Here is a 57,671-nt window from a genome sequence, read left to right as displayed (position 1 = left end):
CCACAGGGAAAGGCAAATCCTTTTAATATTAATACTGCTGTAGAAAATGGCACAGCATCTAAAGTTGGATCAATTAGTGTGGGTTCTTTTATCAACGCAGTGGATCCTGACTACACGATGAATGAGTTTAATGTAAAAGAGCAACTTAAAGAGTTGGAAGAGTTGGATGCTTTTAGACTGATTGGAATTGCTGATGCTGATGGAAATATTTTGGAGGGTGAGTCGGGAACTGCAGTAATTAATGGTCTCGAATCATGGCAATCCAGGGGGACAGGGCTTGAGGCGGATGATGTTGATACACTTGGGCTGATGTTTAACTATTATCTGAACGAAAATGTGTCTTTGCAGTTGATTGGAGGTATTCCGCCGAAAGTCGATATTAAAGGAAAAGGTGAAATATTTGCACCTTTATCCGGGAAAGCTACACCTACTGGTACGGCAGGTCTTTTATTTCCTGACGGTTTAGATCTTAAGCAGGATATTCCAATTACAAACCTGGGCAGTAGATCAAAAGCGGCAACTGCAAGGGCGTGGACACCTGCACTGGAAGCCCAGTATCAGTTTGGGAAACCTGGCATTGATAAATTAAGACCTTATGTTGGGGTGGGGTTAATGTACGCTTATTTTAATGATATTGAGCTGAATAAAGGTATTGAGTCAGACTTGGTTGCTGCAGGTCATATGATCCAGAATGTACTCGATGGAAAAGCAGGTGCAGCACTCGATGGTGAGCTTTCATCTGGGGATATGAAAGTCAAAGTAAAGGCGAGTGATGCAATTGCTCCGATTGTTACAGCGGGTTTTACCTATGATCTTACACCTGAATGGTTTACAACAGCTTCAGTTTCGTATGCAAAGCTGAATAATAAGGCTACGATTAATGTAATCAATAAAACTACAGGTCAGCAGTTAATTCACTCTACGACAAAAATTGATATAGACCCATTGATTACTTATGTCGGGGTGGGATACAGGTTCTAACTGAAATTGGTAATGATTGTTTTTGATATATAAAGCAATATTTTCAATCTTCATATTAAAACAGCCCTCATAGGTATAAACCAGTGACGGCTGTTTTTGTTTAATGCTTATTGGTAGAGATTATTTCTCTACAATCGCTGTTACACCCTGACCACCTGCGGCACAGATGGAAATCAGAATACGACCTGAACCTTTTTCATTTAACAGTTTTGCAGCAGTCGCAATAATACGGCCGCCAGTTGCAGCAAATGGGTGACCAGCTGCTAAAGATGAACCTTTAACATTCAGTTTTGAACGGTCAATTGAACCTAAAGGAGCTTCCAGTCCCAGACGTTCTTTACAGAATTTTGGATCTTCCCATGCTTTAAGTGTAGAAAGAACCTGAGATGCAAATGCTTCATGAATTTCATAATAATCGAAGTCCTGAAGTGTAATGCCAGCACGGTCAAGCATGCGTGGAACTGCATATGCAGGAGCCATCAACAGACCTTCTTTTTTGCCAACAAAGTCTACAGCTGCAGTTTCAGAGAACGTTAAGTATGCCAGTACTTCGTGACCATTGGCTTTCGCCCATTCTTCAGACGCCAGCAGTACACATGAAGCACCATCAGTTAACGGCGTAGAGTTACCCGCAGTCATGGTACGTGCATCGCCTTTACCAAATGCAGGTTTAAGTTTTGCCAGTTTTTCCACGCTTGAGTCAGCACGTAAGTTGTTGTCACGCTCAAGACCCAGGAAAGGTGTGATCAGGTCATCAAAGAAACCTTCTTCATACGCTTTTGCCATTTTCTGATGAGAAGCAGCTGCCAGTTCATCCTGTGCTTCACGAGGAATTCCCCATTCAAGCGTAGTGATTGCCTGGTGATCACCCATGGAAAGACCTGTACGTGGCTCACCATTTTTTGGAGCATCCATCAGATCTTTAACATTGATTTTAGCCAGTGCTTTTAAGCGGTCTTTACCTGTTTTTGCAATATTCAGCTCAAGCAGCGCTTTACGCAGACCATCACCAAATGCAATCGGAGCATCAGAAGTTGTATCTACACCACCTGCCACACCGACTTCAATCTGACCCAGTGCAATTTTGTTTGCAACAAGGAAAGCTGCCTGTAAGCCGGTACCACACGCCTGTTGAATATCGTAAGCAGGTGTTTCAGGAGCAAGTTCAGTATTTAACACACACTCACGGGTCATGTTAAAGTCACGGCTGTGCTTTAAAACTGCACCAGCGACAACTTCGCCCAGACGCTGACCTTGTAAATTAAAACGTTCAACCAGACCGTTCAGTGCCGCTGTGAACATGTCAATGTTGGATGCAGTAAAATAAGCACCGTTTGAACGGGCAAATGGAATTCGGTTACCGCCAATAATGGCAACGCGGCGAACTGTGTTCTGACTCATGGTTTTATCCTGTTGAACTTTAGTTTTAATGGTAGATCTGGGTTTTGTAGTAGTTGTTGCAGCTGCAGTTTTGCTTCTGCCAGCGGTGGCACGTGTGGTACTGCGGGCCGGTTTTGTTGCAGCTGTTGTTGACTTCACTGCTGTGCCCGTACTTTTTCTTGAGCGGGTAGTGCTCTTTGATGTATTTGACACAGTTTCAACAGTAGAATTCTCGACTGCCGGATTTTCTTGAGTTGTTTTGCTCATAAGGCTTTTCCAAGCATGTATAAGGTATTACAGAAGCTTACATTAACATATCTGCAAAAAGCCTGGATTGACTGTAATGACAATGCAGAATGCTTTCAGGTCAAGACATCTGGAGTTTAACTCAAGTATTATTCCTATGAAACAGGTGAATGTACTGAAAAACAGGGCTCTGACATCATATTGAAGTTAAAGGGATATATTCAGGTTCACCATAAATTTATTTTAATGAGAGATAATAATCATGACTGACCAGTATCAGGCATTTGCAAAATCCCCGATTGGTAAATTTGTCATCAAAAACCTGGGATTGCCAGCGCCAACTTTTCTTGAGCGTTTTGAGTCAGCAACACCTGTTGTAAAAGGTGCGGTTATTCTGGGTGCAGCACCATCCAGCACATTGTCTGGTGCGATTGCACAGGTACTGGCAAATATTCATGCCAACAGCTATGCTGGACAGAATACTGAACTTCAGCAGGCAGCTGCTAAAGCTGGACTGAACCTGGGTGCATTTAATGAAGGCGATAAAGAGTCTGCATTTAAAGTTGCCATTTTTGATGCTTCAGGCATTCAGAGCTCAGAACAGCTGATCGAACTGTATAAATTTTTTAACCCGATTGCACGTCAGATCCAGGCTTCTGGTCGCGTTATTGTGGTGGGTATTACTCCTGAAACAGCAAAAACTTTAAAACAGGCTGTTGCTCAGCGCGCGCTTGAAGGTTTTGTAAAATCTGTAGGCAAAGAGTTCAAAAAAGGAATTGCAGCGCAACTGGTCTATGTGGATGATGGTGCTGCAGATAATATTGAATCGACTTTACGTTTCCTTGCTTCGCCACGTTCAGCGTATGTTTCAGGTCAGGTGATCCGTGTATCCAAAGCTGAAGTGCTGGATGTGGACTGGGCAAAACCTTTAGCGGGTAAAACAGCAGTGGTTACCGGTGCAAGCCGTGGTATCGGTGAAGCGATTGCACATGTACTGGCACGTGATGGTGCACATGTGATCTGTCTGGATGTTCCACAGCAGCAGGCTGATCTTGACCGTGTTGCCGCTGAAATCGGTGGTTCTACACTGGCTATTGATATTACAGCAGCAGATGCAGGACAGAAAATTAAAGAAGCTGCAGCAGCTCAGGGCGGTCTGGATGTCATTGTTCACAATGCTGGTATCACCCGTGACAAAATGCTTGCCAATATGAAGCCTGAACTGTGGGATCTGGTGATTAACATTAACCTGTCTGCAATTGAGCGCGTAAATGAATATCTGATGAATAATCAGGGCATCAATGCAAATGGTCGTATTGTCTGCGTATCTTCTATTTCAGGTATTGCAGGTAATCTTGGACAGACCAACTATGCGGCATCTAAAGCCGGTGTGATTGGTGTGGTGAAAATGACTGCTCCATTCCTGCAGCAGGGTGTAACAATCAATGCAGTAGCACCGGGTTTCATTGAAACTCAGATGACAGCAGCGATTCCATTTACCATCCGTGAAGCAGGTCGTCGTATGAACTCCATGAGTCAGGGCGGTTTACCTGTTGATGTTGCAGAAACAATCGCACTGTTTGCTGCGACAGGTTCTTCAGGTCTGAACGGTAACGTTGTACGTGTATGTGGTCAGAGTCTGCTGGGCGCATAAGTTTTAAACCCTGTTTATACTTAACTATGTAAAACAGGGCAGGATGAATGGTTTTAGCCTAAAGTTAAAACCATTCACCGATTGATCTTCGATGGAAGATTACATTTTATAAAATAAAATATTTTAAAGGTTCAGTATGAATACTCGCCATTTCAGTCAACTTCCAAAACCTTATCTTGCTTATCCTAAAGTTATTCAGGGTCTGATTTTTAAAAAGCCTAAAGGAGAGAAAGTTCTGCCGCAGGTTGAATATGTGGTGGATTCATTCAAAATTGATCCTGATCATTTAAAAGCATATAATGAAGTTTGTGGATTTAAAAACAACGGTTATATTCCAGCGATTTATCTTGCTGTTCTGTCTCAGAGCCTGCAGATGCACATGATGTCAGCAGAGGCATTTCCTTTTGCTGTACTGGGTCTGGTGCATATCCGTAATCAGGTTAAGCAGAACCGTAAAACAGGCGTCAATGAGCAACTGACGCTGTCCTGTAAATTTGGTGATCTTCAGCCTCACGATAAAGGCGTACAGTTTGATTTCATCACGACTGCAAAAGTGGGTGATGAAGTGGTTATGGAAGGTGTCACGACTTATCTTGCACGTCAGAAAACAGATGGGCAGGCTGCTGCTAAAGCAAAAGAAGACAAAACACCTGCTTATACATTAAAAGCGCAATGGACAGTGGCTGAAAATATCGGTCGTCGTTATGCAAAGACTTCAGGCGATTTCAACCTGATTCATATTCATGCAGTTACAGCAAAAGCATTCGGTTTTAAACAGGCAATTGCTCATGGTATGTGGAGCAAGGCACGTGCTTTAGCCAGCCTGAATCTGCCTGATGCTTATGAAGCAGATGTACATTTTAAACTGCCAATGTTCCTGCCCGGCGTGGTTGATTTTATGGTAGCTGAACAGGCAAAAGATACAGAGTTTCTGATCAGGAACTCTAAAAATCAGAAACCACATGTTGCAGGAAGCGTGAAGGCACTGTAAACATAAAGCCTGAATCATAAAATGATTCAGGCTTTTTTTTGCCCCAATATTTTATGGCTGATAAGAAAATGAATGGATTCAAACAATACCTGCTTGCAGAAAAAGACAGCTATCAGGGCTATGTAGATGAACGGTTTCAGGGACTGGCTGAGCAGTTCAGCCGTATGCAGGATGCCCGCAGTGATCAGGGTGGAGCTGCAGTAGCAGTTTATTTTCAGGGGCAGAAAGTTGTTGATATCTGTACCGGTAAAAAATCACAGACGGAAGACTGGCAGACAGATACTTTATCGGTCTGTTTTTCTACAGGTAAAGGTGTGCTCGCGACTCTGGCGCATATTATGGTCAGTGAGGGCATTCTGGACTATGACACACCCGTTGCAGCATACTGGCCTGAGTTTGCTCAGAATGGTAAATCTGGGATGACTTTGCGTCATCTGCTCAGTCACCAGAGCGGACTGTATGATATCCGTAATAATATTGGCAGTGCCGTGGAAATGTATGACTGGCAGCATATGCTGCAGGTTATGGAAAAGGCAACACCACGTTTCCAGGCAGGTGAAGATATCGCTTATCAGGCACTGACATTTGGCTGGCTGATTGGTGGCGTACTCGAAAAAGCGGCAAAGCAACCACTGACCTGGTTGATGCAGCGTTATCTGGTGGAACCCCTTCAGCTCGATGGTGCATATTTTGGTGTTCCATCAAATCAGCTGGAACGGGTGGCTCGCCCATTAAAGAAACCTAAGCCTGTTCAGCCGGAGAAAAAAACAGGAACGCAGCCTTATGCCAAAAAGAAGTACAAAGCATCATTTTCAGACAGACTGATTGAGCTGAGTGGACAGAATCCACAGGATTTTCTGGATGCCATGGTTCCTAAAAATATGCGTGAATTCAGCTTTTATGGTGATCAGGGGCTTCAGTCGGTGATTCCTGCTGCAAATGGTGCATTTACGGCCAGCAGTCTTGCCCGCATTTATGCCATGCTGGCAAATCGTGGGCAATGGAACGATCAGCAACTGATTAAACCTGAAACCTTCGAGGCATTGAGTAAAATCCAGAATATACGCCGTGATCGTGTGATGCCTGTGCCTATGAAATGGCGTATGGGTTATCACCGTGTACTGACTATGGGAAAACGCGTCAAACATGGTTTTGGTCATATTGGCTATAATGGTTCAGGTGCATGGTGTGATCCAGACCGCCAGCTCAGCTTTGCCTATACACATAATTTTTTGATTGGTTCCATTACAGGGGATTACCGTCTGTGGGGACTGACTCAGGAAACCTTACGTTGTGCAGATGCAGTTCTGAAAGGTCATAAAGGATGGTTCTGATTTATTCTGAATGATCAGACTGCGGAAGAGTGATTTTAAAGATTATGCACCTTTGAGCCACAAAATGGTACGACAGCTCTGACCTGTACAGTATTGGAGTCTATTTCATCGGCTGAAGCGGGTTTTTGTATTTTTAATTCACTCTATGCATAAAAAACAGTATCCTAAGACCTGACATCAGGAGCACTCATGTATCAGGTACTTGCACGGAAATATCGTCCTCGTAATTTTAATGAACTGGTTGGACAGAATCATGTCTCACGTGCTCTGACAAGTGCGCTGGATCGTGGTCGCCTGCATCATGCCTATTTGTTTACAGGGACTCGTGGCGTAGGTAAAACAACCATTGCACGTATTCTGGCAAAATGCCTGAACTGTGAAACAGGTATTACCTCCATACCATGTGAAGTCTGTGCAACCTGTAAATCAGTCAATGAAGGACGTTTTATTGATCTGATTGAGATTGATGCTGCGTCACGAACCAAAGTTGAAGATACCCGTGAGCTTCTGGACAATGTTCCTTATGCACCGACTCAGGGGCGGTTTAAGGTCTATCTGATTGATGAAGTGCACATGCTGTCCACGCACTCATTTAATGCGTTACTGAAAACGCTGGAAGAACCGCCTGAACACGTTAAATTTCTGTTTGCTACGACCGATCCACAAAAATTACCCATCACCGTTATTTCCCGCTGTCTTCAGTTTACTTTACGTCCTTTAGCAGTGGATGAAATTACAGAACATCTTTCCAGTATATTAAGCAAGGAAGAAATTGGGGTTGATCAGGATGCCGTCTGGCAGATTGCTGAATCTGCACAGGGGTCTTTACGTGATGCACTGTCCCTGACAGATCAGGCAATTGCTTATGGTCAGGGTGAAATACGTCATCAGGATGTTAAAGACATGCTGGGGCTGATTGACCGTACCATTATTTATGATCTGATTCTGTCCATTCATCAGAATCAGAGACAAAGGGTCAGTGAACTGTTGATGCAGTTCAGACAGCAGGCACTTGATGTTTCCATGGTGCTTGATCAGTTGATCTCGACACTGCATGAGCTGGCTTTGTTGCAGTATCTGCCTGAGTTAAGCCTGAAGTACAGTGCTGAAATCAACCGCAAAATTACACATTTATCACAGATGATTTCTGCTCAGGATCTGCAACTGTATTATCAGGTCGCTTGTAAGGGACGCGCTGATTTACAGCTGGCGGTCACTCAGGAGCAGGGCTTTGAGATGTGTGTCCTGCGGTTGCTTGCGTTCCGCCCACTGTCAGTTAATGAGCTTCCTGTGTCCCGGACAGTTTCAGCTGTCAGTGATAACGTGCCCGTTCAATCAGATTCTGCTCCACAGTCTGTGATCTCTCAGACTGTGGAAACACCACCTGCTGAATTGTCAGTAAAGGTTCAGGTTGCTCCAGATGAGCCAGTTCATGAAGCATCTTCTGAAAATGATCACAATGATGTTCAGCCTGAACAGCAACAGGTCGCAGATCAGGGTCAGCACATACAGCAGAGCAGTGCTGAACAGGAAAATGATCAGATTGTTTTTGATCCGAATCATGGAGAGGTTCTGTTTGGCGATGACCTGATCGCTGAATCAGTTGAAACTGCGACTGTAGCAGCTGCAGATATTTCAGATACCGATGCACTGAACCTGTTTGATCCTGTTGAATCTTCAACAGAGTCAGTGATGCCACAGGTTATGTACGAACCTGCACCACAACAGGCAGTTCAGCAGCAGGAACATCCGTCAGTAACAGCTGAGTCTGCAATACAGGCAACAGAAATTCCGATGGCTGTTCAGGAAGCAGTTATAGCTGAAACTGCTGATAAACTGATGCCACAGCAGATTCTGGAGATTCCTTCACAGGATATGTCTGGTGAATGGGATGCAAAAAAATGGGAGTACTGGTTCCGTAACAGTTCACTTTCACCTGCTGTTCAGGAACTGGCACAACATGGCGTAATGACAGGTCAGATTGATGGCAGTTGTGTATTTCATATTCCTCAGCAGTATGAAAAATTACTGCATCAGTTGCAGTATGCTTTAGAAGAAGCACTTAAACAGCAATGGTCGGCAACTGTATTCAGTGTTCAGTATGGAGAGGTGAATGAAATTACGCCTTTTACTATGCAGAATGAACGAAAGCAGAAAGCATTTAACCGTGCTGAAGAAATGCTGCATCAGGAGCCTGTAATCAAAGAGCTGATTCAGGCATTTGATGCCAGACTGGAAAATATCGAGCTGAAGTAACAGCAGCATCCGTGGCTGGAACTGTAATTCTAAAATAGACCTTCGGGTCTATTTTTCTTTTCATGGAGCTGAAATATGGCAGTCACCTCGCTGTAATAGTGGATGTTTACTGTATCTGGAACTACTTTTTAGGGTTTCAGCCATGTTTCAGCAGGGAAGAAAAATTTTATATATCTTTTCGGTTTTATTTTTCACTTTGCATTTAACCGCATGTAATGACTCGGATGAGAAAGAGGCAACAACGCCTGAAACATCTGAAAAACCTGTCAAACGCTGTGCACCATAAGTTAAATGATCTCTGGGGAATAAAATAATGGACCGTCGCGAATTTTTAAAAAACACATTAAAAACTGGTTTTGGTGCAGCTGCACTGGCTTCATTTCCTGCCAGTATTCAGAAAGCACTGGCAATTCCTGCAAACAATAAAACAGGCACAATACAGGATGTGGAGCACGTCATTATCCTGATGCAGGAAAACCGTTCATTTGATCATTACTTTGGTACATTAAAAGGTGTACGTGGTTTTGGTGACAGAATAACCATTCCAATGGAAAATGGATTGAAAGTCTGGCAACAGAAGCGCAGCAATGGTGCTGTTCTGACACCTTATCATCTGGATGGCGAAAATAATAATGCACAGCGTGCAAGTGGTACACCACATGCATGGAGAGACAGCCAGGATGCATGGGATCATGGGCGAATGGCAGACTGGCCAAAGCATAAAACCACAACATCCATGGGATATTTCAAGGAACAGGAAATTCCTTATCAGTTTGCCTTAGCCAATGCATTTACCATCTGCGATGCCTATCACTGCTCCATGCATACAGGGACGGATGCAAACCGTTCTTTTCATCTGACGGGAACCAATGGTGCAGTCCCAACCAGTACAGCCTTTGTGAACAATGAATGGGACTGGATTGATGGTAATCCATTGACAGTGAATGTCGGTTATACGTGGAAAACCTATGCTGAACGGCTTGAAGAAGCAGGTGTGAGCTGGATCTGCTATCAGAATATGCCTGATGAGTGGGGAGATAATATGCTGGGCGCATTCCGTACTTTTCGAAAGGCAAATATAGATTCAGGTTATCCGGTGTCCAGCGGTGGTGCGCCTGGCAGTCCATACAATGTCGCAGCACAACCTTTGCCTTATAAAGCCTATGATCATGCAACCGATAATGCTGAAAATCCGCTGTATAAAGGGGTTGCAAATACATTACCAGGTTTAAAACCAGAAGAATACCTGGATGCATTCCGTAGAGATGTAAAAGAAGGGAGACTGCCACAGGTTTCATGGGTCAGTGCTCCGTCCATTTACTGTGAGCATCCAGGACCATCCAGTCCGGTACAGGGTGCCTGGTTCATTCAGGAAATGCTTGATGCACTGACCGCAGTTCCTGAAGTCTGGAGTAAAACCGTATTTCTGATCAACTATGATGAAAATGATGGTTATTTTGATCATATACCATCGCCGTCTGCGCCATCCATTCAGGATGATGGCAGTTATGCAGGTAAATCAACACTCAGTGAAGCGGATATGCGCGCAGAATACTTTGTGCATGGTGCGCCTGACGGCAGTACAAGTCAGCCACGGCAGGACAAAGGTGTATATGGACCTGGTCCAAGAGTACCGTTATTTGCAATATCGCCGTGGAGTCGGGGTGGATGGGTGAACTCACAGGTCTTTGACCATACTTCAGTACTGATGTTCCTTGAAAAAAGATTTGGGGTGAAAGAAAGCAATATCAGCCCTTATCGACGGGCAGTCTGTGGTGATCTGACATCAGTATTCAATTTTAAAAATCCTAACGACGATATATTACCGTTTCTGAACGGAAAGCAGACCCGTACTCAGGCAGATGAACTGCGCAAGGCACAGGAAAAACTGTCAGCAGTTCCTTTACCTCAGAATCCGTTATTGCCGGTACAGGATAAAGGAATTAAGCAGTCCCGAGCATTACCGTATGAGCTGCATACCAGTGCCCGTTGTCAGAATGACGGTACGGTGAAACTTCTGTTTTCAAATACGGGCACGCAGGGTGCGGTATTTCATGTATATGACCGGTTGAATCTGAACAGGATTCCCCGTCGCTATGTGGTTGAGGCTGGGAAGATGCTGGAAGATATCTGGCAGCTCATGACGGACAATAAAGGCTTATATGATTTATGGGTGCTTGGACCTAACGGTTTCCATCGTCATTTTAAAGGTGACCTGAATAAGCTCAAAGCACTGGATGTCAATCCTGAAATCCGCGTGTGTTATGAAATTACACAGGGTGATGTTTATGTGGACCTGATGAATACAGGCTCCAAAGATATTGAATTTTTGATCAGTCCATTGGCTTACAGAGCAGACCTGACGTTAAATCTGATCGTAAAACCGGGTGCAACCCTGACGCATCACTGGTCGCTTGAAAGTTCCAGACACTGGTATGACTTTGAAGTAAGGATTAAACAGGATGCATCATATTTAAGACGTTTTTCAGGGCGGGTGGAAACAGGTCAGGATTCTGTGACAGACCCTGCCATGGTTTAATGGCTTGAATTGCTGTTTGAAATATGCAGAAGCCTGGTGATTTTGCCAGGCTTCTGATTTTATTCCTGAACAAGATAAGGTATCAAAGCATCCCGCATGGGTTGGGAAATGGTTGTGCTTTTTCGGGTCTGACGGTCAACAAATACATGCACAAAATGCCCTTGTGCCGCAGCGGTTTCTTCATTCTGTTTAAAGATGGCGAGATCATAGGTTAATGAGGAATTGCCCATACGTGATATGGCAACACCAACTTCAATAATTTCGGGATAGCTTAATTCTTTGAGAAAATCACAGGCTGAACTGACCACAAGTCCAATCTGTGGCGAATCACTGGCGCTGAAACCAGCCTGCTGGATCAGCAGCGCATTTGCAGCTGTATCAAAATAGCTGTAATAAGTGACATTGTTGACATGACCATACATATCATTATCTGCCCAACGGGTCTGTATGGGAAAGATAAACTTATATTCTGATCTCAGTTTTGCAGTTTGTTTCATATTATTTTCAATACAGATTTTTTACTTTTTTACCTGGAATCTGAAGTTTAAGCAAGACTGAAGGTTCATCAGTTTCTACAGGCGCAAAGGCATTATTCACGATTTCTTTTGGAAAACAGCTCATTTCATGAGGTTGCAATCAGTTAGTGAAAATGGTGGCATTCACGCTGTCAGGCATAAATTGCCTGATAAATTCTGTGGGCATCTTCCTGGGTCATGACTCTTGGATTGTTCTGTAACAGGCGGGTCTGGAGCATGGCATCTTCTGCCAGCTGATTCAGCATATTTTCAGGAACATTCAGTTCTTTGAGTTTCAGAGTTAAACCACTTTTATTTAAATGATTCTGCATATGTCCAATAAACAGATCGCAGAGTCCATCTGTACTTCCTTTACTGAAAGGGTCAAGCCAGCTCATGAGTTCGGCGTACAGTGTTTTAGCTTCAGGAGCATTGAATTTCAGTACTTCGGTCAGTACCAGGGCATTGGTATGTCCATGCGAAAGGTGAAAATGTCCACCCAATGGGTAGGCGAGTGCATGAACTGCACCAACGGGTGCATTGGCAAATGCCTGACCTGCCAGCATGGAGCCAGTCAGCATATTCTGACGGGCTTCAACATTCTGACCATCTTCCAGTACCAGGGCTAAGTTTTTATTCAGTAATTTAAGTGCCTGTTTTGCCAGCATATCGGCATAAAAATTTTTCCTGATTTTAGATGTATAGGCTTCAATCGCATGAACCATGGCATCAATACCGGTCGCTGCTGTAATCTGTGCAGGCAAGCCCAGGGTAAATTCGGCATCCAGGATCGTGGCATCTGCATACAGGACAGGGGAAACGATACCTGTTTTGGTTGTCTCACCTGTGGTAACGATGGAAATGGGTGTGACTTCAGAACCGGTTCCTGCTGTTGTCGGTACCAGTATTAATGCTAAACGAGGTTTTTTTGCATTATTGACACCATAAAGTTCAGTCAGGCTTTGTGATTGTTCAGGGTGGGCAAGGATCGCAATAATTTTAGCCACATCCATTGAGCTGCCACCGCCAAAACCCAGAACCATATCGACTTTTTCGTCTTTGGCAAACTGTACAGCATTTAGCACTATGTGCTCAGCAGGATCTGCCTGTACATCTGAGTAAATCGCATATTCCAGTTTTAAATGCTCCAGCTGTTCAAGTATCGGTAAATGTAAGCCATGCTGGATCATACCTGGGTCAGTGACCAGTAACAGTTTTCTGCAGTTGAACACTCGGAGTAAGTTTTTCAGTTCCTGAATGGAACCTGGTCCTGAAATAATGTTCGAAACTGTCTGAAACTGAAAATGGCTCATACACTTATCCTTAATTTTTATACCAATGAAACATTATTGTTGTGATGCGATATAGGATTCATCCTGTAAATAACTTAACATAAGACACCTGAAAATAAACCAGCTTTGAGGTTGTTTATGCCATCCGATGCGCCGTACAGGGTTTTGTGTGTATGTCTCGGAAATATTTGCCGTTCACCAACGGCTGAGGTTGTACTCAGACACTTTTGCAATGAAAGTGGGCTGAATATTGAAATAGATTCAGCGGGAACGAGTAATTATCACCCTGGTAAAGCACCAGATTTACGCAGTCAGGAACATGCTTTAAAGCGTGGCTATCATCTGGCTGATCTGCGTGCAAGACAGTTGACAGTGGATGACTTCATTGATTTTGATCTGATTCTCGCTATGGATTATAACAATCTGGAAAATATTCAGACTTTAAAAAACCAGGCGCAGCATCATTTTTCACACCAGGTTCTGGCGGAAATTGCCTTAATGAGTGAGCATGACCGTGATTATCCTGAACAGGAACTGCCTGATCCGTATTATGGCGGTGCAGAGGGTTTTGAACGGGTGCTGGATCAGTGTGAATCAAGTAGTCGTGCCTGGGTCGGTATATTTAAAAGCAGAAATGATTAACAGGATTGCACTGACATGAATATAGAAACAGATGTTCAGTTAAAAGCGTTTAATACACTGAGCCTGAATGCGGTTGCAGCCCATTACGTAGAAGTAAGCCATACTGAAGATTTACTTCAGGCACTGGCGTTTGCTCATCAGAAAAATCTGAATGTACTGATTCTGTCAGGTGGCAGTAATATGCTGTTGCCTGAAAGAATTGAAGCGCTGGTGGTGCATATGAGTATTGCCGGTATAGAACAGTTATCAGAAAGTCCTGAGACGGTCACGCTGAAAATAGGTGCTGGTGAAAACTGGCATGACTTTGTGCTTTGGACGACAGAACATCATTTATTTGGATTGCAGAATCTTGCTCTGATTCCTGGGCGTGTCGGTGCTTCACCTGTACAGAATATCGGTGCTTATGGTGTTGAAGCGGGTGAATTCATTGAATCTGTACAGGTTTATGACCGACAGCTGAAAGCATTCAGCTCAATTCTGGCTAAAGACTGCAGTTTTTCTTATAGACACAGTATTTTCAAGGATGAACCTGAGCGGTATATCATTACCCATGTTACGTTTAAATTATTGAAACAGCCGCAGTTGAAATTAAACTATGGGGACTTAAAACAGGCGGTCGGTGATGATCTTACGGCTGAAAATTTGCAGGAACAGGTGATTAAAATCCGTCAGAGTAAATTGCCTGATCCTGCGGAGTTTCCAAATGCAGGCAGTTTCTTTAAAAACCCTGTTGTTTCAGCGAGTGTTTTTGACCAGATTGCTGCAAATTTTCCGGGTTTGCCCCATTATCCTCAGCCCAATGCGCAGATTAAAATGGCAGCCGGATGGTTGATTGATCAGTCAGGATGGAAAGGCAGGCAGCTCGGTAAAGTAGGTATGTTTGAAAAGCAGGCACTGGTTCTTGTAAATTATGAGGATGTTGGGCTTTCAGATGTCAAGGCAACTTATCATGCTGTTCAGTCCGCTGTGCATCAGAAATTTGGTGTTATGCTTGAACCTGAGCCGGTGCTGTTCAATGCGCTGGGAGTGATTGTGCCACATGAGACATTTGAGCGGATATAAATGATGAAAAAGACCCATTTGATGATCAGACTGGTACAGATAGCCGCAGTGCTGTTTGTCCTGTCTGGCTGTCTGATGGTTTTTATTTATACCCCTTTTTATTCGCAGCTGGCAGTAAAGGCACTGAATACCTTTGTCCCTGTTGAGGTCAATGAAGTTGCAGCCAAGAGTCAGAAAACCGCAGCATTAAGTGATCAGGAGAATCTGGAACCTGGCTCAGACTTGTGGATTGCACGTCAGGCTTATCTGAAAGTCATTGAAGATGAAATTCAGGGGGACAACCCTCAGGATCTGACGCTGATTCAGGCTCGATATAAAGCCTTACAGGCAATCATTCAACAGCAGCTGTCAGATGAAAAAAATAAGGAAGAAAAGCCACAGATTCCATTGGTGTCCAGTGAATCTGCTTCAGAGGCTGTTGTCGAGCAGCCAGGACAGGCGGTAAGGGATCTGATGGATCTGGGCAGCAGTGAAAATAAAGTCCTGATGGAGCAGTATCTTAAATTTTTACGTAATCATGAAATTGAAGAAACCGAAGTTGCAGCACAGAGTGTCGATGCAGCGACTTACAAAGATATTCAGATGGTTCAGGGGCAGAACGAGCAGAAAGGCAGTGCTTCAGATGCTTCTTATGCCATTGTTGTCCTGGGCGGTGGTCTGACACTGGATAAAAATGGCAAAGACATTGTGGTAAATAACTACACACGATTACGCCTTGAAAAAACCCTGGAAGTAGAAAAGCAGTATAAGCTTCCGATTGTTCTGAGTGGTGTTGAAGCCCCATATATGCAGAAATGGCTTAAACAGCACAAGGTGGATGCAAAACTGCTTGAAGACAGAAGTATGAACACCTGTGAAAACTCAAGATTCAGCTCATTACTTCTACAGAAAAAAGGTGGAGCACCGACGGTTCTGCTGATTACAGACCGTTATCATATGCCACGAACCCGTCGTTTGTTTGCATTGAATGGAATAGAAACGACACCTGTGGAAGCACCTATGCCGACAACATTAACAAAATGGCAACCTGCGGAACAGAATTATGATCATAGCCGCCGTGCAAATTATGAAGTCCTGGCGACCATACGAGATGTATTGCTGGGTTCCAGCGACTGTCGGGAGGTACCTTAATTGTCTGATATCCCGTTTTTAAATCCTGCTGTACTTAAACAGCTGAACTTACCTGTACCCAGCAGGGATACAACGCCACAGTTACTTGAGGTTCTGGATCTGAATCAAAAGTATGAACCGACTGTAGAAATCCAGGCATACAGAAAACTGTACGGTTTACATCTGCTTGAGTGTCTGCACTGGCAGGGTTATGTCCAGATGCCTTTATTTAAGCTGCATGTTCAGGTGTTTACACCTGATTTCAGCCAGACTGAAAACCAGAAAAGTAAGGGAACTGTTTTTTTACTGCATGGATATCTTGAACACAGTGGTATTTATCAGCCGATTATCCGGGAAATCCTGGAGCAGGGTTTCAGTGTTCTGACTTATGACCTGCCTGGGCATGGACTCAGTGATGGCTCACCTGCAAATATTAAAGACTTTGATCATTATCAGCAGGTGTTACATGCGGTTTATCAGCATGTGGAAAAGGCATCGCAGTTACCTAAACCCTGGCTGGGGATAGGTCAAAGTACAGGGGGTGCAATATGGATGCATCATTTACTTGAGTTTGCAGAAAAGCGTGAAAATCCTTATGTAGACAGAGTATTACTGCTTTCACCATTAATCAGACCGGCAAAGTCAGCATGGTGGCACAATTCTGTCGGCCTGGGCATTATCAGAAGAATTAAAAGTCAGGTACCAAGACATTTTAAGCGTAATAACCATAACCCTGAATTTTTACGTTTTGTCCGTTTAAAAGATCCACTTCAACCCCGAATGATGGGAATGGACTGGATTCTGGCAATGTCCAGATGGATGCAGGAAATGGAAAACAGACAGTCATGCCGTATACCTGTATGGCTTGCTCAGGGGGCGCTGGATCAGACTGTGGACTGGCGTTACAACATTGAATTTATCCGCAGGAAATTCAGGTTGCAGACCTTGTTAATGCTCGAAGAAGGTTCACATCAGCTGATTAATGAACGTGCTGATATACGGGCTGCTTTAACTGGACTGATTCCTGCATTTCTTCATGCACAGCGTTCTGGTGATTATTACTGAAATTGTTGTTTGAGCGATGGCATAAAAAACCCGATTCAGATTGAATAGGGTTTTTCTATATTCAGTATATTTTAAAAATTATCTTTTAATTCGCGCAGTTTCTGAAACTCATCTGCACTTTCAACTCTCAGGAATGGGTTGGTTTCAAGTTCAGCTTCGATGGTGCTTGGCAGTGTACATAGTCCAAGCAGTCTTTGATTTTCTACATGGGAAAACCGTTTCTGAATTTCTTTATTGTCCGGTTCGACATGCAGTGCAAATCTGGCATTGGATAAAGTGTATTCATGCGTACAGTAGACCTGAGTTCGGGGAGGTAAAGCTGCCAGTCGGTTCAGGGAGTGATACATCTGCTCGAACGTACCTTCAAACACTCTGCCACAACCCATTGCAAATAAAGTATCACCGCAGAACAGTAGATCAAGCTCATCAATAAAATAGACGATATGACCAAGCGTATGTCCAGGCACAGCTAAAATTTCAATGTTCAGCCCCTGGAAACTGAAAGTGGAATGATCCATCAAAGGATGGCTGATAAACGGTATTTTACTGAGTTCATCCCGTGGACCATAAATAGCGATATTTTTTTGCTGAATCAGCTCAGGAACGCCCCCGGTATGGTCTTTATGCCAGTGGGTAATCCAGATCTGACTGAGTTCCAGTCCATGTTCGGTACAGTATGCTTCAACCAGTCCAGATTCAGTCGGGTCTACAGCAATGACCTGGCGTGAAGGGGTATGTTCGAGTAGCCATATGTAATTTTGAAGCTGATTTTTAACATCAATCATGTGAACTTTAAATGACATTGGCAATACTCCTGAAATAAATTCCTTGATGGATCAGCTTAACCTGGATGTGATGCAAGTGGTATAAGGTTTTAACCCTGAAAAGAAAAAGCCGTGAATAATTCACGGCTTTTGGTATGAAAGGCTGACTTAACGCAGTTTTGCCAGAAATCTGCTCAAACGGGTCAGGGCTTCCCGTAATTCATTTTCTGCTGGCAGGAATACAACGCGGAAGTGATCCGGTGTTGGCCAGTTAAATCCAGTACCCTGTACCAGTAATACTTTTTCTGCACGCAGGAAATCGAGCATCAGCTTTTCATCATCCTGAACAGGATAGATTTCTGGATCAAGACGAGGGAAGCAGTACATTGCCCCTTCAGGTTTGACACAGCTGACGCCAGGGATATCATTCAGCATTTCCCACGCAATATTTCTTTGCTCATACAGACGACCGCCAGGACGGATCAGATCGTTGATGGACTGATATCCACCCAGTGCTGTCTGAATGGCATACTGAGCCTGATGGTTGGCACACAGACGCATGGAAGCCAGCATGTTCAGACCTTCAATATAATCCTGCGCACGGGACTTGTCGCCGGTAATGGCCATCCAGCCTGAGCGGTATCCTGCAATACGGTATGCTTTGGACAGACCATTGAAGGAAATACATAACTGATCACCTGCAAGCGCAGCGACAGAAACATGCTCAATACCGTCATAAACGATTTTGTCGTAAATCTCATCGGCGAACAGGATCAGGTCGTATTTTTTCGCTAAAGCAACAATCTGCTCCAGGACATGACGTGGGTAAACCGCACCTGTCGGGTTGTTTGGATTGATAACCACAATACCGCGGGTACTTGGAGTGATTTTACTCTCCATATCTGCAATATCAGGATACCAGAAGTTTTCTTCGTCACATTTATAGTGAATGGCTGTACCGCCTGACAGATTGACGGCAGCTGTCCATAACGGATAGTCTGGCATAGGCACCAGCATTTCATCGCCATCATCCAACAGCCCCTGCATCGCCATAACGATCAGTTCTGAAACACCGTTACCGACATAGACATCATTGACATGCAGATCCAGGATGCCTTTTTGCTGATAATACTGGCAGATTGCCTTACGTGCAGGGAAAATACCTTTTGAATCTGTATAACCGACGGCATTCGGCAGGTTTAAAGCAACATCATTAATGATTTCCTGAGGTGCTTCAAAGCCAAACGGGGCGGGGTTACCGATATTCAGTTTAATAATCTTATGTCCGGCCTCTTCCATTTCATTGGCCGCTTGTAACACAGGTCCGCGAATGTCGTAGCATACATGCTCGAGCTTGGAAGATTTTTTAATTTCGCGTGGCTTGGTGTTACTTAATGTGGACATAGCTCCATCCGGTTTTTGTCAGTGAAAAAAATAATTACGCAAATAGCACAATCCATCTTTAAATATCGCTGGAAATTTAGAGCACTCCAGCGTAAATATGGATGTACTGAAGCATGACATTGAATGTCAAAGATTTAAAGGAGTTTAGTGATGGGAAAACTCAATAAAACGGAACGTGAATGGCAAAGAGAGTTATCACCAGATGAGTTTCGCATTACGCGTCAGAAGGGGACGGAGCCTGCTTTTACAGGTAAATACTGGAATACTAAACAGGAGGGGGTTTATGTATGCCGCTGTTGTGGCACGCCTTTATTTTCTTCGGAGACGAAGTATGACAGTGGGAGTGGCTGGCCCAGCTTTTTCAGACCGGTAAACAGCAGTGCGGTTGAAGAAAGCCAGGACAGCTCACATGGTATGGTCAGAACAGAAATTATTTGTCATCATTGCGATGCCCATCTTGGACATGTTTTCCATGATGGACCACAGCCGACGGGACTGCGTTATTGTGTCAACTCGGCATCATTAGAATTACAAACACAAGAAAAAAATGATGAGGAAACGTATCCATGACGAGCATTTATCAGTTTGAGGCTGAATTGTTGGATGGAAAAAATAAATCTTTTGCCGATTATGAAGGTAAAGTTTTATTGATAGTCAATACGGCGAGCAAGTGTGGTTTTACGCCGCAGTATGCAGGACTGGAGAAGCTGTATGAGCAGTACAAAGATCAGGGCTTTCTGGTATTAGGCTTTCCATGTGATCAGTTCGGTGGTCAGGAACCAGGTTCCAGTGAACAGATCGGTGCATTCTGTCAGAAAAACTATGGTGTGGATTTTCCGATGTTTGCCAAAGTGGATGTTAAAGGAGCAGAAGCACATGCACTGTTTCGCTATCTGACCAATAATTCTAAAGGTGTACTCGGCAATGGCATTAAGTGGAACTTTACCAAGTTTCTGATTGGGCGTGATGGTAAAGTGATTGATCGATTTGCACCAACAACAAAGCCTGAGTCAATCGAGAGTGAGATTCAGAAAGCTTTGCAGGCTTAACTGATTCAGGCAGTTTATGCTTAAGCTGCCTGAAAACCCATGATGAATGGATTCTGATAATGAAAAATAAAATAGTATCTGCTTCATTCATGACACTGGTCTGTACTGCGGCGCAGGCTTCACCTCATGAATACAATAAATTATTGAAATCAATCAAAACCAAACAGCCGGAATACAGTTTAAAAAAGCAGGATTACACGGTTGATCCCATGCTGCTGAACAGAGAATATTATGTCGGTTGGGTGGTACGTCCAGCCTATAATCTGACACCAGCAGAAATGTCTCAGGCAATTTCACCTGTACGGGTTAGAATGACGGTCATTGCAGCCAAAGGAATTATTGCTGAAACAGAAATAATCAAAGGTTCTGGTCAGCCGAAGATTGATGAAAAAATAAAAAAGGCACTCCTGCTGGCGAAGCTTGAACCGATTCCACGTGCAGACAGATATCTGACCTACCCACTGGTATATGATCTGGATATCAGAAATGCAGAATAATGACGGGACTTTCAGTAGATATAAAGTGTGATAAAAAAGCCATTTTATACAGTCGATAAAATGGCTCCTGATGCTGTTTTCTCAGAGAATATTTTTCAGTCGCTGAACAACCTGTTCACACTGTGCGATATCAGCAACTAAAGCCATGCGGACATGATTTTCACCAGGATTGCCCTGTGATGTTTCTCTGGACAGGTAACGACCAGGCAGAACTTTAATATGCGCCTGTTCCATCAGCCTTTTTGCAAATGTTTCATCGTTATCAACCTTAAGCCAGTAATAAAAACCTGCATCAGGTTTCTGTAATGGTAATAACGAGCCAAGTTCCTGCTGGAAAAGGTCAAATTTAGCACGGTAAAGTCTTCTGTTTTCTTCAACATGCGACTCATCATTCCAGGCGGCGATGGAAGCCAGCTGATGCTGAACAGGCATTGCAGCGCCATGATAAGTACGGTATTTCAGATAAGGTTTCATCAGTGCTGCATCGCCAGCGACGAAGCCAGAGCGCATACCCGGTAAGTTGGAGCGCTTCGACAGTGAATGGAACACCACACAGTTTTTATAGTCGTTACGACCCATTTCAGCACAGACTTCCAGTAAGCCGACTGGAGCCTGATCAAACCAGAGTTCCGAATAACATTCGTCTGAAGCAATGACAAAATTATACTGATCTGAAAGAGCAATCAGTTTTTTAAACTGTTCTTTGGACAGGACAGCACCTGTTGGGTTGCCGGGGGTGCAGACAAACAGCAGTGCGGTTTTTTCCCAGACTTCGGCAGGAACAGCATCGAAGTCACCCAGATATCCATTTTCTTCAGTGCAGTTAATGAAGTAAGGTTGTGCACCGGAAAGCAGAGTTGCTCCTTCATATATCTGGTAAAAAGGATTTGGCATAACGACATAAGGTGCATCGTCACGATTGACCAGAGCCTGTACAAAAGAAAAAATTGCTTCACGAGTCCCTGATACGGGAAGGACATGATCTTCAGCACTGATACTGTTCAGTTTAAATCGCTGACTTAACCAGTCTGCAATACTCAGTCTGAGTTCAGGCAGACCTTTACTGTTTGGATAGGTGGACAGGTGATGGAAATTGTCAATAATTGCCTGCTTTACAAACTCCGGTGCAGGATGCTTCGGTTCACCTATAGACAGTGGAATCAGCGGTAAATCTGCAGGTTTAACATCCTGAAAAAGTTTGCTCAGCTTTTCAAACGGATAAGGGTGCAATAATGACAAACTGGAGTTCATGTAATCGTTACCGATATATTTAGGGTTAATGTTGTCCACATACCTGACTGGAAGCTTCATCCAGTGCAGATTTCAGCAGTGCTGCAAAAGTTTCAGACTCGGCATCGGTCATCAGGACACCATCTTTTTTGGTGACAAAGAAGATATCTTCTGCCCGTTCGCCCAGAGTTGCAATTTTGGCTGAATGAATATCCAGCCCCTGCATCATAAATAATCCACCGACTTTCGCAAGCAGACCTGGATGGTCAAGTGTTGCAATTTCGACCATATTTTGCTGAAGTGCTTCATTTACAGTGATATCCACTGTATTTTCAATATCAAAATGGCGTAACTGACGTGGAATGCGTCGCTGCATAAGACCTGGGTATTTATCTGAATGGCTCAGAGCATTTACCAGTGCCTCTGTGACAGTTTCTTCACGCTGTGGATCAGTCAGCAGCGTGCCGAAACGGTCCAGTACAACATAAGTGTCCAGGCTGAATGCTTTGACCGCAGTAATAATACGCGCATCCTGGACATCCAGGTTCATGCGGTCAAGAACAGCCACTGTGGTTGCAAACAGGTTTGGCTTGTCCTGAGTGTAAATAAACAGCTGTACCGCATCCTGAGCATACTTGCGGTGTGCCCGCATCATCACCAGGGGGGCAGGGTTATCGCCATGCTGGAGAATGGCTCGGGTATGCCATGCAATTTCGTCCGCAGACTCTTTCAGGAAATATTCATCACCGAGTTCCTGCCAGACTTTTTCTACATCGGCAAGGGAGAAATCATTGACCAAAAGTTCGCTGGCAGAAAATTTAGTATCCTCGATCAGCATCTGATAATCGACAGGACGGCCTAGACCCGAGCGGATCACATCACGGGCATGGGTGTACAGCTGGCGCATGAGCGAAGCACGCCATGTATTCCACAGTTTAGGATTTGTGGCATTGATATCTGCAACTGTCAGTGTATACAGATAATCCAGGTGCTCCATGTCACCCATTTTTTCAGCAAAATCTTTGACGACATCAGGGTCTGAAATATCTTTTTTCTGAGAGGTGACAGACATGCTCAGGTGATTCTGAATCAGCCAGGCAACCAGGTTGCATTCACGTTCAGTAAAACCATGCATCCTGCAGAACTCAATCGCATCTTCCGCACCAAGTTCACTGTGATCTCCACCACGACCTTTTGCAATATCGTGGAAAATAGCAGCCAGATAGACAATATCACGACGTGCTAGACGCTGGAAAACAGAACTGACAACAGGGAAATCTTTTGCAAACTCAGGTTCTTTAAAACGGTTCAGATTTCGGATCAGTAAAAGAGTGTGTGCATCGACGGTATAAATATGGAACAGGTCATACTGCATTAACCCCATGATCTGACCAAAAGCAGGAATATAGTTCCCCAGTACGCCATAACGTTTCATTGCCACCAGTGTGTCATACAGACGGTGTGGCGAGCGGATGATTGCCATGAACATTGCCTGATGCGCAGGATTATTTCTGAAGCTCTGGTTAATACGTTTTGCTGCCAGAGTCAGCAGGCGAAGCGTTCTGGCACGGATACCTTCAATTTCAGGACGGTTTGCCAACAGATAGAACAGTTCAAGAATAGCACTTGGATTTTCAGAAAAAATCTTATGGTGATTGACCGCCAGTTTGCCATCCACCAGTTTGAAATTTTCATTGATTTCTTCAATTTTACGTTCGTAATCAGGCAGGCGTGGCGTAATGACAGATTCATTGAAATAGGCCAGCAGCATTTCATTCAGGGTGGATACCTGTTGTGCCGTCCGATAATAACGCTTCATGAACTGTTCAATTGGATAGTTCGGTGATTTACCTTCTTCTCTCTGATAGCCGAACTTTGCTGCTATTTCACGTTGATAATCGAACAGCAGACGGTTTTCATCACGTTTTGTCAGACGGTGAAGCTCATTACGGATTTCCCAGAGAAAACTTTCTGCTTCTTCGAGCACGCCCAATTCAAACTCAGAAATAAAGCCTAGATGAACCAGGTCATAAATACGGTTTACACGAAAATGCCTTTTTGCAATCCAGCCAATCTGGTTGATATCCCGGATACCTCCAGGTGCATTTTTGATGTCCGGCTCAAGGTTGCTTTCGGTATTATTATGCTGGGCATAGCGACGGGTCTGTTCTTCCATTTTTGCATCATAGAAAGTTCTGTCCGTCCAGGTCTGAGAGACAATACGGCGTGGCCATCGAGCCAGGTGCTGACTGCCGATAATCAGACGTGCTTCAATCAGGGCAGTGGCGACGGTCAGATCATTGGTTGCTTCTTCTACACAGTGACGGATGGTGCGTACACTGATCCCAGGTTTAAAGTTCCCGACATCCCATAAAGAGGAAATAAAAGTTGAGATTAATTTTTCCTGTTCGGCAGTAATTTCATCTTCAGATAAAATCATGATATCAACATCAGAATACGGCAGCATTTCGCGACGACCATATCCACCTACAGCAAAAAGCCCCAGGTCGGTTGTTTCGAGTTCGGCATGCTGCCATAAAAATTTTAATGCTTCATCAATCAGAGCAGAACGGGACTGGATAATTTCACGAATCGGCTGTCCATGCTCATAACTTTCCTGCAGTTGTTGCTCGACATCAGTTCGCCATTGATTGATCGCCTGAATGTCGTGAGTACCTTTCACATAGTTATGTAATGGTGAAGTAATGATCATGAACAGTGGTCCGTATTATTTAAAAGTCTCAGTTCTGGTTCACAGTGACCTGATTCGCTGCCTGTTGTGCAAGTTCACGTGCCTGATCGGTTGTTTCAGCACGAGCTGTTGCGACACCCATACGGCGACGTTTAAACCCTTCGGGTTTACCAAACAGACGTAGATCTGTATCTGGATTTGCTAAAGCAAGATTCAGACCAGAATACGAAAGATTTTCAGCATCTGTACCTGCATAAATAACAGCACTTGCAGCTACACTGTGACGGGCAGTATTAACAGGTAGACCTAAAATAGCCCGGGCATGCAGTTCAAATTCACTCTGGAACTGAGAAGCGAGTGTAACAAGTCCTGTATCATGAGGGCGAGGTGATACCTCACTAAACCATACTTTGTCTGCTTTGACAAACAGTTCGACCCCAAAAATACCGCAGCCACCCAGTGCTGTGGTGACTTTGTTTGCAATCCTTTTTGACTCGTCCAGTGCAGCACTGGTCATTGCCTGTGGCTGCCAGCTTTCAACATAATCACCTGAATCCTGACGGTGCCCGATTGGATCACAGTATGAAGTTTCGATTTCACCGGTTTCAGGATTTTTTGAGCGGACAGTCAGTAATGTGATTTCAAAATCAAAATCAATCTGTGATTCAACGATTACAGTGCCTTGATTCACACGACCGCCCGTTTGAGCATATTCCCATGCAGCATCAACTTCGGCATATTCTTTGACACGCGATTGCCCTTTACCTGAAGATGACATGACAGGTTTTACAAAGTTTGGATAACCGATGTCATCACAAGCAGCACGGAAACTTTCTAAAGTGCTGGCAAAACGATAGGCAGAAGTCGGGAGTCCAAGTTCTTCAGCAGCCAGGCGACGGATACCTTCACGGTTCATGGTCAGATTAACAGCCTTGGCTGAAGGAATGACTGTTGCAATATTCTGTTCTTCAATTTCTGTCAGAACATGAGTGGCAATCGCTTCAATTTCGGGAACAATCAGATTGGGTTTAACTTTTTCGATTAGTGCTTTTAATTCTGTAGGATCTGCCATATTCAAGGCATAAGAGAAATGGGCAACTTGCATGGCAGGTGCATCTTCATAACGGTCTGCTGCGTGAACTTCTACACCAAGTCGCTGTAGTGAAATCACCACTTCTTTACCGAGTTCTCCTGAACCTAACAGTAAAACTTTAAACGCTGAAGACTGTAGGGGAGTACCGATGGTCACGCTCATGAGAATCATCCATGCTTGATTTTATGGGATTTTAAGCATATCAGAACTGAGACAGGTGTTAAGCCTTGTTTCACATAAAATCATCAATTTTGTCAAACAATTGAATAAACCTGTTTTTAATATGTTATTCATTTTTATGTGTTTTATAGCTTGGGCTTTTAGGAGTGATTTTAACCGAAAGCAAAATTATTTTTATTAAACACTCTAAAGAGTACTTTATTGTGAGCACTCTCAGCACTTTAAACTGTGATTTATACAGCCTCAAAACTGACGTGGTTACATTTTAAGGCTGAATCTGCGTGAATTATAAAAATCTGCGCAGATATTTTTGATTCATTTGACTGAATATATCAGATTGGGAAATAGGTATAAACCAGTCCATAAGCCAGTGCAGCTGTTAAGGTCGCAAGAACAATACGTTTAAATTTAAAATACAATCCTGCAAGGACAATAAATCCAACCAGCATGGCAAAGCTTTTATCAGGTGTTTCAATCAAGGGTGGTAGTGTTGCAACAACCAGCATGGAGCTGATAGCTGCAATACCGATACTGCCCAATGCAACTTTAAGCCAGGTTGAACCGCGTGCTTGAGTATTCTGCTGACTTTTCTGAATCACATAAAATGGACCGAAACGGGATGCAAAGTTTGCAATACCCACCAGTATACCCACCGCAATAATATGTAAATCCATCTCAAATACCTGTCTCATCATGCTGTTTTAAAACATAATGTTTAAATAGTCCGGCAAAAATTCCAGAAGTGATGCCTATAAAAATAGCAGCTGACATACTGATAAAGTAACAGGCAAATGCCGATACAATTAAAGATACTGCAACGACGAAAGTATGTTTCTTTTCAAAAGCGGCAAGCAGGAAACTTAAAAACAGTGCGGGTAACAGAAAATCCAGTGCTGCCTGTAAAAACTGAGGAAGCTGTGTGACCTGATCTGCAAACAATCCCCCTAAAAATGAACCCAAAGCCCATGACAGCCAGCTGAACAGACTGAGTCCAAGCATCCATGATTCTGACCATTCCTGACGTCGCTGAGACAGTTTAATCATACCTGATGCAAAAACTTCATCAGTCAGTCCCCATGACCAGATCGCGGTTTTTTTCAGATTTAATTTATCCTGAATCAGGTTCTGCAAGGCAGGACCATAAAGCAGATGGCGGATATCAAGTGCAATCACTGTGAGTGCAGTCATCCATATGGAAGTGCCACTGCCCAGCAGAGCTACGACCAGGAACTGGCTTGCTCCTGCGTACATGGAACAGGATAAAAACAGTGCTTCCCATGCAGTAAATCCAAATTGTGTAGCTGAGACACCAAATGCAAATGAAACAGGGAGATAAGTAAAGATAATAGCCTGGCTGTCTTTAGCACCTTGCCAGAAACCGGCGGGCTGCACAGAGGAAATTTTGTGTTCGGACACAACACACCTTAAGAGGAGAATTGAACAAAGGGTCAAATAAGATTGAGTATTGTACTCGAATTCACTAGCATATTACTCAAATGTTTGTCCAGGTAGCTCACAGATGCTGACGTTTAACTCAAAAAGTGTACTGTTTACATCATTGGTTGGTGTAATTTTACTGTTGCAGGCATGCAGCAAGCCTGCGCAGGAACCTGCGGAACAGGTTGAAATTAAAGCGGCACCTAAGTTAAGCAATGACGCAACAACGTATGCGAATGAAGCATGGAAGTTCATCAATGAGGTGGATGCTGTTGTTTATGCAAAAAAAATCAATGAAATTGATGAAAAAGTGCGTAAACCTGCCCGTAAACTGAGCACCGACTGGCGTATCAATGTCAAAATGACAGACTCTGTGACGGAAGGAAAGTATGCATTATGCCGAAAAGCCCTGACATCACTGGATACTTGGGCACGTGAAACTGTTGAAAATACAGGCTCAGTTGCACACAAACAGGCTGATTATGAGCGTGATAAAGCACAGTGCAAAGATGCAATTGCTAATCCGGCATTGGGCAATACTAAACCGCACACCAATCTTTTTTAATACGTCAAACCGATTTTAGGGATGAGCCACATATAGGAAACCACTGTCTTATATGTGGCTTTTTGGGTTTGAATGAATGATTTACCTGTAAAACAGCCATAATGGATGGCTTTGTTATTGTTAAGAAATATAAATCAATAATAATAAAAAATATCATTATTTGATAAATTGTAGTAAAAATGGCTTATAATTTGATTTATAGTGTGATTAATATTAAATATAGGAGTAATTTTATGCTTTATAAAGTTTCATTATCTATAAGTCTTCTTGGTGCTTTTAGTGCGTCAGCGCTGTACACAGAGTCTGCTGCGAATGTTCAGCCTGTTATTGCTCACAATGAAGTTGCACCATGCACTAATGGCTTTGATGATGTGGATGTGTGTAAGTTAATTTCCTGAAAACTCATGCACCGACAGTGTGCAAAAATATAATGACTGTTTAGCTGTGGTGCATTGAAGTGTATTTAAAGCGTGCATTTTTATGTGATGGTTCAGCTTTTTTCATGATGAGAATGCGCGATCTGATGCAATTCAGCAAAGTTGATAATTTCAATTTTTTTAAAAGCAATTCTGATGATGCCTTTTCTCTCAAGTTGCTGTAATTCCTGATTTATGGTCTGTCTTGAGCACATCAGCATCTGTGCCAGCTGTTCCTGACTGAAATGAATCTCTTTTTGCTCAATCTGAGCATGATTGCCATAACCTTGCAGTATAAATAACAGACGTTGCGCCAGGCGCTGACTGATGGTCTGTGTCTGAATTGAAATCAGCTCAAGAAAAGCATGTCTCAGTTTCTGACTCGTTAATTGTGCGATATGAAACCAGAAGCCTGGGTTTTGCTGTAAAAGTGTCTGAATCGCTGTATCAGACAGATAAAGGATTTCGCATTTCTGAGTGGCTACAGCATTGTGTGAGCGGGGAAGTTTATCCACCAGTGAGATCTCACCAAACCACATAATGGGTTCTACATAGGCTGCAACAGATTCATTGCCCTCTATATCTATATATCCCAGGCGTACAGAGCCTGTGAGTACGGCATAAATCCCATCAAACAGATTACCCATCTGAAAAATAGTCTGATCTTTTTCGTAGTGCTGAATCACTGCATTTTTAAGAATATATTGCTGTAAGTTCAGATCCAGATTTGAAAACCATAGGTTGTTGCTCAGCTGGTCTGTATTGTTCTGACTAAACATAACGCTTTCCGGTGTCTGGCAGGTGGGTAGTCTGAATTGTCGTCTGGCTGACAACTTCACATATTCTTTTTTTGTATATTAAAGCCTACAGTGTAATGTAACAAGGACGATGAAAATGACAAAATTAGAAAAACTGTTAAGCCAGTATGCAGCTTATCATCTTGATCATAAAAATATTTATACACATTTTGTGGGTATTCCCATGATTGTATTTTCAATTATCTGTCTGACCGCCCGGGCTGGTGTCATGGTGTATGGCTTTGAGTTAACACTGGCGCTGCTGTTGATTGTACTGAGTGTGATTTATTATCTGAGTCTGGATCGGATTTTTGGTGTAATCATGCTGGTTCTTTTCTCAGTTGCATATCCGTTTGCTTATAAAATTGCACAATGGGATACCGTTACATGGTTAAGTAGCAGTGTAGGTATTTTTGTTGTGGGGTGGGTGTTCCAGTTTGTGGGCCATTATTATGAAAAGAAAAAACCTGCTTTTGTGGATGATCTGATCGGTCTGGCTATTGGTCCATTATTTGTGCTGGCTGAATTTGTCTTTTTGCTTGGATTCCGTAAAGATATTCAGCAGCGTATGCTGGTGGAAGCACGAAAACAGCGTGCAGAAATGGATCTGAAAACGATGCATACAGCTTCAGGTCAGTAAATACAGTTCATAAGAAATTAAGCCGAATTACAAAAAACAAAGCCCGCAAAAGCGGGCTTTGTTTTTTAAACTGACTTATACGTTAAAACGGAAATGCAGAACATCACCATCCTGAACAACGTATGTTTTACCTTCAAGACGCCATTTTCCAGCTTCTTTAGCGCCATTTTCGCCGTTGTACTGTACAAAGTCGTCGTAAGCAACACATTCAGCACGAATAAATCCTTTTTCAAAGTCTGTGTGAATCACACCAGCCGCCTGAGGTGCAGTCGCGCCAACCTTAACAGTCCATGCACGTACTTCCTGAACACCAGCTGTGAAGTAAGTCTGTAAACCCAGCAGGCTGTAACCGGCACGAATCACGACATTCAGTCCTGGTTCTTCCATGCCTAGTGCTTCAAGAAATTCAGCACGGTCTTCATCTTCAAGCAGAGAAATTTCAGCTTCAATCTGGTTGCACAGTGGAACAACAATGGCATTTTCTTCAGCAGCCAGTTTTTTCACAGCTTCCAGGTGAGGGTTGTTTTCAAAACCATCTTCAGCAACGTTTGCAATATACATGGTTGGTTTTAAAGTCATCAGACCAAAGCCACGGACTGCTTTACGTTCATCGTCGTCCAGGTCAGCAGCGCGGGCAGGTTTACCTTCATCCAGTAAAGGCTGAATTTTTTCCAAGACAGCTTTAGTTGCAATCGCTTCTTTGTCACCGCCTTTTGCAGCTTTAGTCAGACGCAGTAATGCTTTAGCAACAGTATCCAGATCAGCAAGTGCAAGTTCAGTATTGATGGTTGCGATATCATCAAGCGGGTCAATTTTACCATTTACATGAATGACGTTTTCATCTTCAAAGCAACGGACAACGTGTGCAATTGCATCAGTTTCGCGGATGTTTGCAAGAAACTGGTTACCTAAACCTTCACCCTTGGATGCGCCTGCAACCAGACCGGCAATATCCACAAATTCCATTGTGGTCGGAATCACACGCTGTGGTTTAACGATCTCAGTCAGTTTGTCTAAACGTGGATCAGGTACAGGTACAATGCCTGTGTTTGGTTCAATGGTACAGAATGGGAAGTTTTCTGCAGCAATAGCAGCTTTAGTCAATGCATTGAAAAGTGTAGATTTACCAACGTTCGGCAGGCCGACAATACCGCAATTAAAACCCATGAAGTTACTCACACTGAATTATTTGAAAATTGTTGCTGATTCTACATCAAAGACACTGCAAAGTCAGGTCATACAGTGACAGTAAACTGTGCCGAAGATGAAATTTTAACGTATGGTCAGTTCAGTTGACTGGTATAACAGGCGTTTGTGCTGTCCATAAAAATGCAGTTTGATGTTCTGATTGAATTTTTGTAGCAAAAGTACATTGTTATTCAGCTCAGCTGTGACTAAAGTAGTGTCCGAGCTGAACTAAAAAAATAATGCTGGAGAGTTTATGCGGATATTGTATCAGTTTCCGTTATCCCATTTTTGTGAGAAAGCACGCTGGTTACTTGACTATAAAGAGCTGGATTTTGTTGCACAGAATTTAATTCCTGGCGTACATCGTGCATTTGCACAGTTAAAGACAGGGCAGAACACGCTCCCGATTCTGAAAGATCAGGAAAAATGGATTTCAGATTCAACACAGATTGCTTTATATCTGGATGAGCTGTATCCAGAACATACCTTGCTGAGGTCAGATCCTGAACTCCGTGAGAGCGCACTTGAAGTCAATGCGATTGCCACGGAACTTGGACAGCATGTCCGTAGATGGGGGTTGTCACATGCCCTGTCAGATGGTGGCGAGTCGCTCGAAATTCTGATTGGAGAGAAAGGCTATCTGCGTCAGTTTGAAAAATATTCAAAACCTCTGATTAAAGCACTCATGGCGAAAGGCTATAAAGTCGATTCGGAGAAAGTGATTCAGTCACGTGAAAAAATGGATATCCTGGTTGCAGAGCTGAATCAGCGACTGAACAACAATGGTGGCAGATATTTTGTCGGTGACCGACTGGGACTTGCCGATATAGCCGTGTGCTCCATGCTTGCTCCTTTACTTGAAATTGAAGGGACTCCCTGGGAAAAGGAACATGGTGAAAATCAGTCTGAAGAATTCAGAAATTATAAGAATTTTCTTGCTGAGCTTCCACTGGGGCAGTATGTACAACGAATTTATATGACAGAACGCAGGGCAAGAGTTGACTGGCGTGGTATTTAAACATCCTGGTTGATCGGTTCAGGACTGATCAGCCGGTGTTTCCAGCAGCCAGCTCAAAACAGTCTGAGATTTTTGAATAAAATTACGTCATTTATGCATTTTATAAAAAATATTTCCCCTTAAAATCAGGCTAGGTGAAATAAATAGACCTATAAACAGAAAAATGTGATAAATGTAAATTATAAAAATATAGCTTTGCAGCTTAAACGTGGGAGTGTGGACATGGAACTGGACAGATACGATAAACAGATTCTTGAAATATTGACGCATGAAGATATCAATCTGAATGAGCTGTCGGAAAGGATCAGCCTGTCGGTCAGTTCTGTACATCGCCGGATTAAGCATCTGATTGAAACCAATGTCATGACACATTTGAAGCGTGATATTAACTATGAAAAACTGGGGTTTAAGCTGCATGTTATTTTGCAGGTTTCACTGAGTAAGCACGACACCGATACATTTGCGAAGTTTCTTGAAGAACTGGAAAATATCCCTGAGGTGATCAATGCTTTTCTGGTGACAGGGCAGACAGCAGACTTTCTGGTTGAAGTTGTGGCTAAGGATATGGAAAATTACAGTGAAATTTTACTGAAACGCATTGGTAAAATTGAGCACGTGGTTGCTTTGCATTCAAGTTTTGTGATCAAAGAATATAATCATGTGTTTAACTGTACGGGCTTGCTCAGCAAAGTCTGAAACAGGGGCGGCAGTTGTGGTTTGATCTGTTCAATAAAAAACGCGCATTCAGCGCGTTTTTTTATGAATTGACTGGACGTTTTAAGCTTCAAGCTCTGCCAGTACGGCATCTGAGAATTCAACGTTTGTATATACGTTCTGAACGTCATCCAGATCTTCAAGCATATCAATCATTTTCATGATTTTTTTCGCCTGATCGATATCGGTGATTTCAGCTTTGGTCGATGGACTCATAACCACTTCAGCATTGTCAGATTTTAAACCTGCAGCAGTTAAAGCATCCTGTACCACACCAAATGTTTCAGGTGTTGTAATGACCAGAATTTCGTCTTCATCAACTTCGATGTCTTCTGCCCCAGCTTCCAGAGCAATATCCATGATCTGATCTTCTAAAGATACATCTTCAAAAGTAATCTCGCCACGTTTTGTAAATAAGAAAGCCACAGAGCCATTGGTACCGAGGTTACCATCTGTTTTTGAGAAACAGTGACGGACATCCGGTACAGTACGGTTGAGGTTATCCGTCATTGTTTCAACAATCACGGCAACACCACCAACACCATAACCTTCATAAGTGACTTCTTTTAAGTCATCGTTATCTTCACCGCCGGCACCACGCTGAATCGCACGGTTAATCACATCACGAGTCATATTGACAGAAAGTGCTTTTTCCACCACCGCACGTAAACGCGGGTTGCTTGCAGCATCTGGTCCGCCGAGTTTGGCAGCTGTTACAAGCTCACGAATGTATTTAGTAAAAACTTTACCGCGACTGGCATCTTGTTTTGCTTTGCGATGCTTAATATTGGCCCACTTGGAATGACCCGCCATGCGAAATTTGCTCCTTGTAGATTGGCTTTATGCCATATCAGATTGCTGCGATTCTACCATAAGCACTTTTTTATGAGAAAGTACCTGAATTTTAGAAATGCAGCATTTAGCATTATTTTTTGGTATCTGGAATAATAATGTCCAGTCCAGTATGTTCTTTATACAGTTTTTTCATCAAAACCAGATCATGTTCCAGTTCAGTGGGATATATTTTGCCAAAAATTCCACCTTTCTGTGTTCTGGAATTGGCATACATCAGCACAATAGGTACATTTGCCGCTTTTGCAATATGCCAGAAGCCGGTTCGGATCGGTTTTCTTACTTCATCTTTTTTTGCCCGAGTTGCTTCAGGGGCTATCACCAGATTGAATTTCTCATTCTTTTCAAAATGCTCAACCATCTGAGAGACAATATCTTTACTGGAATTGCGGTCAACAGCAATACCGCCTATTGCTTCAAGTACAGGCTTGAAAGGTCCCTTGAACAGTTCCTTTTTGATCAGGGTATGAATTTTAATATCATAAATCTGGAACAGGGCTAATGATAAAACTGCATCCATCATGGATGTATGTTCAAAGCCAACAATGACCTGTTTGTTTTCAAGGACGTCGGGTTCTACATGGTAGGACCAGCCTGAAAGTTTGAATGTGGCATTACCGATTAATTTTTTTAGCATTTGAAAACTTTATACCTGACCTCAGGAAAGGTGCTACTTTCTGCCTGTTTTTTTATAACGTCAAGAGCAGTTGAGTGTGATGATAAAATATAATTATACAATTGTATTTTTAATATTTGCGAAATGATGCGAATTAATAGATTTAATGTCTTAAAGGTCTGGTGAAAATATTTATAAAATATAAACTGATATAAACAAAGTATGATTAATCACCAAATTTTTCTGTTCAGACTGAAAAATAACTATTAGACTTTTGTCCAGGGCGGGGTTGAATGGCTCAAAATTAAGTCAATTGTTAATGGGGAATAAGGGATATGACCTATTTTACGGCTTTTATAGTGGTGATTGGTATTTTTATCATTGTGATTCTTTGGTCTTTACTGGAGTTGCTTATGGAAAAGCGTAAGGAAAAGAAAGCAATGAACTTTAGAAGTGATTCTGTTTGAACAGGGAATACATCAAAATTATACTTCCTGTTATCTGTAAGTCATGCATAGTTTAAAATGCTGACGGGTCGTTAAACAATATCTTAAAAGTCTTATCGGCTTGAAAATAAAAAACCACTTTGGATTTAATGTACCAAAGTGGTTTTTTTGAATCTGGTGGGCCCAGACAGACTTGAACTGTCGACCAACGGATTATGAGTCCGCTGCTCTAACCAACTGAGCTATAGGCCCTGAATCAAGTTAACTGAACTATTATCAATTACTTGGAAAGGTGCAATACTATCTATGAATGCCGTTTTTATCAAGTATTTTCTTTGAATTGACCAAGAGTGGATCGTGGAAAATACAGCATATATTGTTAAGCACTGCGACCGCTAGAGATTTTATCTGGGTCATCACAAAGAGTAAAGCGAACAAAGACATTTATTGATCAATTGGAACGGGTTGCTGCGATCTGATTTGCACAAAACTTCTGACTTGATAATTGGTGGGTGGGATTGTAATTCTGCTGTTATTCGGTGTCTGCTTAAGCATATAACAATGGCAATAAAATTGGGCAGGCTTCAGCTCTGTTTTTAATATGGATGATTCAGGGTAATCAGGTATTATGAGTATCTGGTGAATAAGCCACTCATAGGTTAAAAGATGATTTTAACCAAAAATATTTTGACTCATTAAAAACTAAATTTAATCAATAGTTTATAATTTTAATTTAAAATTGGGTTATTCCCTGATTTTATGGTTAAACTATTGTTGTAAAATGATTTTAATCATATTTTTTTGTGTTCACTGCCATATAGGCAGCTTAGAAATACTATCAGACAATGAGTTGCGTTCCCGAAATGTTCACTGCCATATAGGCAGCTTAGAAACAAAACAACACCTGTTGTCATCGCTACACGTTGTTCACTGCCATGTAGGCAGCTTAGAAAAACCCAACCCATCGGCAGATACCAATGATTTAGTTCACTGCCATGTAGGCAGCTTAGAGAACTTCCAATTTCTGCTGGACAACCTGCTCCGATGTTCACTGCCATGTTTTGAATAAAAATACCGTACGGGGTATAAGCATAAGAAAAGTTGATTGTTTTTTGAAAATAGCGTAGTATTCGTCATTGGAAAAAGTTTTGTTTTGGTAAGTCTTTCTTAAGTATCGTAGTTTTAGTGATAATGCTTCGTTTTACAGATTCCAGTACCTTGCTTTATTATTTTCAAAGTTGTCATCAGTCATTTATAAAAAAATGACTAATACTATTAAAAACTACGTAGGATTTACTATGTCAAACTCAAATGTTGTTAAAGGTACTGTAAAGTGGTTCAACGAAACTAAAGGTTTCGGTTTCATTCAGCCAGAATCAGGTCCTGATGTTTTTGCTCATTTCAGCGAAATCACAGGTTCAGGTTTTAAAACTCTGACTGAAGGCCAAAAGGTTGAATTCAGCGTTGCTCAAGGTCAAAAAGGCCCTACAGCTGTAAATATTGTTGCTCTGTAAGTAATAATTTACCACTTTCATACTTGTAATGCCTTGTCTGTTCTCCTGTAGCAGGTGAACTGAAAGGCAACATGAATGATATCTAATAAAGCACTGTATGGTGCTTTATTAGTTTTAAAATTTAATTTTAGAGTTGTTTTATAGAAAGTGAACTCTAAAAAATAGGAAAAAAGTTGTTAAAAACAAATAATTTAATCGCCAAATCTAATAATGGCACTGAAATCGTTGTATCCTTAATTCCACTTATTAAAATGCAAAATACCTGTCAGGGTTCAAAAAAAATTGAAGTAGGTAAAAGAGTGCTGCTGCAGTCTGGAACAGTCGTTGATTTAAATCTCGATGGTCGTTCATTTTATACTTCGCTGCATCAACTTTTTAAGTTAAGTCAAAAAGTTATTTAGAAATCTGATTATCCAGTTTTTGAAAATAGAACCGCCTAAGGGCGGTTTTTGTCATATGGCTTTTACTGTACTGTAGTGCTTACTGTCTGATAAAGCTTTAAAAGTGACACCGGTTCCATTGCTTCTAGACAGTCTTTTAAGGCTGGAGTGGTTGTTCAGGCATTGATTTATGTTCAGTAATTAAAACAAAATATAAACAACCACTTAATTACATTTACACTGAAATTGAATACAATAAAGAAGGATTGATTATTTTTTAATTTGAGGTTTCTGGATGAAAAATTTAAAAACAGCACTTATTGTACTTATATCAGCAGCATCGCTGACACTGGTGGCTTGTGGGAAAAAACAGGAAGAGCAGGCACCTGCTCAGGAACAGGCGACTTCAGAAGTGAATGAAACTGCGGTCTCATCTGTTGAAGTAAATCCAGATGAAATTGATGCTGCACCTATGCCAGAAGAATATAATACTCCAGCTGCCAGTGAAGCTAAATAAAAGTATTTTACTGGTTCATGCGTTTTTCACGGGTATGTGAAAAGTTATGAATTCAGTCTGTTTTTATAAAAAAACCGTAGCATCAGGCTACGGTTTTTTTAATTTGCTGAATGATCAACAGGGCTTAAAGAAGTACCGAATCATATTTTTCACGTAAATCTTTTTTCAGCATTTTACCCGTACCACTTAGAGGGATTGCTTCTACAAAGATTGCTTTATCAGGAATCTGCCATTTAGCGACTTTATCTGCGAAGTATTCAAGTAAACCTTCTTCGGTAATCTGGGCATCTTTGTGTTTGATGGCTATCACAATCGGGCGTTCATCCCATTTGCTGTGTTTAGCTGCAATGACGGCAGCCATCGCAATTTCAGGATGCCCCATGGCAATATTTTCAAGTTCTACTGAAGAAATCCATTCACCACCAGACTTGATTAAGTCTTTGGCGCGGTCACTCAGATATAAATAGCCATCTTCATTGAGGGATGCGATATCACCAGTATCGAACCAGCCATCTGAGGTCAGTGCACTTTCATCTTTGCCAAAGTATGTGCTGATAATCCAGTGACCTTTAACCTGTAGGTTACCCGTGTTATGACCATCGCGAGTAACTTCAGTCGTCCCTTTTTCTTCAGTGGTAATCCGTAAATCCACACCAAAAGGCGGACGACCTTGTGAAAGACGAATTTTAAACTGTTCATCTTCACTGAGATTACGATGCTTGGCTTTCAGTTGATTACTTGTACCTAATGGACTCATTTCCGTCATGCCCCAGGCATGAATAGTTTCACAGTTGAACAGGTCACGGAAAGCTTTCATCATGGCAGGAGGGCAGGCAGAACCACCCACTACATTGCGTTGTAAACTTGGCAATACTGATCCGGCCTGTTTTGCAGCGGCCAGCAAACCTTGCCAGATGGTTGGTACACCTAAAGCAACAGTCACTTTATATTCATCGATCATCTGAACCAGGCTTGCACCATCCAGCCCTGGACCTGGTAATACCACAGTACAGCCGACCATTGCGGCTGCATAAGGTGTGCCCCAGGCATTGACATGGAACATAGGTACAACGGGCAACATGACATCAGAAGCTGAGAGATTCAGTGAGTCAGGCAGGCAGATTGCATAGGTATGTAAAACCGTAGAGCGGTGACTGTATAAAGCACCTTTGGGATTTCCTGTTGTACCGGATGTATAGCAGAGCGAGCTTGCCGTATTTTCATCAAATTCAGGCCACTCAAACTGATCAGAGTTTTCTGCAATCAGTACATCATAAAACTTAACTTCAGGTAATGCATCGGCAACGTCCTGGTCAAACGCTCCCAGGCAGATAAAATGTTCAACCTGGGGAATGTGAGCTTTAACACCTGTAATCAGTGGTAAAAAAGTCTTATCAAACAGAACCACGCGGTCTTTGGCATCATTGATAATGAAGATCAGCTGTTCAGGAAAAAGGCGCGGGTTGATGGTGTGGCAGACAAAACCACTGCCTGAAATGGCATACCATGACTCAAGGTGGCGATGGTTATTCCATGCAATGGTTGCAACACGATCATGCATCTGAACGCCTAAGTTTTTTAAGGCATTTGCGAAACGTTTTGAGTTTTCAGAAACATGGGTCCAGTCGGTTTTACTGATGCTGCCATCAGTATTTTTTGAAATAATTGCTGTGTCCCCATGATAACGGGCTGCATGATCAAGCAGATTGCTGATCAGTAGAGGTTGAAACATCATACGTCCGTGCATAGGTCTTCCTTTATTGTGTTGGTTATAGGATTAAATTTATCAATTTCTAATATCTGCCGGTCAGCGCGGACAGAAAATATTCTTCATTTTCATCCTATCTATTTATCTGAATTAATCAATACTTCTTTAAAAACTTTTATGATCAGTCTGGTTTATTAAATATTGTTTTAAAATAATATCTTATGATTTTTTCTGTATTGAAATGACTGCTTTGGAAAAATTTAAAATCAGTGATCAGGATTCTGAAACTGAAATATGCTGGTTGAGCCAGCTGACCTCTTTGTCATTTAAGTTCCAGGATGCCCAGTCATCGGTGTCTACTCTGACGACAAATAATTTATCTTTTGCATCGATAAAAGGCAGCAGCTGATCTCTGATTTCTGAAGAATCGAGCTGGGAACGTATCAGCCAAAGGTGGCTCATTGGTGTGATTTTTGCTTCAATCCCCAGTTTTTCAATCCGTTGCTTCAGTGGGGCGGAATCACGTTTTTTAAACATTTCATACTGAATCATATAAGTCGTCATTTTTTTACTCGTCGTTGTTTCTCAACAGGTTTTTTATTGATCCGCGTCATTGCACGTGTTTTTCAGATTTGTGTGTGTTATTTGATCAGTGACTATAATAATTTTTGGGAACTGTTTTTTCAAGCACACAATTGATCTGTCAGTGAGGATTTTTTCATAATTTTAAAAAATGGTAAAATTTAATGAAATAATGTTTGATTTATTGAAATATTATGCTAATAGTAAATACAGTTTTGTCATGAAGATGAAATTGATGTTTCAGGATGAAATATCTGAGAAGCGAATACATGAACGGGAGTTTTGAAAATGCTTCGTATTTTAAAAAAATTGTTTTGCATGCATATATATGAATATGAACACATGGAAGAGATAGGAGAACACATTGAATGCAGAAAATGTGGTGTTCATAAAACTCCATAATTCTCTTTAAGTCAGCTGACCCGTTTATACTGATGATGTGAGTACAGCTCTCACTTCATTATCTAAAGATACATCAGGCAAATATGCCGATCCAGATTAAAAAATAAAAAACCATGATCAGTTATAGCTGATCATGGTTTTTTATGCTGTCCATCTTTTATATTCCTGTTTTCAGTTCTGTCTGTTTCGACAGATTCAGCTGTTTTCATCATCGTGTCTGAACTGATCCATGACTGTGTATGCTTCAGTTTTTGAATGTTTTATTCAGCTGTAAAATCCCTGAGCTGAAGATTCAGTTTGATTGTTTTTAGATTAAAAATAATTAAATGAGAGAAAAATAGTTGTAAGCATTCCAGGATAATTCAAATTGTTTTGTAAAAAAGCTAAACTTTATTTCCAGTTAATTTCATCGGGGCACCAAGTGTAATGAATAAAGATTTTTCAGCATTGACTTATATTGTGGATGAAAGTCTTGCGGATACATTATGCTGGCTGGTCAGGCATCAGGACTGTTTTGATGCTTTTGAATTTGATGTGGAGCATCAGGAACTGAAAGTTCATCATGCAAACGGTACGGATATTATCCGTAAAGGGATGTATCTTAATGCGGGTTATGGCTTGCTTGTTACATCCTGATCAATAAACCTTTTACATCATAAAGTGCTTATTTGATTTTATACTTTTCATGGTAAAAGCGTTCTGGATGCTGGGTGTTTCCATTCAGATCTATGGAAATACTGCGAATCAGGTCAATACAGTATTTTTGTTAAGTGAAAAATCAAAAGCCCAGATGGGCTTTTGATTTTATTGTACTTCAGACGGCCATTGCATCGACGGTCAGTTCCGCCAGTCCTGGCTTGGCTTTTTCAGCCTGCAAACCCAGTTTCTGGAACAGTTGTTTATCTCTTCCATCACCCGCATTTGGAGTGGTTAATAATTTTTCACCACTGAACAGCGAGTTGGCACCTGCAAGGAATGCGAGTGCCTGATCTGAGTCTGAAAGCGACTCACGACCAGCAGATAAACGGATATAACTTTCTGGCATAGTGATCCGTGCGACAGCAATCGTTCTGATCCACTCCGTAACATCCAGTTTTTCAACATCGGCAAGCGGTGTGCCTTCAATTGGAACAAGCATGTTAATCGGTACAGATTCGGGATGAACTGGCAGCGTTGAAAGCTCATGTAACAGTCCAATACGGTCTTTACGGTCTTCACCAAGTCCCACAATTCCTCCGCTGCAGACTTTCATGCCGGCATTACGCACGTGATCAAGTGTATCCAGGCGGTCATCAAAAGTACGTGTACTGATGATGTGTGAATAATATTCACGTGAGGTGTCGAGGTTGTGATTGTAGTAGTCCAGACCAGCTTCATGCAGGCGTTCAGCCTGTGACTGGTTGAGCATGCCCAGTGTCATGCAGGTTTCGAGTCCAAGAGATTTAACTTCACGAACCATTTCCAGTACGTATGGCATATCACGTTCATGTGGATTGCGCCATGCTGCGCCCATACAGAATCGTGATGAACCGGATGCGAGTGCTTCTTTCGCTTCAGAGATCACCTTGTCAACGGCTATACGCTTTTCTGCTTCAAGTTTTGAATCATAACGGGCAGATTGAGAGCAGTATTTGCAGTCTTCAGGGCATTTTCCTGTTTTGATTGACAGTAAAGTGCTGACCTGAATGGTATTGGCGTCAAAATGTTCGCGGTGAATCTGCTGCGCCTGAAATACCAGATCCATGAAGGGTTGTTCGTACAGTCGTTGAATTTCTTCACGTGTCCAGTCATTACGTACAGTCATTGGTCAAATCCGTGATAGTCATTATTTATCAGTTTATAATACATAATCCAGATCATAATCGCAGGGCAAAAGTGTCCATATTTCATGGTATCTGCCGATAGGAAAAGTAAAAAACATAAAAAATATAAATATACGATTTAGTTGCTAAGTTGTACTGAAAACCCTGAATTTAGCTGCATAATTTTAATCTTTAAAATTGATAATTTCTTTGTATATGCCGCTAAAACAGAATAATAATGAAAACTTTGCAAAGAACGTGAAGTTAAGAAATACAGGTTTTCGCCTCTTGTTTTTAAGGTTGAATCAGGTGCGTTTGCTTAACTGTTCCGCAATTGCCCAGTCAATATGGATTTGCACAATGTCATCATGCAATGCTCGGTTGTGTTGTAATGCATCAATGATCTGCTGTGAATAAGGTGCATTTCCCAGACCAATGGCAATGTTCCGCATAAAACTCTGGTAACCTGTACGTCGAATTGGACTGCCTTCTGTGCAGTTTAAAAAGGTGGTTTCATCCCAGTGCCATAAATCAAGCAGAGTCAGTCTGTCCAGATCATGTCTTGGATTGAAATCATCAATACTCGCTTTTTTTGCAAAACTGTTCCAGGGACAGATGAGCTGACAGTCATCACAACCGAAAACACGGTTACCAATCCCACGACGTAATTCTTCTGGAATGATGCCTTTATATTCTATGGTCAGATAAGCAATGCATTTACGGGCATCCAGCATATAAGGTTCAACAATTGCCTGGGTTGGACAGATATCTATGCATGCGGTGCATGAACCACAGTGCGCTGTTGCCGGTTCATCGAAAGGGAGATCAAGTGAGGTGAACAGTTCACCCAGTACAAAAAAAGAGCCTGATTTTTTATGAATGAGCAGGGTGTGTTTACCTGTCCAGCCCATTCCGGCATTTTCTGCGAGAGATTTTTCAAAAACAGGAGCAGAGTCTGCAAACGGTCTGGACTCAAATTCTCCAGTTCTATCTTTAATCAGACCGGCCAGTGTCTTCAGACGTCCGCGCATGACTTTATGATAATCACGACCCCGTGCATAACGGGCAATGATGGCATTGTTCGGTTCATCAGGCACATAGCGTGGTTTAGGGGTTTCCACCAGGTAATTCATGCGTACGCAGATGATACTTCGGGTTCCAGGAACCAGCAGTGCAGGGTTGGCACGTTTTTCCAGATTTTCTTCCAGAAACTTCATATCGCCATGGTATCCACGTTTTAAATATTCCTTAAAACGGGGTAATTCTGCTTGAGCATCGGGTCGGGCAATGACACAATCAGCAAAACCCAGCTGCAGAGCCTGTGCTTTAATCCATACTTTTAATTCATGTGGATCAATCTCTTGCAGGGAAATCTGAGGTTTGGAAGTGGAAGCCGACATAACGATATTCAAATATAAGATGGGACAGATGTATGAGCCAACAAGTTTATCATAGCCACGACATTCAGGCATGGGAGCAACGCTGGTTTGCACAGCAGAACAGTTCCTTTGGGTTGATGCAGCAGGTTGCATGGTCAATTGCACAGCGACTGGATATATGGTTTCAGCAGACTGCATCTTCAGAATCTGTATCTCATGCTGGATATGGTGTACGGAGTATTGCGGTGTGGTGTGGGGCGGGAAATAATGCAGGTGATGGTTACTGTCTGGCGGCATATCTGAAAAATATGGGTTATCAGGTGGAAATTTTCGCTGTTCCTCCAGGAGCATCAGCTGATTTAAATCAGGCTGTAGAAGTTGCCAGTAATCATCAGGTGCAGATTCACTCCCACTTTGAAATCAGTAAAGACTTTGATTGTCATATCGATGCTCTGTTTGGGATTGGCTTAAACCGTGAGCTGGATCTTTCATGGCAACAGCTGATTCAGCTGTTTAATGCTCAGTCAGGGCTGAAAGTAGCTGTGGATATTCCAAGTGGTCTGAATGTCAACAGTGGACAGCCATTACCCTGTGCAGTTAAGGCAGACCGGACTTTTACCGTACTGGGTTTAAAAGCAGGATTGTTTACTGGTCAGGGGAAAGAGTTTTCAGGACAGATTGAAGTCATATCCGCAATTCCTGTTGACAACAGACTTAAACCACTGGCGCGTTTATCTTCCACACAGATTCAGTTACCTGTCAGACAGGCTTTTGGTCATAAAGGCAGTTATGGTCATGTACTGGTAGTGGGTGGTCATGCAGAAATGGGAGGCGCTGTGATGATGGCTGCTGAATCTGCTTTTTCAGCAGGAGCTGGTAAAGTCACTATTGTCTGTCATGCAAAACATCACACAGCTATTTTGTCCCGTTCACCCAATATTATGCTTCGGGATATTGATGCATTATCAGTTTCCGAAATTCAGGCATTGACTGAGCATGTCGATGCAGTCTGTTTCGGCATGGGGCTGGGGCGGGATGAATGGGCAGCCCAGCAGTTTGCCCAGTGGTTTCAGGTCATTCATCAGTCCAGTCATTTACAGGTCGTACTGGATGCTGATGCATTGTGGTTTCTTGCTGAACAGCCTGTTCGGCTCAAAGCTCAGTGTTATGCAACACCCCACCCAGGAGAGGCTGCTAAACTGTTGAACTGTCGGGTTGCTGAAATTGAAAATGACCGGATTGAAGCAATTCAGCAATTACAGCAAAAATATTCAGGGCAGTGGGTACTCAAAGGCGCAGGTAGTCTGACTTTGCAGAATCCCGATGATCTATGGATCTGCACAGCTGGCAATGCTGGTATGGGGACAGGAGGTATGGGTGATGTACTGGCAGGAATGATTGCCAGTCTGAAAGCTCAGTTTGCAGAACGGATTCAGCTGCATGAAATTGTCACTCTGCATGCACTGGCTGGAGATCATCTTGCGCTGAAAGGTCAACGCGGCTTGCAGGCTCAGCATATGAATGAAGCGGTGTATTATGTGGTCAATCATGATCACAAAAATCATCAGTAAAATAATTCAGGAGCGGTATGGCAAATGCAGGCAGTTAAACTTTTAATACATGGCAAAGTACAGGGTGTTGGCTACAGACGCTGGTTTGAAAAAGAAGCCATCGCTTTAAATTTAAAAGGTTATGTAAAAAATCTGGAAAATGGTGATGTTGAAGCTGTGATTATTGGGACTGAGCAGTCTGTTGCCACAATCATACGTCATGCCTATGTTGGACCATTACGCGCCAGTGTCAGTTCCATACAGCAGGAACAGCTGGCAGAGGATGCACCTTTTACAGATTTTAAAATGCTGAGATAATGTTAAAAAAAATGCTGATGAATAGACTGAAAATAACAGAGAGATAAAATGAAAAAGATTGTACTGATGGCTTCACTTTCAGTCTTATGCGCTACAGGTGTATTGGCAGAGCCACCAGCTGTATCTGTGCCACAGAAGCAAAAACAGGCAGTCATTCTAAAAAACCTCGATTTTAAAACAGTCATGATGGCTTTTTATCAGCATAAAATCAGACATGTTGTCATTCCTGAACTGGATGCAGAAAAAGTACAGTATGTGGGTTCGGAAGCCGATGATATTGATACTGTACTGATTTTTTACCCTGCTGAAAAATATACCAATGCTGCCGGTGAAGAAAGGTATGTGCTGACCGTGTCAGAAATGGGAGTGGATAAAGGTCGAAAGGAAATTATTTATTGTGGCGCCTGTACGGTGCAGACGGATGTCTATCTGTTCAGTAAAACAGTTCAGGGACAGTATCAGCTGGTCAGTCAGTCTGTCGGTGAAAACAGCTGGGCGAGTTCTGGCTATAACATCAGTCCTTATGAACCAAAGGCGATAGTCAGGCAATTGAAGTTGATCGGTCCAAAAGTAAAAGGATATATCGAAGAAGATGAGTCTGGACTTCAGGGTTACAGCACAACAATATTATCCATAGCACCTTTTGATGAGCGTCCTGAACTGAAAATGGATCAGATTGCAGAAATACGGGCGGATGACGGTGCAACAGGTGCGGATGACACGTATGCGTTTGAAGGACAGTACAGATTTCTGAACTCTGTACATGATGGTTTGTATGATATTGAAATTAAATATCAGGGTACTCAGCGGGCAGACGAAAGCAGAAAAATTGTGCCGATGAATGAAACCCGTGTTTATCACTATAATGCAAAACAACAGAAATATATTCAGGTCAAATAATATGCTGGAAAAATATCTGGTGGTCGGAATCGTTTTTGCAGCCTGCCTGCTGCTTGTGGCATATACGCAACTGAACAGCCGTGACAAAGCCGATGATCATCTGAGCTTAAAAGATCGGTTGCAGAAAGAATTCCCTGGTTTTAAGGTGATTGAGCGAAATCAGAATATTATTATCTGTAAAGAGGGCGCTAACCCTCGAATACCTGATGAACTCGTATTAATTCGTATTGATCCCAATCAGCAGAAAAATCTGAGAACTTCCGGCAAAATGTTAATTGCAACTTATGCAAAACAGCCATCTGTCAGGGAAATTAAAAAGGATGCTGCACCTTATCTGGTCTAATTCAGATACAGCGCAGTATTTCTATAGGAATTTATAAACCCTGAAAAATGATCCGTTGTTTTTCAGGATCTGTTGGGCATTCTTTAGCGTCTGCGGCTACTGTTACGGCTTCGACCGCGTGCCATTCCACCTAATGCATTCAGTACAGCGAGTTTACTCATACTTCCTGAAGCGTGGGCATGGCAGATGGCAGCTGCAAGTGCATCGGCAGCATCCTGCTGAGGTTTGATGGACAGATTCAACAGTCGCATCACCATCATCTGAACCTGTTCTTTATCTGCTGCACCATAGCCTACAACGGACTGCTTAATCTGCCTGGCGGTGTATTCTGCAACCTGTAAATCCAGATTGACCAGTGCCGCAATGGCAGCACCACGAGCCTGTCCCAGTTTCAGGGCAGAGTCAGGGTTTTGTGCCATAAAGACCTGTTCAACGGCAGCTTCTGTTGGGCCATGAAATTTAACAATGCGTTCAACGCCAGCAAAAATCCGTTTTAAGCGTTCAGGCATTTCTGTGGTTTCCGTGCGGATTGTACCAGCATCGACAAACCGCAGGCTTTGCCCATCTTTTTCAATAATTCCATATCCGGTCAGTCGGGAACCAGGGTCAATTCCAATAATTAAAGGCATAGTGCATCGGTAAAGTAAGATTAAGTGAATTATATGATTTCATGATGGATGTGTATGTAAATTTTTTAAAATATATGTGTATGAAAAATAAACATAAATAATATAAAAATGAAAAGAAGGGTGTTGGTTAATGTATATGGAGAAGACCTGAATTTTCAGATCTTCTGTTTCAGAGACAGGAGATTACATCGCTTTCTGTTCCTGATTGCCCGTCTGTAAATAGGCTTCCAGAGAGTCATCCAGGGCGTAAAGCCATGGTGTATGATGAGGTTTTGACATTTTTCCAGTCATGACTGAGCGATAAGTTTTGTCACGGAACGCCATAATGTTGTCCTTTTTATGCTTTTTCCACTGCATAAAGATTTCATTGACAGCATCAATATTAAAACTCGGATAATCCGTAGCATCAATCAGCTGACGGATATATTCGCCCTGAAACCTGACCATTTGTTCTGAGTTTTTCAGTTTTTGCTCACGCAGATGCCAGCTGTTACTGTGAGCCTGCATGGTTTCAGCGTCTGGCAGCACAATTTTACCCATGATGATGTCACGGACATACCATGCCTGAGCATCAAACATATTGAAGGTATACCACTGATCCTGCATGCCTAGATAAAACAGTTTCGGATTCTGTTCCCATACCACACCCTGATATAAGTTCTGTGGATATAAGCAGTTATGGGTTTTCAGGCAAAGGTTTTCAGCCATGTAAGGGAAGTGATGAAGATAGCCCGTACAGAGAATAATTGCATCCACTCGGGCTGAAGTTCCATCGGCAAAATATGCACTGTTTTCATCTACACGGACAAGCTGATGCTTCTCAGTCCAGTTTTTTGGCCATTTATAGCCCATAGGCTGACTGCGGTAGCAACTGTAGATCTGTTTTGCGCCATATTTATAGCATTGAGAACCGACGTCTTCAGCAGAATAGCTGCTGCCAACAATCAGAATGGTTTTATCTTTGAACTGTACTGCATCACGGAAGTCATGAGCATGCAGGATCCGACCGTTAAATATATCGAAGCCTTCATATTCAGGTGTTTTTGGTGTAGAGAAGTGACCTGAAGCCACAACCACATAATCAAATTGTTCTGTATAAGTCTGATCATTGATGTGATCGCAGACCTGTACAGTAAAGAGCTGGGTTCCATCGTCAAAATCGACCTGATTGACCGAACTGTTAAAACGGACCTGGTCTTTGACTCCTGCCTTTTCCACACGCCCTTTAATGTAGTCCCATAACACAGCACGTGGCGGGTAGGATGCAATCGGTTTTTTGAAATGTTCATCAAACGTATAGTCTGCGAACTCTAGTGCTTCTTTTGGTCCGTTGGACCACAGGTAACGGTACATACTGCCGTGTACTGAATTTCCATACTGATCTACCCCTGTACGCCAGGTGTAGTTCCATAGGCCGCCCCAATCGTTTTGTTTTTCGAAACATACAATTTCAGGAACTTGCTGACCTTTGGCCTTTGCTGATTGAAATGCTCTTAATTGAGCCATGCCACTGGGGCCTGCTCCGATTATTGCAATTCGAGTCATTGCTATCTCCATTAGTTTTGAGTTCTGTGACTAAGCTCCTGCTTAGATAAGTAATCCCTCTGAGGTAAGTTTCAGAAAAATATTTTTCAGGTGAAAAATATGATTTAAAAGCCGTAATTTCAGAGAAAAAACCCATGAAATCAGGAAGCCTGTAAGTGTGAACATAAAGGGGGAATGATTTGATGCACTTATTGCATCATGTCCCCTTATTAAGAATTGTTCACAGAAAGAACACACAACATATCATAAAAACAGATTAAGTAAACAAATGTGAATCAAATTAATTTATTTAGAAACAATTATTCTTTCAGGAAATGATTTTGCTCAAAGTACATGCTCAGATTTTTTAACGCTGAAACTGGCTTTAAAATCAGGAAAATATTAAAAAATCGTGCAAAAACTCTTGTTTTTTGCTTTAAAAATGGAAAACTGCCCTAATAGATAATTTAAACCTCAGGTTGTTATGATGGTTGCAGCTTTACTGTTTCTGTCAGCATAAGACATCCTTTATTTATTTTTTGAGATCAGATAAATTTTCATGAAATTAGCTCTTATTGTCCTGGCTACGCTTGTACTTGAAGTATTTGTATGGATTGGCGTGGGTGACCTTGTCGGAAGCATGTGGTATGTGTTTTTCTGGTTCATTGCTGCATTTTTTATTGGTCTGAATATGATCCGGAAATATTCAGCCGGACTGATGCCACAAATGCAGCAGATGCAGATGGGGCAAATGGGAGCTGATCCGTCTCTGACAGGAAATCTGCCTAAAATTATTGCAGGCTTTTTATTTATTGTTCCAGGTTTGATCACAGATGTACTCGCTTTACTGATTCTGATACCAGGCGTTCAGAACGCACTGAAAGGTGCAATGATGAAGGTGATGATGAAACGTCAGCAGTCCATGATGGATCAGATGATGGGTGGAATGATGGGCGATATGGGTAATCCGCAGGGTGGAAATCCATTTGCAGATATGATACGTCAGATGCAGGAAATGCAGAATCAGCAGAACAGTGGCGGTCGCCGTGATTCAAGCATTATTGATGGTGAAGCACGTGAAGTCAGACCTGAAGCTAAAAAAATTGAAATGAAAGATGTCAATAAATAAGCACATTCATTTCAGGAAAAGCCGGATCAACAGTCCGGTTTTTTTTGCATCTATAAAGTGAAAGAAGTACTTACTGTTTTAAACAAACGATATAATATGTGAATATTCAGATTCTTTTAATCCATCTATATGTCTTTATTATTGACCATATGTGCTTTGCATTTTGTTGCTCAGCTCAGTCCAGGTCCTGATGTTCTTCTTATTGCGAAAAGCTCTGCATCCACAAGCCGAAGCAATACATTAAAAATTATTCTGGGAATATCCGCAGGTATTGTGGTGTGGGTTGTATTGACTCTGCTTGGCTTTACGGTGCTGGTTGAACAGTTTCCATGGATACAGCAGATTCTGATGCTGGTCGGTGGTCTGTTCCTTGCTAAAATGGGCTGGGCAATGTTAAGTGGCGGTTTGAAGTCACTGAAACAGCATACCTCACTTGAATCTGATGACAGTTTTAAAGAGGGGACTCAGCAGAAAAATTATTTTCTATGGGGGCTTTTTACAAACCTGTCCAATCCCAAAACACTGATTTATTTCAGTAGTGTGTTTTCACTGGCACTCAGTTCGACTGCGGGTGCAGGACTGAAAATGCAGCTGGCTTTTATTATTCCAATCCAGACGTTTGTTGTTTTTTCAATGTTCATGCTGATTATGTCAATGCCTGAAATCAAGAAAGCATATCAGAAATCGGGCAGTTATATTGATGTGGCTTCAGGCGGACTGTTTCTGATATTTGCTGTCTGGTTATGGTTTGATGCCATCAGGATGTTCTGACAATACATTTGTAGAATCAGCGTCATTTTTTTCTTCCGCTGAAAGCTGTTCAGCTGTCATTTTTTTTCCGAGGCTGTACTGATTGGGTTGCAGGGAAGTTTCTGTATTTTCAGATCCCTGATATTTTTTACTGCGGTTGGCACGCTCTCTTAACCCGCCTTTTTTAATCAGCTGAACCATGTTAAAACTCCTGAAATCAGTGACTGATTTTAACCATTTGTCGGATAGAATGGCAGATGTAAATCACGATATGTCTGTAAAGTAGACCAAGCGTGCAATACAGGAATTACTTCATTTACATTAAAGTGTGAATCTGTTCACATTGTTGTTGTGCGAATACATTTTCTCACATAAGATAAAACAATGTTACATCCAATAAAAATGTAGCATGAGAATAAAAAGAACGGCAATTAAATAGGAGGATACCTATGCTGTATCATCAATACCATTGCGCTTGTTGTGACAAGGTTGTTGCATCAGTAGCTAAAGAGTGTCCTGAGTGTGGCTCGCATAATATACGCAGTCCTTATGGATTCTGGATTTTCTGTATAGTGACCTGTCTTGTAGTCATTGTCATTGTAAAATCTGTACATGTTTATCTGAACAGCCATCAGGAACCTGCTCATCCAACTCTACTTGATGTGCTTAATCAGGGGAATCAAAAAACATTGCGGTAAAATTACAGTACCTGATACAGTTGTGATAAAAAACAGATCAATGATCGGAATTTTTATCTGCAGAAATTAAAAAAGCCCACATATTTGTGGGCTTTTTATTATTTACTGGAGGTATTACAGATTTGCTGATGCTTTAAGTGCTTCAACTTTATCTGTTTTTTCCCATGTAAATGCATGATCAGAACCTTCACGGCCGAAATGACCATAAGCTGCTGTCTGCTGGTACATTGGTTGAATCAGATCAAGCATACGGGTAATGCCGTATGGACGTAGATCAAAGTGTTCACGTACAAGCGCAATAATCAGATCTTCAGATACTTTTGCAGTATTGAAGGTATTGATTGAAATAGAGGTTGGCTCTGCAACACCAATTGCATAAGACACCTGGATTTCACATTTGTCTGCAAGACCTGCCGCAACAATGTTTTTCGCAACATAACGACCTGCATAAGCAGCAGAGCGGTCAACTTTTGATGGATCTTTACCAGAGAATGCACCACCACCATGACGCGCCATACCACCGTAAGTATCTACAATGATTTTACGACCTGTTAAACCACAGTCACCTACAGGGCCGCCAATGACGAACATACCTGTTGGGTTGATGTGGAATTTGGTATCTGCATGGAACATGTCAGCAGGGATGACTTTTTTCACGATTTCTTCAATCACAGCTTCTTTTAATTGAGCTTGTGAAATTGAAGGATCGTGTTGAGTTGAAAGTACAACTGCATCCAGGCGAACAGGTTTGCCATTTTCATAAGCAAAAGTCACCTGGCTTTTCGCATCAGGACGTAACCATGCCAGTTTGCCTTGCTTACGCAGTTCAGCCTGTTTTTCCATCAGGCGATGCGCGTATGAAATTGGTGCTGGCATAAGTACATCAGTTTCACGGCTTGCATAACCGAACATTAAGCCTTGGTCGCCCGCACCCTGGTCTTCAGGTTTCTGACGGTCAACACCCTGAGCAATTTCAGGAGACTGTTTACCAATCATGTTGATGACGGCACAGGTTGAACCATCAAAGCCCAGGTCTGAATGATGATATCCGATACCGTTTACAGTATTACGGACAATCGCTTCAAAATCGACATTGGCAGTTGTTGTGATTTCACCAGCAAGTACAACTGCACCTGTTTTGACAAGCGTTTCACAGGCAACCCGTGCATATGGGTCTTCTTTTAAGATTGCATCCAGAATGGCATCACTGATCTGATCAGCCATTTTATCCGGATGCCCTTCGCTTACAGATTCTGAAGTAAATACAGCGTACTCGCGCATAAGTCCTATCACAGCTAAATTCAAATGACGCAATATGGTACATCGACTTGGACTTCAGGACTAGTTCCTCTGAGCTGAAATAGATGAATAAATTTCAATATAAGTCATAATTTTTGGAATAAGTGAGCAAAAAGCGTAAATCCGCCTGAATCTGAATGGATTTCAGATTTATACAGTTTTAATTTTATTCTGAAATGGAAAGTGTTTTTCAGACTTAAATTTAAGTAAAAATATTCTGAGTCCCTGGTTTTATCCGTCGGTCGAAATTACATAATTATGACTTTTATTTATAAATCATTCTGTTAGATTAATTTTGGGCGGTGCAGATAAAGTGATAAAAATTAAAATGAAAAATTCAGGGTATTCATTGATTTTAGTTATACGGAAAAGCATCAGATAGAAGCATCAGATCATGTAAAATATATGTGCATATGATTCTGAAACATCAGGCATTTATATTTCAGATAAAACGTCTTTTCTTCAGCGGACAGTTTTTTATTGGTTTTATATGGCGGAACTACCAGAATATTTTTTTAAAAAACTAAGAGAAATCCCTTTTGTACTGAACTGGACGCCCGTTCAGAGTTGCTTGTTGCTGCTGGGATACTATGCATTTCTGAAATGCTTATGGATCTGCTGGAAAGTTTTTATTGTATTAACACCCGAACTGCATACCTTTGTATTTCTTGATATTGTTTTTTTACAGCTGGGCATTGAAAGTATTGAGCTGACACTGTCCATTTTACTGCTGATGGTCTGCTGGCATTTTAAAGAAGCGCGATATATTCAAAAATTTATGCCTTATTTCTGTACGGCAGCATTTACAGTAACCTTGATTGGTGATGCTTATCTGTCAGGGATTTTCAGTGTAGCAATGTTTCTGAATACGACCTGTTATGTATTTATTGGCATGTTTCTTTTTCAGACACGGGTTATTTTAGCTGCATTGTCCATCGCTACGGTCATACTGAGTTATCTTGTATTTCATACGCTGAATCAGAGTATCAGCTATGCACCTCTATTTAATTTTGAAGCGATAGGCTATCCAGAATATCTGAATAAATTCTGGCTGCTGTCTATGGCATATTTCAGTTTCCCTGTGCTGATCGCCTGTTTACTCATTATTATTGCTGTACTTGTTCAGTGGCGTAAACGTGAAAAATATATTGTACGGATGGGGCAGGTAGATGCACTGACTGGTCTGTATAACCGAAGAATGCTCAATGAACAGCTGCTCTGCATGGAAGCGGAGAGTAATGCTGAAGCACTGCTGCATGCTGCCGTCATGCTGGATCTGGATTATTTTAAATCGGTCAATGACACTTATGGGCATATCGCAGGTGATAAAGTCCTGAAAAAAGTAGCGCAGATTTTAAGGGAAAACACAACGGACAATGATTTACTGGGAAGATATGGTGGCGAGGAGTTTTTAATGATTCTTTGCCATACCGACGAACAGGGGATCAGAGAGAGGCTTGAGCGTTGTCGCATTGCTTTGTACGAAGAAGATCACGCCATTGCTGAAGACTTTTCAATCAAAGTCAGTGGCAGTATGGGAGTGGCTTTTTTCAATGAAAAAGAACAGGTCATGGATGCTGTACATTTTGCAGATCAGGCACTGTACAGGGCCAAGTCCAGAGGACGTAACTGTATCTGTTTTACTGAAACAGTCCAGCCTAAAGGATACTGAGTTTTCCCTCATTATAGATTTGGTTGTTTTTTGTTCTATTGCGTACTGAAACTCTATTTATGCTTTATCGGGCTTTACGCTCCAGGGTTTTTCTAAGACAATATGCGCAGTTTGAATTTTTATTCTTCCTTTAATTTTAAATTTACTGGACTCTGATCTATGACAACCCCGCTGAATGAACGTCGTAATGCCAATGCAATTCGAGTATTGGCTATGGATGCTGTGCAAAAAGCAAATTCTGGACATCCAGGTGCGCCAATGGGGATGGCAGATATCGCAGATGTGGTGTGGCGTGAATTTTTAAATCACAATCCATCAAACCCACAGTGGGCAAACCGTGACCGTTTTGTACTGTCTAATGGTCATGGCTCAATGCTTCAGTACGCATTACTTCATTTAACAGGTTATGATCTTTCAATCGAAGATTTAAAATCATTCCGTCAGTTACATTCTAAAACTCCGGGTCACCCTGAACTGGGTTATGCACCTGGTATTGAAACAACGACTGGTCCATTGGGTCAGGGTATTGCCAATGCTGTTGGTTTTGCACTTGCTGAAAAAACTTTAGCGGCACAGTTCAACAAAGACGACATCAAAGTTGTTGATCATTTCACTTACTGTTTCCTGGGTGATGGTTGCTTAATGGAAGGTGTTTCGCACGAAGCATGTTCATTGGCAGGGACTTTAGGTCTGGGCAAACTTGTTGCTTATTATGATGACAATGGCATCTCAATCGATGGTGAAGTTGAAGGCTGGTTCTCTGACGATACAGAACAGCGTTTCAAATCTTACGGCTGGCAAGTACTTAAAGTTGATGGTCATGACGCTGATGCGCTTCGTGCCGCAACTCTGGAAGCACAGGCTGAAACGGCTAAACCAACACTGGTTATGTGTAAAACCATTATCGGTTTAGGTTCACCAAATAAACAAGGCAAAGAAGATTGCCATGGTGCGCCACTCGGTAATGACGAAATTGCATTAACACGTGAAGCTTTAGGCTGGACTGAAGGTCCATTTGAAATTCCTGCAGATGTCTATACAGCATGGGATGCTAAAGCCAAAGGTACGGCTTCTGAAGCAGCCTGGAATGAAACTTTTGCTGCTTATGCTGCAAAATATCCAACTGAAGCGGCTGAACTTAAACGTCGTTTAAATGGTGATTTACCTGCTGATTTTGCTGCTAAAGCAGATGCTTATATCGCTGAAGTGAATGCAAAAGCAGAAACCATTGCAACGCGTAAAGCAAGCCAGAATGCAATCCAGGCATTTGCACCACAACTTCCTGAAATTCTGGGTGGTTCAGCTGACTTAGCTGGTTCAAACCTGACACTCTGGAAAGGTGCAAAAGGCGTTGAGTCTGATGCTGCGGGTAACTATGTACATTATGGTGTACGTGAATTCGGTATGACTGCAATTGCCAATGGTGTTGCACTTCATGGCGGCTTCATTCCTTACGTTGCAACATTCCTGATGTTTATGGAATATGCGCGTAATGCAGTACGTATGTCTGCATTGATGAAACAGCGTGTGATTCATGTGTATACCCATGACTCAATCGGTTTGGGTGAAGATGGCCCTACGCACCAGCCTGTAGAGCAAATTGCATCTTTACGTGGTACACCAAACTTAAATACTTGGCGTCCATGTGACACTGTAGAAGCTTCAATTTCCTGGAAATCTGCATTGTTACGTAGCGAAGGTCCGACAGCGCTTATTTTCTCTCGTCAGAACTTAGCATTCCAGACCCGTACAGAAGCACAAATTGCGGATGTCGCGAAAGGTGGTTATGTACTGGCTGAAGAAAAAGGCGAATTGAAAGCGATCATCATCGCAACAGGTTCTGAAGTAGGCTTGGCAATGGAAGCGTATGCACAACTTGATGGTGTGCGTGTTGTGTCTATGCCATGTGCTGAAGAGTTTGTGAAACAGGATGCTGCTTATCGTGAAGCAGTTCTTCCGTCAAACATTCGTGCGCGTGTTGCAGTTGAAGCAGCTCATGTGGATTACTGGTGGAAATTTGTGGGTCTGGATGGTCGTGTGATCGGTATGACGACTTATGGTGAATCTGCGCCTGCGAAAGACCTGTATCAACACTTCGGTATTACTACTGAAGCAGTTGTTGCTGCTGTGAAAGAAGTTACAGCTTAAAACACATCGCTTTAAATAAAAAAACGCCTCATTATTGAGGCGTTTTTTTACATTTGAATCATTGAACAAACGTCTTTTGAACTGCTGAATGGAGTTTATAAATTTAAAAAAGCATTCTGAGAGCGATGCCAGTATGAACACAATAATGAAAGCCAGCTGGGCACTTTTATTTCTTCCTGTGATGGTCAGTCCGGTTTTTGCAGACAGTTTGCCTGTTCAGGCAGATCTGATACCGACACGGATTATTGTAGATAGTCATTCAAAGTGGGAAAAAGAGCTGAAAAAACTCACACCACAGGATCAATGGAGTTATTTTGAACTGTATTCACCTGAGCAGAATTATGTATTTATTCAGAATAAAAATGTCAGGAATTATGTTTTATCATTTGGTTTCAACTGCATGGAAGCCGATGTTAAAGCTAAATTTCTGATTGAAGATGCAGGCGGTCTGGACAGGCTGAGTTCTGATGACCAGATCACTGTGGATATTGTTCTGGATGATCAGCACTATGGAAATCCATTTGCTTATGATGCTGCTGCGGACATGGATAAGTTTAAACAGGCTTTAATGCAGACAAAGCTTATTCAGTTCAATGCAGAAACACATGGTGCGCCTTTTAAATTTATCAATCAGCGACCTGAATTGCTTATGGCTGCAGTTAATTGTTCATAAAGATCAGATTTTCCTGAAATCATTGATTCCGTTATTGCCGTGAAAGACATTTTCAATAGAATCTGACTGTTTTTGAGGTATGGCTTAAATAGAGTGGAAAATACTGGACGTTTTAAACAAAAGGTATATAGTTGTGCCCTTATTCAGTAATCATGAAATATGGTGATTCATATACCATAAGTGAGGAAAATATGAGCCTTTATGAGCAGATTAGTGAAGAAATCATTTTAATGGATGCGGGTGAGCAGAAGTGGATCGGACAAGATTTACCGCTTGAAGCTATGGTTGCTGTCGAACTGTTACTTCAGGATATGGCGGAAGATAAGCAAATTAAGATCCGTCGTAAAAACCATGAAAAGCAGACTGGTTTGAAGCATGTAGACCGGATTCTGGTTGAAAAACTGTAATGATAAAGAGCCCCTGCTGGGGCTTTTTTTATGTGCATTAAAAAGTTGAACAGTGGAATAAAACTGGTCTGTTTTTTACTGAATAGTGGTATGAAAACAGTAATGCGATAGACGATACTCATTCGGTTAAATTTTTGATAATAATAAAGTTAATGTAATTTTTATTTTAAAAGTGGTCTGCTTAATGGCTTTAATATGAGGCTGAATAATTAAATATCCTGATTTTTAAGCTGGTGTGGGTTAATATAATGTCTATTTCAGCAGTTGCAGAGTACGCTTAATATGATGAAGTTTTTTAAGAAGAAAAATAAGACCAGCTTTGTGTTCTTTATTATGATTCTGTATTCATTTATTGGCGTTGGGCTGGGTTATCTGCTGACCGAATATTTCATGTAAAATTCGATGAGTTTCGTCATGAAATGTTCAGCAATACATGCCTGAATGAATACACATAAACACTCCATACGGAGTGTTTTGTATTTCAGCTAACTGTATTCTGGAAAGTTTCCATGTGTGATGCTTAATCATATGACTTTCTTCATTAAGCCTGGTAAAGACTGATTTCATTGTAAAAGTCTTTTATAAGTGGATATTCATAAATATCTATTTTGGTTTAGTGTATCAAGCTGATATCAATAGAAATATTATACCAGTGCAGTCTGTATCTGAATATTTGAAGTCA

Annotated in this window: 57 protein-coding genes and 1 tRNA gene (2 of these 58 only partly in view); 34 read left to right on the top strand and 24 right to left on the bottom strand. The window is 42.0% G+C overall.

The features are described 5' to 3' along the window. Positions 1–981, top strand: the 3' portion of a protein-coding gene (locus tag CDG60_RS10860; protein ID WP_227542867.1) for an OmpW/AlkL family protein. 123 nt of this gene lie to the left of the window's left edge; the window shows 981 of its 1,104 coding nt (coding positions 124–1,104); its start codon lies off the left edge, out of view; the stop codon is at positions 979–981. Positions 982–1,101: 120 nt separating this feature from the next. Here CDG60_RS10860 and CDG60_RS10855 read toward each other — a convergent pair whose 3' ends face one another. Next, positions 1,102–2,628 carry an acetyl-CoA C-acetyltransferase gene (locus tag CDG60_RS10855; RefSeq protein WP_087512386.1) on the bottom strand — a complete coding sequence of 509 codons (1,527 nt, stop codon included), beginning with the start codon at positions 2,626–2,628 and terminating at the stop codon, positions 1,102–1,104. A 241-nt stretch (positions 2,629–2,869) separates the two neighbouring features. On the opposite strand from CDG60_RS10855, the gene CDG60_RS10850 reads away from it, so the two are divergent. The 5 genes from CDG60_RS10850 (at position 2,870) to CDG60_RS10830 (ending at position 11,381) form a co-directional block, all read left to right on the top strand. Then, complete coding sequence (locus tag CDG60_RS10850) at positions 2,870–4,261, top strand: 3-oxoacyl-ACP reductase (RefSeq protein WP_087512385.1); 1,392 nt, start codon at positions 2,870–2,872, stop codon at positions 4,259–4,261. A 136-nt stretch (positions 4,262–4,397) separates the two neighbouring features. Beyond that, complete coding sequence (locus tag CDG60_RS10845; RefSeq protein ID WP_087512384.1) at positions 4,398–5,252, top strand: MaoC family dehydratase; 855 nt, start codon at positions 4,398–4,400, stop codon at positions 5,250–5,252. A 68-nt stretch (positions 5,253–5,320) separates the two neighbouring features. Beyond that, complete coding sequence (locus CDG60_RS10840; protein ID WP_087512416.1) at positions 5,321–6,586, top strand: serine hydrolase domain-containing protein; 1,266 nt, start codon at positions 5,321–5,323, stop codon at positions 6,584–6,586. A 189-nt stretch (positions 6,587–6,775) separates the two neighbouring features. Then, positions 6,776–8,842 (top strand): DNA polymerase III subunit gamma/tau, encoded by a 2,067-nt coding sequence (gene dnaX, locus CDG60_RS10835; RefSeq protein ID WP_087512383.1) that lies wholly within the window; start codon positions 6,776–6,778, stop codon positions 8,840–8,842. Between the two features lie 310 nt (positions 8,843–9,152). Further along, positions 9,153–11,381, top strand: a complete 2,229-nt coding sequence (locus CDG60_RS10830) for a phosphocholine-specific phospholipase C (protein ID WP_087512382.1) — start codon at positions 9,153–9,155, stop codon at positions 11,379–11,381. A 59-nt stretch (positions 11,382–11,440) separates the two neighbouring features. Here CDG60_RS10830 and CDG60_RS10825 read toward each other — a convergent pair whose 3' ends face one another. Then, positions 11,441–11,878: an acyl-CoA thioesterase gene (locus CDG60_RS10825; RefSeq protein ID WP_087512381.1), complete on the bottom strand. Its 438-nt coding sequence runs from the start codon at positions 11,876–11,878 to the stop codon at positions 11,441–11,443. 170 nt (positions 11,879–12,048) lie between these two features. Continuing rightward, complete coding sequence (locus CDG60_RS10820; protein WP_087512380.1) at positions 12,049–13,209, bottom strand: iron-containing alcohol dehydrogenase; 1,161 nt, start codon at positions 13,207–13,209, stop codon at positions 12,049–12,051. A gap of 117 nt (positions 13,210–13,326) precedes the next feature. On the opposite strand from CDG60_RS10820, the gene CDG60_RS10815 reads away from it, so the two are divergent. Genes CDG60_RS10815 through CDG60_RS10800 form a run of 4 tightly spaced genes read left to right on the top strand, consistent with a single transcriptional unit; the run spans position 13,327 to position 17,067 of the window. Next, positions 13,327–13,830, top strand: coding sequence for a low molecular weight protein-tyrosine-phosphatase (locus CDG60_RS10815; protein WP_087512379.1), 504 nt, complete (start codon positions 13,327–13,329; stop codon positions 13,828–13,830). Between the two features lie 15 nt (positions 13,831–13,845). After that, positions 13,846–14,892, top strand: coding sequence for a UDP-N-acetylmuramate dehydrogenase (murB, locus tag CDG60_RS10810; protein WP_087512378.1), 1,047 nt, complete (start codon positions 13,846–13,848; stop codon positions 14,890–14,892). Positions 14,893–14,895: 3 nt separating this feature from the next. Further along, positions 14,896–16,023: a YdcF family protein gene (locus CDG60_RS10805; RefSeq protein WP_087512415.1), complete on the top strand. Its 1,128-nt coding sequence runs from the start codon at positions 14,896–14,898 to the stop codon at positions 16,021–16,023. After that, complete coding sequence (locus CDG60_RS10800) at positions 16,024–17,067, top strand: alpha/beta hydrolase (RefSeq protein ID WP_087512377.1); 1,044 nt, start codon at positions 16,024–16,026, stop codon at positions 17,065–17,067. It abuts the gene before it with no gap. Positions 17,068–17,138: 71 nt separating this feature from the next. Here CDG60_RS10800 and gloB read toward each other — a convergent pair whose 3' ends face one another. Further along, a complete protein-coding gene (gene gloB, locus CDG60_RS10795; RefSeq protein ID WP_087512376.1) occupies positions 17,139–17,870 on the bottom strand; it encodes a hydroxyacylglutathione hydrolase in 732 nt (243 codons plus the stop codon). A 129-nt stretch (positions 17,871–17,999) separates the two neighbouring features. Continuing rightward, complete coding sequence (locus tag CDG60_RS10790; RefSeq protein WP_087512375.1) at positions 18,000–19,235, bottom strand: pyridoxal phosphate-dependent aminotransferase; 1,236 nt, start codon at positions 19,233–19,235, stop codon at positions 18,000–18,002. 150 nt (positions 19,236–19,385) lie between these two features. Here CDG60_RS10790 and msrB point away from each other — a divergent pair, with 150 nt between their 5' ends. Genes msrB through CDG60_RS10775 form a run of 3 tightly spaced genes read left to right on the top strand, consistent with a single transcriptional unit; the run spans position 19,386 to position 20,781 of the window. Continuing rightward, positions 19,386–19,805, top strand: a complete 420-nt coding sequence (msrB, locus tag CDG60_RS10785) for a peptide-methionine (R)-S-oxide reductase MsrB (RefSeq protein ID WP_087512374.1) — start codon at positions 19,386–19,388, stop codon at positions 19,803–19,805. Then, entirely contained in the window at positions 19,802–20,284 is a 483-nt protein-coding gene (locus tag CDG60_RS10780) for a glutathione peroxidase (protein ID WP_087512373.1), read from the top strand. The genes msrB and CDG60_RS10780 overlap by 4 nt, the downstream gene beginning before the upstream one ends. A 59-nt stretch (positions 20,285–20,343) precedes the next feature. After that, positions 20,344–20,781, top strand: a complete 438-nt coding sequence (locus CDG60_RS10775) for a hypothetical protein (protein WP_087512372.1) — start codon at positions 20,344–20,346, stop codon at positions 20,779–20,781. An 81-nt stretch (positions 20,782–20,862) separates the two neighbouring features. Here CDG60_RS10775 and dapC read toward each other — a convergent pair whose 3' ends face one another. From dapC to CDG60_RS10750, 5 genes are all read right to left on the bottom strand, one after another. Further along, entirely contained in the window at positions 20,863–22,032 is a 1,170-nt protein-coding gene (gene dapC, locus CDG60_RS10770) for a succinyldiaminopimelate transaminase (protein ID WP_087512414.1), read from the bottom strand. Positions 22,033–22,057: 25 nt separating this feature from the next. Further along, a complete protein-coding gene (glnD, locus tag CDG60_RS10765) occupies positions 22,058–24,724 on the bottom strand; it encodes a [protein-PII] uridylyltransferase (protein ID WP_087512371.1) in 2,667 nt (888 codons plus the stop codon). A 28-nt stretch (positions 24,725–24,752) separates the two neighbouring features. After that, positions 24,753–25,967, bottom strand: coding sequence for a formate-dependent phosphoribosylglycinamide formyltransferase (gene purT, locus CDG60_RS10760; protein WP_171405451.1), 1,215 nt, complete (start codon positions 25,965–25,967; stop codon positions 24,753–24,755). Between the two features lie 341 nt (positions 25,968–26,308). Beyond that, positions 26,309–26,650, bottom strand: a complete 342-nt coding sequence (gene ygaH, locus CDG60_RS10755) for an L-valine transporter subunit YgaH (protein ID WP_087512369.1) — start codon at positions 26,648–26,650, stop codon at positions 26,309–26,311. Between the two features lies 1 nt (position 26,651). Beyond that, entirely contained in the window at positions 26,652–27,392 is a 741-nt protein-coding gene (locus tag CDG60_RS10750) for an AzlC family ABC transporter permease (RefSeq protein ID WP_087512368.1), read from the bottom strand. 103 nt (positions 27,393–27,495) lie between these two features. On the opposite strand from CDG60_RS10750, the gene CDG60_RS10745 reads away from it, so the two are divergent. Then, a complete protein-coding gene (locus CDG60_RS10745; RefSeq protein ID WP_087512367.1) occupies positions 27,496–27,978 on the top strand; it encodes a hypothetical protein in 483 nt (160 codons plus the stop codon). A gap of 490 nt (positions 27,979–28,468) precedes the next feature. On the opposite strand, the gene CDG60_RS10740 is transcribed toward CDG60_RS10745, so the two are convergent. Beyond that, positions 28,469–29,173, bottom strand: coding sequence for a Crp/Fnr family transcriptional regulator (locus CDG60_RS10740; protein ID WP_087512366.1), 705 nt, complete (start codon positions 29,171–29,173; stop codon positions 28,469–28,471). Between the two features lie 115 nt (positions 29,174–29,288). Between CDG60_RS10740 and CDG60_RS10735 the strand changes: the two genes are divergently transcribed. Continuing rightward, complete coding sequence (locus tag CDG60_RS10735) at positions 29,289–29,831, top strand: Mpo1 family 2-hydroxy fatty acid dioxygenase (RefSeq protein WP_087512365.1); 543 nt, start codon at positions 29,289–29,291, stop codon at positions 29,829–29,831. Positions 29,832–29,906: 75 nt separating this feature from the next. On the opposite strand, the gene ychF is transcribed toward CDG60_RS10735, so the two are convergent. Next, positions 29,907–30,998, bottom strand: coding sequence for a redox-regulated ATPase YchF (gene ychF, locus CDG60_RS10730; protein WP_087512364.1), 1,092 nt, complete (start codon positions 30,996–30,998; stop codon positions 29,907–29,909). 274 nt (positions 30,999–31,272) lie between these two features. Here ychF and CDG60_RS10725 point away from each other — a divergent pair, with 274 nt between their 5' ends. Continuing rightward, positions 31,273–32,037 carry a glutathione S-transferase family protein gene (locus CDG60_RS10725; RefSeq protein WP_087512363.1) on the top strand — a complete coding sequence of 255 codons (765 nt, stop codon included), beginning with the start codon at positions 31,273–31,275 and terminating at the stop codon, positions 32,035–32,037. Between the two features lie 222 nt (positions 32,038–32,259). Beyond that, the gene (locus CDG60_RS10720) at positions 32,260–32,733 is read left to right on the top strand and encodes an Lrp/AsnC family transcriptional regulator (RefSeq protein WP_087512413.1); all 474 of its coding nucleotides are present in this window, start codon (positions 32,260–32,262) and stop codon (positions 32,731–32,733) included. A gap of 81 nt (positions 32,734–32,814) precedes the next feature. On the opposite strand, the gene CDG60_RS10715 is transcribed toward CDG60_RS10720, so the two are convergent. Then, positions 32,815–33,564 carry a YebC/PmpR family DNA-binding transcriptional regulator gene (locus tag CDG60_RS10715; protein WP_087512362.1) on the bottom strand — a complete coding sequence of 250 codons (750 nt, stop codon included), beginning with the start codon at positions 33,562–33,564 and terminating at the stop codon, positions 32,815–32,817. 112 nt (positions 33,565–33,676) lie between these two features. After that, entirely contained in the window at positions 33,677–34,240 is a 564-nt protein-coding gene (locus CDG60_RS10710; RefSeq protein ID WP_087512361.1) for a 1-acyl-sn-glycerol-3-phosphate acyltransferase, read from the bottom strand. A gap of 314 nt (positions 34,241–34,554) precedes the next feature. Between CDG60_RS10710 and CDG60_RS18530 the strand changes: the two genes are divergently transcribed. Beyond that, the gene (locus CDG60_RS18530; RefSeq protein WP_264757120.1) at positions 34,555–34,686 is read left to right on the top strand and encodes a hypothetical protein; all 132 of its coding nucleotides are present in this window, start codon (positions 34,555–34,557) and stop codon (positions 34,684–34,686) included. Between the two features lie 154 nt (positions 34,687–34,840). Here the strand turns inward: CDG60_RS18530 and CDG60_RS10705 are convergent. Then, positions 34,841–34,917 (bottom strand) — tRNA-Ile (locus CDG60_RS10705). Positions 34,918–35,963: 1,046 nt separating this feature from the next. Here CDG60_RS10705 and CDG60_RS10700 point away from each other — a divergent pair. The 3 genes from CDG60_RS10700 to CDG60_RS10690 all read left to right on the top strand — a co-directional run bounded on the left by CDG60_RS10700 (position 35,964) and on the right by CDG60_RS10690 (position 37,076). Further along, complete coding sequence (locus tag CDG60_RS10700; RefSeq protein ID WP_087512360.1) at positions 35,964–36,179, top strand: cold-shock protein; 216 nt, start codon at positions 35,964–35,966, stop codon at positions 36,177–36,179. 173 nt (positions 36,180–36,352) lie between these two features. Beyond that, complete coding sequence (locus tag CDG60_RS10695) at positions 36,353–36,580, top strand: hypothetical protein (protein ID WP_087512359.1); 228 nt, start codon at positions 36,353–36,355, stop codon at positions 36,578–36,580. Positions 36,581–36,854: 274 nt separating this feature from the next. Then, positions 36,855–37,076: a hypothetical protein gene (locus tag CDG60_RS10690; protein ID WP_087512358.1), complete on the top strand. Its 222-nt coding sequence runs from the start codon at positions 36,855–36,857 to the stop codon at positions 37,074–37,076. A gap of 124 nt (positions 37,077–37,200) precedes the next feature. On the opposite strand, the gene CDG60_RS10685 is transcribed toward CDG60_RS10690, so the two are convergent. Then, entirely contained in the window at positions 37,201–38,823 is a 1,623-nt protein-coding gene (locus tag CDG60_RS10685; protein WP_087512357.1) for a long-chain fatty acid--CoA ligase, read from the bottom strand. Between the two features lie 234 nt (positions 38,824–39,057). Continuing rightward, positions 39,058–39,348, bottom strand: a complete 291-nt coding sequence (locus CDG60_RS10680; RefSeq protein ID WP_087512356.1) for a hypothetical protein — start codon at positions 39,346–39,348, stop codon at positions 39,058–39,060. An 846-nt stretch (positions 39,349–40,194) separates the two neighbouring features. Between CDG60_RS10680 and CDG60_RS10675 the strand changes: the two genes are divergently transcribed. Continuing rightward, on the top strand, positions 40,195–40,404 hold the full coding sequence (locus tag CDG60_RS10675; RefSeq protein ID WP_087512355.1) for a hypothetical protein: 210 nt from the start codon (positions 40,195–40,197) through the stop codon (positions 40,402–40,404). Between the two features lie 178 nt (positions 40,405–40,582). Here CDG60_RS10675 and bioB read toward each other — a convergent pair whose 3' ends face one another. After that, positions 40,583–41,572, bottom strand: coding sequence for a biotin synthase BioB (gene bioB, locus CDG60_RS10670; RefSeq protein WP_087512354.1), 990 nt, complete (start codon positions 41,570–41,572; stop codon positions 40,583–40,585). Positions 41,573–41,875: 303 nt separating this feature from the next. After that, positions 41,876–42,970 carry a tRNA epoxyqueuosine(34) reductase QueG gene (gene queG / locus CDG60_RS10665; protein ID WP_087512412.1) on the bottom strand — a complete coding sequence of 365 codons (1,095 nt, stop codon included), beginning with the start codon at positions 42,968–42,970 and terminating at the stop codon, positions 41,876–41,878. A gap of 32 nt (positions 42,971–43,002) precedes the next feature. On the opposite strand from queG, the gene CDG60_RS10660 reads away from it, so the two are divergent. Genes CDG60_RS10660 through CDG60_RS10645 form a run of 4 tightly spaced genes read left to right on the top strand, consistent with a single transcriptional unit; the run spans position 43,003 to position 46,060 of the window. Further along, positions 43,003–44,520, top strand: coding sequence for an NAD(P)H-hydrate dehydratase (locus tag CDG60_RS10660; protein WP_087512353.1), 1,518 nt, complete (start codon positions 43,003–43,005; stop codon positions 44,518–44,520). Between the two features lie 24 nt (positions 44,521–44,544). Beyond that, positions 44,545–44,817, top strand: a complete 273-nt coding sequence (locus tag CDG60_RS10655) for an acylphosphatase (RefSeq protein ID WP_087512352.1) — start codon at positions 44,545–44,547, stop codon at positions 44,815–44,817. Between the two features lie 48 nt (positions 44,818–44,865). Continuing rightward, the gene (locus CDG60_RS10650; RefSeq protein WP_087512351.1) at positions 44,866–45,717 is read left to right on the top strand and encodes a hypothetical protein; all 852 of its coding nucleotides are present in this window, start codon (positions 44,866–44,868) and stop codon (positions 45,715–45,717) included. A 1-nt stretch (position 45,718) separates the two neighbouring features. Continuing rightward, positions 45,719–46,060 (top strand): hypothetical protein, encoded by a 342-nt coding sequence (locus CDG60_RS10645; RefSeq protein WP_087512350.1) that lies wholly within the window; start codon positions 45,719–45,721, stop codon positions 46,058–46,060. A gap of 83 nt (positions 46,061–46,143) precedes the next feature. On the opposite strand, the gene ruvC is transcribed toward CDG60_RS10645, so the two are convergent. Together ruvC and CDG60_RS10635 are read right to left on the bottom strand one after the other, a co-directional pair. Then, positions 46,144–46,689 carry a crossover junction endodeoxyribonuclease RuvC gene (ruvC, locus tag CDG60_RS10640; protein ID WP_087512349.1) on the bottom strand — a complete coding sequence of 182 codons (546 nt, stop codon included), beginning with the start codon at positions 46,687–46,689 and terminating at the stop codon, positions 46,144–46,146. A 183-nt stretch (positions 46,690–46,872) separates the two neighbouring features. Beyond that, on the bottom strand, positions 46,873–48,234 hold the full coding sequence (locus CDG60_RS10635) for a trimethylamine monooxygenase (protein ID WP_087512348.1): 1,362 nt from the start codon (positions 48,232–48,234) through the stop codon (positions 46,873–46,875). A gap of 538 nt (positions 48,235–48,772) precedes the next feature. Between CDG60_RS10635 and CDG60_RS10630 the strand changes: the two genes are divergently transcribed. Further along, positions 48,773–49,342, top strand: a complete 570-nt coding sequence (locus CDG60_RS10630; RefSeq protein ID WP_087512347.1) for an FxsA family protein — start codon at positions 48,773–48,775, stop codon at positions 49,340–49,342. A 129-nt stretch (positions 49,343–49,471) separates the two neighbouring features. Further along, positions 49,472–50,113, top strand: coding sequence for a LysE family transporter (locus CDG60_RS10625; protein ID WP_087512346.1), 642 nt, complete (start codon positions 49,472–49,474; stop codon positions 50,111–50,113). Here CDG60_RS10625 and CDG60_RS10620 read toward each other — a convergent pair. Further along, on the bottom strand, positions 50,084–50,293 hold the full coding sequence (locus CDG60_RS10620; protein ID WP_087512345.1) for a hypothetical protein: 210 nt from the start codon (positions 50,291–50,293) through the stop codon (positions 50,084–50,086). The genes CDG60_RS10625 and CDG60_RS10620 overlap by 30 nt on opposite strands. Before the next feature lie 251 nt (positions 50,294–50,544). Between CDG60_RS10620 and CDG60_RS10615 the strand changes: the two genes are divergently transcribed. After that, complete coding sequence (locus CDG60_RS10615) at positions 50,545–50,790, top strand: hypothetical protein (protein WP_406565313.1); 246 nt, start codon at positions 50,545–50,547, stop codon at positions 50,788–50,790. 114 nt (positions 50,791–50,904) lie between these two features. Here the strand turns inward: CDG60_RS10615 and metK are convergent, their stop codons facing one another. Next, positions 50,905–52,071: a methionine adenosyltransferase gene (gene metK / locus CDG60_RS10610; RefSeq protein WP_087512343.1), complete on the bottom strand. Its 1,167-nt coding sequence runs from the start codon at positions 52,069–52,071 to the stop codon at positions 50,905–50,907. Positions 52,072–52,579: 508 nt separating this feature from the next. Here metK and CDG60_RS10605 point away from each other — a divergent pair. From CDG60_RS10605 to CDG60_RS18415, 5 genes are all read left to right on the top strand, one after another. Continuing rightward, positions 52,580–53,761: a GGDEF domain-containing protein gene (locus CDG60_RS10605; protein ID WP_087512342.1), complete on the top strand. Its 1,182-nt coding sequence runs from the start codon at positions 52,580–52,582 to the stop codon at positions 53,759–53,761. Between the two features lie 159 nt (positions 53,762–53,920). Continuing rightward, entirely contained in the window at positions 53,921–55,909 is a 1,989-nt protein-coding gene (gene tkt / locus CDG60_RS10600; RefSeq protein WP_087512341.1) for a transketolase, read from the top strand. A 133-nt stretch (positions 55,910–56,042) separates the two neighbouring features. Further along, entirely contained in the window at positions 56,043–56,582 is a 540-nt protein-coding gene (locus tag CDG60_RS10595) for a hypothetical protein (RefSeq protein ID WP_160117031.1), read from the top strand. Positions 56,583–56,773: 191 nt separating this feature from the next. Beyond that, positions 56,774–56,989 (top strand): hypothetical protein, encoded by a 216-nt coding sequence (locus CDG60_RS10590; protein WP_087512411.1) that lies wholly within the window; start codon positions 56,774–56,776, stop codon positions 56,987–56,989. A gap of 285 nt (positions 56,990–57,274) precedes the next feature. Further along, positions 57,275–57,385 carry a hypothetical protein gene (locus tag CDG60_RS18415; protein WP_087512410.1) on the top strand — a complete coding sequence of 37 codons (111 nt, stop codon included), beginning with the start codon at positions 57,275–57,277 and terminating at the stop codon, positions 57,383–57,385. Between the two features lie 248 nt (positions 57,386–57,633). On the opposite strand, the gene CDG60_RS10585 is transcribed toward CDG60_RS18415, so the two are convergent. Next, positions 57,634–57,671: the end of an OsmC family protein gene (locus CDG60_RS10585; RefSeq protein ID WP_087512339.1), read on the bottom strand. The gene runs 367 nt beyond the window's last position; 38 of the gene's 405 nt are visible here — the last part of the coding sequence; its start codon lies beyond the right edge, outside the window; the stop codon is at positions 57,634–57,636.

Source organism: Acinetobacter chinensis, assembly GCF_002165375.2.
GTDB lineage: Bacteria > Pseudomonadota > Gammaproteobacteria > Pseudomonadales > Moraxellaceae > Acinetobacter > Acinetobacter chinensis.
The sequence above is the reverse complement of the archived record's forward strand: the minus strand, read 5'-3'. Positions and strand labels throughout refer to the sequence as shown.

Bases quoted from the DNA above. Each gene is read 5' to 3' on its own strand.
- CDG60_RS10620 (WP_087512345.1), bottom strand. From the start codon at position 50,293: ATGGTTCAGCTGATTAAAAAAGGCGGGTTAAGAGAGCGTGCCAACCGC.
- CDG60_RS10735 (WP_087512365.1), top strand. From the start codon at position 29,289: ATGACAAAATTAGAAAAACTGTTAAGCCAGTATGCAGCTTATCATCTT.
- CDG60_RS10655 (WP_087512352.1), top strand. From the start codon at position 44,545: ATGCAGGCAGTTAAACTTTTAATACATGGCAAAGTACAGGGTGTTGGC.
- CDG60_RS10780 (WP_087512373.1), top strand. From the start codon at position 19,802: ATGACGAGCATTTATCAGTTTGAGGCTGAATTGTTGGATGGAAAAAAT.
- CDG60_RS10740 (WP_087512366.1), bottom strand. From the start codon at position 29,173: ATGTTTAGTCAGAACAATACAGACCAGCTGAGCAACAACCTATGGTTT.
- CDG60_RS10595 (WP_160117031.1), top strand. From the start codon at position 56,043: ATGAACACAATAATGAAAGCCAGCTGGGCACTTTTATTTCTTCCTGTG.
- dnaX (WP_087512383.1), top strand. From the start codon at position 6,776: ATGTATCAGGTACTTGCACGGAAATATCGTCCTCGTAATTTTAATGAA.
- gloB (WP_087512376.1), bottom strand. From the start codon at position 17,870: ATGTCATTTAAAGTTCACATGATTGATGTTAAAAATCAGCTTCAAAAT.
- CDG60_RS10715 (WP_087512362.1), bottom strand. From the start codon at position 33,564: ATGGCGGGTCATTCCAAGTGGGCCAATATTAAGCATCGCAAAGCAAAA.
- metK (WP_087512343.1), bottom strand. From the start codon at position 52,071: ATGCGCGAGTACGCTGTATTTACTTCAGAATCTGTAAGCGAAGGGCAT.
- CDG60_RS10680 (WP_087512356.1), bottom strand. From the start codon at position 39,348: ATGACGACTTATATGATTCAGTATGAAATGTTTAAAAAACGTGATTCC.
- ygaH (WP_087512369.1), bottom strand. From the start codon at position 26,650: ATGGATTTACATATTATTGCGGTGGGTATACTGGTGGGTATTGCAAAC.
- CDG60_RS10805 (WP_087512415.1), top strand. From the start codon at position 14,896: ATGAAAAAGACCCATTTGATGATCAGACTGGTACAGATAGCCGCAGTG.
- CDG60_RS10660 (WP_087512353.1), top strand. From the start codon at position 43,003: ATGAGCCAACAAGTTTATCATAGCCACGACATTCAGGCATGGGAGCAA.
- dapC (WP_087512414.1), bottom strand. From the start codon at position 22,032: ATGAACTCCAGTTTGTCATTATTGCACCCTTATCCGTTTGAAAAGCTG.
- CDG60_RS10855 (WP_087512386.1), bottom strand. From the start codon at position 2,628: ATGAGCAAAACAACTCAAGAAAATCCGGCAGTCGAGAATTCTACTGTT.
- murB (WP_087512378.1), top strand. From the start codon at position 13,846: ATGAATATAGAAACAGATGTTCAGTTAAAAGCGTTTAATACACTGAGC.
- CDG60_RS10710 (WP_087512361.1), bottom strand. From the start codon at position 34,240: ATGCTAAAAAAATTAATCGGTAATGCCACATTCAAACTTTCAGGCTGG.
- CDG60_RS10630 (WP_087512347.1), top strand. From the start codon at position 48,773: ATGAAATTAGCTCTTATTGTCCTGGCTACGCTTGTACTTGAAGTATTT.
- CDG60_RS10820 (WP_087512380.1), bottom strand. From the start codon at position 13,209: ATGAGCCATTTTCAGTTTCAGACAGTTTCGAACATTATTTCAGGACCA.
- CDG60_RS10685 (WP_087512357.1), bottom strand. From the start codon at position 38,823: ATGCACGGACGTATGATGTTTCAACCTCTACTGATCAGCAATCTGCTT.
- CDG60_RS10840 (WP_087512416.1), top strand. From the start codon at position 5,321: ATGAATGGATTCAAACAATACCTGCTTGCAGAAAAAGACAGCTATCAG.
- CDG60_RS10645 (WP_087512350.1), top strand. From the start codon at position 45,719: ATGCTGGAAAAATATCTGGTGGTCGGAATCGTTTTTGCAGCCTGCCTG.
- CDG60_RS10635 (WP_087512348.1), bottom strand. From the start codon at position 48,234: ATGACTCGAATTGCAATAATCGGAGCAGGCCCCAGTGGCATGGCTCAA.
- CDG60_RS10845 (WP_087512384.1), top strand. From the start codon at position 4,398: ATGAATACTCGCCATTTCAGTCAACTTCCAAAACCTTATCTTGCTTAT.
- purT (WP_171405451.1), bottom strand. From the start codon at position 25,967: ATGATTCTCATGAGCGTGACCATCGGTACTCCCCTACAGTCTTCAGCG.
- queG (WP_087512412.1), bottom strand. From the start codon at position 42,970: ATGTCGGCTTCCACTTCCAAACCTCAGATTTCCCTGCAAGAGATTGAT.
- bioB (WP_087512354.1), bottom strand. From the start codon at position 41,572: ATGACTGTACGTAATGACTGGACACGTGAAGAAATTCAACGACTGTAC.
- CDG60_RS18530 (WP_264757120.1), top strand. From the start codon at position 34,555: ATGACCTATTTTACGGCTTTTATAGTGGTGATTGGTATTTTTATCATT.
- CDG60_RS10825 (WP_087512381.1), bottom strand. From the start codon at position 11,878: ATGAAACAAACTGCAAAACTGAGATCAGAATATAAGTTTATCTTTCCC.
- CDG60_RS10690 (WP_087512358.1), top strand. From the start codon at position 36,855: ATGAAAAATTTAAAAACAGCACTTATTGTACTTATATCAGCAGCATCG.
- CDG60_RS10650 (WP_087512351.1), top strand. From the start codon at position 44,866: ATGAAAAAGATTGTACTGATGGCTTCACTTTCAGTCTTATGCGCTACA.
- CDG60_RS10745 (WP_087512367.1), top strand. From the start codon at position 27,496: ATGCTGACGTTTAACTCAAAAAGTGTACTGTTTACATCATTGGTTGGT.
- tkt (WP_087512341.1), top strand. From the start codon at position 53,921: ATGACAACCCCGCTGAATGAACGTCGTAATGCCAATGCAATTCGAGTA.
- glnD (WP_087512371.1), bottom strand. From the start codon at position 24,724: ATGATCATTACTTCACCATTACATAACTATGTGAAAGGTACTCACGAC.
- CDG60_RS10590 (WP_087512411.1), top strand. From the start codon at position 56,774: ATGAGCCTTTATGAGCAGATTAGTGAAGAAATCATTTTAATGGATGCG.
- CDG60_RS10625 (WP_087512346.1), top strand. From the start codon at position 49,472: ATGTCTTTATTATTGACCATATGTGCTTTGCATTTTGTTGCTCAGCTC.
- CDG60_RS10725 (WP_087512363.1), top strand. From the start codon at position 31,273: ATGCGGATATTGTATCAGTTTCCGTTATCCCATTTTTGTGAGAAAGCA.
- CDG60_RS10815 (WP_087512379.1), top strand. From the start codon at position 13,327: ATGCCATCCGATGCGCCGTACAGGGTTTTGTGTGTATGTCTCGGAAAT.
- ychF (WP_087512364.1), bottom strand. From the start codon at position 30,998: ATGGGTTTTAATTGCGGTATTGTCGGCCTGCCGAACGTTGGTAAATCT.
- CDG60_RS10605 (WP_087512342.1), top strand. From the start codon at position 52,580: ATGGCGGAACTACCAGAATATTTTTTTAAAAAACTAAGAGAAATCCCT.
- CDG60_RS10720 (WP_087512413.1), top strand. From the start codon at position 32,260: ATGGAACTGGACAGATACGATAAACAGATTCTTGAAATATTGACGCAT.
- CDG60_RS18415 (WP_087512410.1), top strand. From the start codon at position 57,275: ATGAAGTTTTTTAAGAAGAAAAATAAGACCAGCTTTGTGTTCTTTATT.
- msrB (WP_087512374.1), top strand. From the start codon at position 19,386: ATGGGAAAACTCAATAAAACGGAACGTGAATGGCAAAGAGAGTTATCA.
- CDG60_RS10675 (WP_087512355.1), top strand. From the start codon at position 40,195: ATGAATAAAGATTTTTCAGCATTGACTTATATTGTGGATGAAAGTCTT.
- ruvC (WP_087512349.1), bottom strand. From the start codon at position 46,689: ATGCCTTTAATTATTGGAATTGACCCTGGTTCCCGACTGACCGGATAT.
- CDG60_RS10850 (WP_087512385.1), top strand. From the start codon at position 2,870: ATGACTGACCAGTATCAGGCATTTGCAAAATCCCCGATTGGTAAATTT.
- CDG60_RS10790 (WP_087512375.1), bottom strand. From the start codon at position 19,235: ATGTCCACATTAAGTAACACCAAGCCACGCGAAATTAAAAAATCTTCC.
- CDG60_RS10775 (WP_087512372.1), top strand. From the start codon at position 20,344: ATGAAAAATAAAATAGTATCTGCTTCATTCATGACACTGGTCTGTACT.
- CDG60_RS10700 (WP_087512360.1), top strand. From the start codon at position 35,964: ATGTCAAACTCAAATGTTGTTAAAGGTACTGTAAAGTGGTTCAACGAA.